General features: G+C 74.1%; 41 protein-coding genes (1 of these 41 running past the window's edge). 24 read left to right on the top strand and 17 right to left on the bottom strand.

What is annotated here, in order from left to right; translation table 11 throughout:
* Window positions 1-349 carry the 5' end (the start) of an alkaline phosphatase family protein gene (locus tag ACFC0B_RS20855; protein ID WP_376087549.1) on the bottom strand. The gene continues 1181 nt to the left of window position 1, outside the view, so 349 of the gene's 1530 nt are visible here — the first part of the coding sequence; the start codon lies at window positions 347-349; the stop codon falls past the left edge of the window.
* Window positions 350-562: 213 nt separating this feature from the next.
* Window positions 563-1336 (bottom strand): GntR family transcriptional regulator, encoded by a 774-nt coding sequence (locus ACFC0B_RS20850; protein ID WP_376087547.1) that lies wholly within the window; start codon window positions 1334-1336, stop codon window positions 563-565.
* Between the two features lie 267 nt (window positions 1337-1603).
* Between ACFC0B_RS20850 and ACFC0B_RS20845 the strand changes: the two genes are divergently transcribed.
* From ACFC0B_RS20845 to ACFC0B_RS20835, 3 genes are all read left to right on the top strand, one after another.
* Window positions 1604-2545 carry a glycoside hydrolase family 19 protein gene (locus ACFC0B_RS20845; RefSeq protein ID WP_376087545.1) on the top strand — a complete coding sequence of 314 codons (942 nt, stop codon included), beginning with the start codon at window positions 1604-1606 and terminating at the stop codon, window positions 2543-2545.
* Between the two features lie 114 nt (window positions 2546-2659).
* Window positions 2660-3730: a serine hydrolase domain-containing protein gene (locus tag ACFC0B_RS20840; RefSeq protein ID WP_376087543.1), complete on the top strand. Its 1071-nt coding sequence runs from the start codon at window positions 2660-2662 to the stop codon at window positions 3728-3730.
* A 120-nt stretch (window positions 3731-3850) separates the two neighbouring features.
* On the top strand, window positions 3851-7540 hold the full coding sequence (locus tag ACFC0B_RS20835; RefSeq protein ID WP_376087541.1) for a SpoIIE family protein phosphatase: 3690 nt from the start codon (window positions 3851-3853) through the stop codon (window positions 7538-7540).
* Between the two features lie 30 nt (window positions 7541-7570).
* Here ACFC0B_RS20835 and ACFC0B_RS20830 read toward each other — a convergent pair whose 3' ends face one another.
* Window positions 7571-8767: an MFS transporter gene (locus ACFC0B_RS20830; protein ID WP_376087539.1), complete on the bottom strand. Its 1197-nt coding sequence runs from the start codon at window positions 8765-8767 to the stop codon at window positions 7571-7573.
* A gap of 143 nt (window positions 8768-8910) precedes the next feature.
* Here ACFC0B_RS20830 and ACFC0B_RS20825 point away from each other — a divergent pair, with 143 nt between their 5' ends.
* The gene (locus tag ACFC0B_RS20825) at window positions 8911-9795 is read left to right on the top strand and encodes a winged helix-turn-helix transcriptional regulator (RefSeq protein WP_376087537.1); all 885 of its coding nucleotides are present in this window, start codon (window positions 8911-8913) and stop codon (window positions 9793-9795) included.
* Here the strand turns inward: ACFC0B_RS20825 and ACFC0B_RS20820 are convergent.
* Window positions 9792-10742, bottom strand: a complete 951-nt coding sequence (locus ACFC0B_RS20820) for a pseudouridine synthase (protein ID WP_376087535.1) — start codon at window positions 10740-10742, stop codon at window positions 9792-9794. The two genes, ACFC0B_RS20825 and ACFC0B_RS20820, sit on opposite strands and share 4 nt — an antisense overlap.
* Before the next feature lie 139 nt (window positions 10743-10881).
* Between ACFC0B_RS20820 and ACFC0B_RS20815 the strand changes: the two genes are divergently transcribed.
* The 3 genes from ACFC0B_RS20815 (at window position 10882) to ACFC0B_RS20805 (ending at window position 13365) form a co-directional block, all read left to right on the top strand.
* Window positions 10882-11982, top strand: coding sequence for a PP2C family protein-serine/threonine phosphatase (locus ACFC0B_RS20815; RefSeq protein WP_376087533.1), 1101 nt, complete (start codon window positions 10882-10884; stop codon window positions 11980-11982).
* 100 nt (window positions 11983-12082) lie between these two features.
* Entirely contained in the window at window positions 12083-12481 is a 399-nt protein-coding gene (locus ACFC0B_RS20810; protein WP_376087531.1) for a DUF3224 domain-containing protein, read from the top strand.
* A gap of 62 nt (window positions 12482-12543) precedes the next feature.
* Window positions 12544-13365: a DUF5995 family protein gene (locus ACFC0B_RS20805; RefSeq protein ID WP_376087529.1), complete on the top strand. Its 822-nt coding sequence runs from the start codon at window positions 12544-12546 to the stop codon at window positions 13363-13365.
* Here ACFC0B_RS20805 and ACFC0B_RS20800 read toward each other — a convergent pair.
* Window positions 13326-14765 (bottom strand): GuaB1 family IMP dehydrogenase-related protein, encoded by a 1440-nt coding sequence (locus ACFC0B_RS20800; protein ID WP_376087527.1) that lies wholly within the window; start codon window positions 14763-14765, stop codon window positions 13326-13328. The genes ACFC0B_RS20805 and ACFC0B_RS20800 overlap by 40 nt on opposite strands.
* A gap of 305 nt (window positions 14766-15070) precedes the next feature.
* Here ACFC0B_RS20800 and ACFC0B_RS20795 point away from each other — a divergent pair, with 305 nt between their 5' ends.
* The gene (locus tag ACFC0B_RS20795; protein ID WP_376087525.1) at window positions 15071-16579 is read left to right on the top strand and encodes an SDR family NAD(P)-dependent oxidoreductase; all 1509 of its coding nucleotides are present in this window, start codon (window positions 15071-15073) and stop codon (window positions 16577-16579) included.
* 29 nt (window positions 16580-16608) lie between these two features.
* Entirely contained in the window at window positions 16609-17064 is a 456-nt protein-coding gene (locus tag ACFC0B_RS20790; protein WP_376087523.1) for an NUDIX hydrolase, read from the top strand.
* Window positions 17065-17127: 63 nt separating this feature from the next.
* On the opposite strand, the gene ACFC0B_RS20785 is transcribed toward ACFC0B_RS20790, so the two are convergent.
* The 4 genes from ACFC0B_RS20785 to ACFC0B_RS20770 form a co-directional block, all read right to left on the bottom strand.
* Window positions 17128-19467, bottom strand: a complete 2340-nt coding sequence (locus ACFC0B_RS20785) for a collagenase (protein WP_376087521.1) — start codon at window positions 19465-19467, stop codon at window positions 17128-17130.
* 317 nt (window positions 19468-19784) lie between these two features.
* Window positions 19785-22016 (bottom strand): FtsX-like permease family protein, encoded by a 2232-nt coding sequence (locus ACFC0B_RS20780; protein WP_376087519.1) that lies wholly within the window; start codon window positions 22014-22016, stop codon window positions 19785-19787.
* On the bottom strand, window positions 22013-22726 hold the full coding sequence (locus tag ACFC0B_RS20775) for an ABC transporter ATP-binding protein (protein WP_376087517.1): 714 nt from the start codon (window positions 22724-22726) through the stop codon (window positions 22013-22015). Before ACFC0B_RS20775 ends, ACFC0B_RS20780 begins: the two co-directional genes overlap by 4 nt.
* Window positions 22723-23247 (bottom strand): PadR family transcriptional regulator, encoded by a 525-nt coding sequence (locus tag ACFC0B_RS20770; RefSeq protein WP_350570858.1) that lies wholly within the window; start codon window positions 23245-23247, stop codon window positions 22723-22725. Before ACFC0B_RS20770 ends, ACFC0B_RS20775 begins: the two co-directional genes overlap by 4 nt.
* Window positions 23248-23647: 400 nt before the next feature.
* Here ACFC0B_RS20770 and ACFC0B_RS20765 point away from each other — a divergent pair, with 400 nt between their 5' ends.
* Both ACFC0B_RS20765 and ACFC0B_RS20760 read left to right on the top strand, forming a co-directional pair.
* A complete protein-coding gene (locus ACFC0B_RS20765) occupies window positions 23648-24319 on the top strand; it encodes a hypothetical protein (protein ID WP_376087515.1) in 672 nt (223 codons plus the stop codon).
* Between the two features lie 116 nt (window positions 24320-24435).
* Window positions 24436-24972 carry a GNAT family N-acetyltransferase gene (locus ACFC0B_RS20760; protein WP_376087513.1) on the top strand — a complete coding sequence of 179 codons (537 nt, stop codon included), beginning with the start codon at window positions 24436-24438 and terminating at the stop codon, window positions 24970-24972.
* A gap of 464 nt (window positions 24973-25436) precedes the next feature.
* On the opposite strand, the gene ACFC0B_RS20755 is transcribed toward ACFC0B_RS20760, so the two are convergent.
* A complete protein-coding gene (locus ACFC0B_RS20755) occupies window positions 25437-26123 on the bottom strand; it encodes a YoaK family protein (RefSeq protein WP_376087511.1) in 687 nt (228 codons plus the stop codon).
* Between the two features lie 180 nt (window positions 26124-26303).
* On the bottom strand, window positions 26304-28136 hold the full coding sequence (asnB, locus tag ACFC0B_RS20750) for an asparagine synthase (glutamine-hydrolyzing) (RefSeq protein WP_376087509.1): 1833 nt from the start codon (window positions 28134-28136) through the stop codon (window positions 26304-26306).
* A 178-nt stretch (window positions 28137-28314) separates the two neighbouring features.
* On the opposite strand from asnB, the gene ACFC0B_RS20745 reads away from it, so the two are divergent.
* From ACFC0B_RS20745 to ACFC0B_RS20725, 5 genes are all read left to right on the top strand, one after another.
* The gene (locus ACFC0B_RS20745; RefSeq protein ID WP_376087507.1) at window positions 28315-29253 is read left to right on the top strand and encodes a TIGR01777 family oxidoreductase; all 939 of its coding nucleotides are present in this window, start codon (window positions 28315-28317) and stop codon (window positions 29251-29253) included.
* Between the two features lie 137 nt (window positions 29254-29390).
* Entirely contained in the window at window positions 29391-29762 is a 372-nt protein-coding gene (locus ACFC0B_RS20740) for a BlaI/MecI/CopY family transcriptional regulator (protein ID WP_376088136.1), read from the top strand.
* On the top strand, window positions 29759-30634 hold the full coding sequence (locus tag ACFC0B_RS20735) for a M56 family metallopeptidase (RefSeq protein ID WP_376087505.1): 876 nt from the start codon (window positions 29759-29761) through the stop codon (window positions 30632-30634). Before ACFC0B_RS20740 ends, ACFC0B_RS20735 begins: the two co-directional genes overlap by 4 nt.
* A gap of 144 nt (window positions 30635-30778) precedes the next feature.
* Entirely contained in the window at window positions 30779-31282 is a 504-nt protein-coding gene (locus tag ACFC0B_RS20730; RefSeq protein WP_376087503.1) for a metallophosphoesterase family protein, read from the top strand.
* A gap of 131 nt (window positions 31283-31413) precedes the next feature.
* The gene (locus ACFC0B_RS20725) at window positions 31414-31899 is read left to right on the top strand and encodes a hemerythrin domain-containing protein (RefSeq protein WP_376087501.1); all 486 of its coding nucleotides are present in this window, start codon (window positions 31414-31416) and stop codon (window positions 31897-31899) included.
* Between the two features lie 86 nt (window positions 31900-31985).
* Here ACFC0B_RS20725 and ACFC0B_RS20720 read toward each other — a convergent pair whose 3' ends face one another.
* Window positions 31986-33014, bottom strand: a complete 1029-nt coding sequence (locus ACFC0B_RS20720; RefSeq protein ID WP_376087499.1) for an NlpC/P60 family protein — start codon at window positions 33012-33014, stop codon at window positions 31986-31988.
* Window positions 33015-33316: 302 nt separating this feature from the next.
* Here ACFC0B_RS20720 and ACFC0B_RS20715 point away from each other — a divergent pair, with 302 nt between their 5' ends.
* From ACFC0B_RS20715 to ACFC0B_RS20695, 5 genes are all read left to right on the top strand, one after another.
* Window positions 33317-35224 (top strand): methylmalonyl-CoA mutase subunit beta, encoded by a 1908-nt coding sequence (locus ACFC0B_RS20715; RefSeq protein WP_376087497.1) that lies wholly within the window; start codon window positions 33317-33319, stop codon window positions 35222-35224.
* Window positions 35221-37434, top strand: coding sequence for a methylmalonyl-CoA mutase (scpA, locus tag ACFC0B_RS20710; RefSeq protein ID WP_376087495.1), 2214 nt, complete (start codon window positions 35221-35223; stop codon window positions 37432-37434). The genes ACFC0B_RS20715 and scpA overlap by 4 nt, the downstream gene beginning before the upstream one ends.
* A gap of 12 nt (window positions 37435-37446) precedes the next feature.
* Window positions 37447-38445, top strand: coding sequence for a methylmalonyl Co-A mutase-associated GTPase MeaB (gene meaB, locus ACFC0B_RS20705; protein WP_376087493.1), 999 nt, complete (start codon window positions 37447-37449; stop codon window positions 38443-38445).
* A gap of 180 nt (window positions 38446-38625) precedes the next feature.
* On the top strand, window positions 38626-39099 hold the full coding sequence (locus tag ACFC0B_RS20700) for a hypothetical protein (protein ID WP_376087491.1): 474 nt from the start codon (window positions 38626-38628) through the stop codon (window positions 39097-39099).
* 68 nt (window positions 39100-39167) lie between these two features.
* Window positions 39168-39488 carry a putative quinol monooxygenase gene (locus ACFC0B_RS20695; protein WP_376087489.1) on the top strand — a complete coding sequence of 107 codons (321 nt, stop codon included), beginning with the start codon at window positions 39168-39170 and terminating at the stop codon, window positions 39486-39488.
* Between the two features lie 113 nt (window positions 39489-39601).
* Here ACFC0B_RS20695 and ACFC0B_RS20690 read toward each other — a convergent pair whose 3' ends face one another.
* On the bottom strand, window positions 39602-40204 hold the full coding sequence (locus ACFC0B_RS20690; RefSeq protein ID WP_350570883.1) for a superoxide dismutase: 603 nt from the start codon (window positions 40202-40204) through the stop codon (window positions 39602-39604).
* Between the two features lie 527 nt (window positions 40205-40731).
* Here ACFC0B_RS20690 and ACFC0B_RS20685 point away from each other — a divergent pair.
* Window positions 40732-43062 carry a collagenase gene (locus ACFC0B_RS20685; protein ID WP_376087487.1) on the top strand — a complete coding sequence of 777 codons (2331 nt, stop codon included), beginning with the start codon at window positions 40732-40734 and terminating at the stop codon, window positions 43060-43062.
* 235 nt (window positions 43063-43297) lie between these two features.
* Window positions 43298-45646, top strand: a complete 2349-nt coding sequence (locus ACFC0B_RS20680; RefSeq protein WP_376087485.1) for a collagenase — start codon at window positions 43298-43300, stop codon at window positions 45644-45646.
* A gap of 85 nt (window positions 45647-45731) precedes the next feature.
* Here the strand turns inward: ACFC0B_RS20680 and ACFC0B_RS20675 are convergent, their stop codons facing one another.
* Window positions 45732-51620: a TIR domain-containing protein gene (locus tag ACFC0B_RS20675; protein ID WP_376087483.1), complete on the bottom strand. Its 5889-nt coding sequence runs from the start codon at window positions 51618-51620 to the stop codon at window positions 45732-45734.
* A gap of 160 nt (window positions 51621-51780) precedes the next feature.
* On the opposite strand from ACFC0B_RS20675, the gene ACFC0B_RS20670 reads away from it, so the two are divergent.
* The gene (locus ACFC0B_RS20670) at window positions 51781-52983 is read left to right on the top strand and encodes an SLC13 family permease (protein WP_376087481.1); all 1203 of its coding nucleotides are present in this window, start codon (window positions 51781-51783) and stop codon (window positions 52981-52983) included.
* 1 nt (window position 52984) lies between these two features.
* Here the strand turns inward: ACFC0B_RS20670 and ACFC0B_RS20665 are convergent, their stop codons facing one another.
* The 3 genes from ACFC0B_RS20665 to ACFC0B_RS20655 form a co-directional block, all read right to left on the bottom strand.
* On the bottom strand, window positions 52985-53773 hold the full coding sequence (locus ACFC0B_RS20665; protein ID WP_376087479.1) for an inositol monophosphatase family protein: 789 nt from the start codon (window positions 53771-53773) through the stop codon (window positions 52985-52987).
* Window positions 53774-53828: 55 nt separating this feature from the next.
* Window positions 53829-54503: a hypothetical protein gene (locus ACFC0B_RS20660; protein WP_376087477.1), complete on the bottom strand. Its 675-nt coding sequence runs from the start codon at window positions 54501-54503 to the stop codon at window positions 53829-53831.
* Window positions 54504-54686: 183 nt separating this feature from the next.
* A complete protein-coding gene (locus ACFC0B_RS20655) occupies window positions 54687-57257 on the bottom strand; it encodes a ricin-type beta-trefoil lectin domain protein (protein ID WP_376087475.1) in 2571 nt (856 codons plus the stop codon).
* Window positions 57258-57671 lie beyond the last annotated feature (414 nt).

Here is a 57671-nt window from a genome sequence, read left to right as displayed (position 1 = left end):
CCTTGACGTTGTGCTTGTCCGGCCAGACGCCGGTGGCGACGGTGGACCACCCGGGGCCGGAGAGGGTGCCGGCCATCGGGTTGGCGTAGAGGCTGCTCGCCGCGGTGAGGCCGCCGGCCATCAGCGCGGTGAGGTTCGGGGCGCCGGCGTCCTTGACGCGGTTGAGCATGGTGCCGTCGAGGCCGATCAGCAGGACCTTCGGGGTCCGGCCGTCGGCGGCACCGGCGGTGACCGCGGCGGCCGCGCGGGCGGCGGTGGCGGTGAGCGGGCCGGCGGCGAGCGCGGCGGCGGTGCCGAGCAGCAGGCCGCGGCGGGAGAGGCCGGGGGCGGCGGGGGTCTGCGGGGTCACGTCATCCTCCTGATGGTGCGTCATGGCGCGGATGGGGGCGGTGACTACGGTCGGAGCGGCGGATGGACGGGGGTGGCCCGGTTTCCGACCCGGGTGTGAACAGCGACCGAATTCGGTCCAGACCCGTTATCTTTTCGCGATCATCGAGCGGCGCAGAAGGGGTGAGAACGGGCGTGAAGGGGACGGGGCGGGCGGGCCGAACCGGGGTGCGGGTCAGTCCGCTTCGAGGCGGGTGGTGAAGCTGAAGCGGTCGCCCCGGTAGAGCGAGCGCACCCGCTCCACCGGCCGGTCCTCGGCGTCCCGGGTCAGCCGGTGCAGCAGCAGCATCGGCAGGGCCGGCGGGGTGCCGATCAGCAGGGCCTCGCGCGGGGTCGCCAGCACGGTCTCGATCCGCTCGTCGGCGGCGCCGAAGCCGATGCCCGCCTTCTCGGCGAGGTAGGCGTACAGCGAGGAGCCGGGGTCGAACTCCACGTCCAGCGCCGGGACCCGGCCGACCGCCAGATAGGTGCTCTCCAGGCCCACCCGCTCGCCGTCCGCGAGCAGCACCCGCTCCAGGTGCCAGACCGGCTCGCCCGGGGCGACCCGCAGCTGCCCGGCCAGCTGGGGGTCGGCGCCGAGCCGCTCCAGCCCGATCAGCGTGCGCCCGGGGACCCGGCCCTGACGCCGCACGCCCTCGGTGTAACTGGCCAGCGAGAGCGGCTGCTCCAGCTTGGGGCCGGCCACCACCGTGCTGCGCCCGCGCCGCCGGATCCGGCCCTGGATCAGCAGTTCGCGCAGAGCCTGGCGGAGCGTCTCGCGGGCCACCTCGAAGCGGGCCGCGAGGTCGCGCTCGGTCGGCAGCACGCCGCCCTCGCCGAGCTCGTCGAGCAGTTCCTCCAGCCTGCCCTTGACGGCGTAGTACTTGGGCACCCGGCCGTGCTCCGGGATGCCCGAGCGGATCGGCGCGCCAGGGCCGGACCGGGCGGCGGGGTCGGAGGTCTCGTCCACCCCGCCATCCTTCCAGATGGACGGACCCGGCCATGACAGCGGCCGCGCCGGGCCCGCCGCGGCCGGACCGCGGCATACGCCCTTTTGCCCGCGACCCCTTGACAGGTCTAGACCATTCCGCTTGAGTCTGGGTCAGCCCCGCACCGGCCCGCACCCCGGTCGGCCCGTCCCCCACGACGCGCCCCCACCCCGCGGGGCCCCGCTCCCCTGCCCCGACGTCCCTACCTCCACGACCGTGCGGCCCCACACCGCACAAGGGGTGATCAAGTGTCCACGAAACGCCTGCTCGCACTGCTCTCCGCCGTCGCCACGGCGCTGACGGTGGTGCTGCTGCTGCCCGCGGCCAACGCCAGCGCCGCCGTCTGCGCCACGCCCTGGAACTCCTCGTCCGTCTACACCGGCGGCGCCGCCGTCTCCTACAACGGCCACAACTGGCTCGCCAAGTGGTGGACCCAGAACGAACCGCCGAGCACCGCCGGCTCCGGCGTCTGGACCGACCAGGGCACCTGCGGCACCGGTCCGACGACGACCCCGACCCCGACCGTCACCCCCACCGTGACGCCGACGTCGACCGCCACCCCGAACCCGGGCGGATTCCCGGTCAGCCAGGCCCAGTTCGACCAGATGTTCCCGAACCGGAACCCCTTCTACACCTACCAGGGCCTGATCGACGCGCTCGCCGCCTACCCCGCCTTCGCGGCCACCGGCACCGACACCGTCCGCCGGCAGGAGGCCGCGGCCTTCCTCGCCAACGTCAACCACGAGACCGGCGCGCTGGTCTACGTCGTCGAGCAGAACACCGCCAACTACCCCCACTACTGCGACAGTTCGAAGTCGTACGGGTGCCCGGCCGGCCAGGCCGCGTACTACGGGCGCGGCCCGATCCAGCTGAGCTGGAACTACAACTACAAGGCGGCCGGCGACGCCCTCGGCATCGACCTGCTGCGCAACCCCAACCTGGTGCAGACCGACCCGGCCGTCGCCTGGAAGACCGCGCTCTGGTACTGGAACACCCAGAGCGGGCCGGGCACCATGACCCCGCACAACGCGATCGTCAACGGCTACGGCTTCGGCGAGACCATCCGCAGCATCAACGGCTCGCTGGAGTGCAACGGCGGCAACCCGGCTCAGGTGCAGAGCCGGATCAACGCCTACCAGCGCTTCACCCAGCTGATCGGCACCGTGCCGGGCAACAACCTGAGCTGCTGAGCCGGGCCGCGGCCCCGCCCGTCCCCCCGTACCTCCCGGGGACGAGCGGGGCCGCGGCGAAAATCGTCGCCGCGGTGGACGCTCCGCCCTCCCGGCCCTCCTAGGCTCGGAGCCATGAACGATCTTGGCAGCCTCGTCCAGCAGACCGCCGACCGCCTCGCCGTCCGACAGGTCGGCGCGGTGGTCGCCGGCCTCGCCCGCGGCACGGTGGAGATCCGCGGAGCCGGACGCACCGGCCCCGGCCCCGCCGGCGGGTGCCCCGGTCCGGACACGCTGTTCGAGATCGGCTCGGTGACCAAGGTCTTCACCTCGCTCGCGCTCGCCCGGATGACCCTGGCGGGCACCGTCGCGCTGGACGAGCCGCTCGCCGACCTCCTCGCCGACGCGCTCCCGGCCGGCGTCGCCGTCCCCGCCAAGGGCCCGGCGCCGATCGCGCTGCGGCACCTGGCGACCCACACCTCCGGCCTGCCGCGGCTGCCCTCCGGCATGCTGCTCTCCTCCCTGCTCAACCCCAACAAGCCCGACCCCTACGCGCACTGCACCACCGAGTGGCTGCTGGGCAGCCTCGGCCGGACCACGGCGCGGGCCGTGCCCGGGCGCAGCTTCCGCTACTCCAACCTCGGCGCCGGGCTGCTCGGCCTCGCCCTCGCGCACCGGGCGGGCGTGTCCTACGGCGAGCTGGTCCGGCGGGAGGTCTGCGAGCCGCTCGGACTCGCCGACACGGTGCCCGCGCCCGACGCGGAGCGAACCGCGCGGCTCGCCCCCGGCCACACGGCGGGCGGCCGCCCGGTGCCGGGCTGGGACCTCGCCGCCCTGGCCGGGGCGGGCGCGCTCAGGTCCACCGCCGCCGACCTCGCCGTCTTCCTCCAGGCCCAGCTGGCGGCCGGGCCCGAGGGCACCGACGGCGGCTCGCCGCTCGGACCGGCGATCGCGCTGACCCGCGAGGTGCGGCACCAGGTCAACCCCTTCGCCTGGATGCACCTCGGCTGGATGGGCCACCGGCTGCACGCCCGGCAGGGCGGCCACCTCAAGCTCTGGCACAACGGCGGCACGGGCGGCTACCGCTCGTTCACCGCCTTCGACCCGGAGAAGCAGGTCGGGGTGGTCGTGCTGGCCAACACCCGCCGCTCCGTCGACGGCCCCGGCGTCCAGCTGCTGCGCGGCCTGCAGACCACCCTCGGCTGAGGCTCCCGCGCCCGGCGGCGTCACGCCCCACGCGTGCCGCGCGGGGGTGGTGGGGCGCGTGCGAAGATGGCAGGGCTGGTGTCGGCGACCTCCGGGCGGTTCTGGCCATGGTGACCGAGCATGGTGAACAAGCGGCATGAGCGGCGCGGGACCGGCGGGCCCGGACGGCCCGACGGTCCGGAGGCCCTGCTGATGGTGCCGATCGCCACCGCCCTGATCGAGTCCGACGGCCGGATCCTGCACTGGAGCAGCGACGCCGAGGCCCTGCTCGGCTACTCCGCGGAGGAGGCGATCGGCGCGCGGGCCGCGCAGCTGCTGGTCTCCGACGAGCGGCGGCCGGAGGTGCTGGAGCTGTTCCAGCAGATCCTGGACGGCCGCGGCTGGTCCGGCGTCTTCCCGGTGCGCCACCGCGACGGGCACCGCGTCAACCTGGAGTTCCGCACCCATCCGATCACCGGGCCGGGCGGCAGCCCGCTGGTGCTGGCGGTGGCGTCGGACGTGACGACGCTGCGCCGGATCCAGTCGGACCTGGCCGTCCTGGACGGCTTCTTCACCCAGGCCCCGGTCGGCATGAGCGTGTACGACACCGGGCTCGCCTTCGTGCGGCTCAACGAGGCGCTGGCGCGGATCAACGGGCTGCCGGTGGAGCAGCACCTCGGGCACCGGCTGACCGAGCTGCTGCCCGGCATCAACGGCGCCGAGAGCGAGGCGGTGATGCGCCGGGTGCTGGAGACCGGCGAGCCGGTGGTGGACGTCCGCTCGCACGGCCGCACGCCCGGCGACCCGACCCGCGACCACGCCTGGTCGGCCGCCTACTTCCGGCTGGAGGACCAGGGCGGCCGGATCCTCGGGGTGAGTTCGACGGTCGTCGACGTCACCGAGCGCTTCCAGGCCGAGACCAGGGCCGCCCGCGCGCAGGAGCGGCTCACCCTGCTGGTCGAGGCCAGCGCCTCGATCGGCACCACCCTGGACCTGCGGCAGACCGCCCGGGAACTGGCCGACGCGATGGTGCCCGAGGTGGCCGACATCAGCGGGGTCTTCGCCCTGGAGGCGCTGGCCGCCGGGCGGGACGTCGAGCCGCCGGACCCCGGAGCCCCGCAGCAGGTGCGCCGGCTGGCGCTGGCCACCACCGACCCCCACTACCCGGCGGAGGCTCTGCCGGTGGACGCGGTCTACGAGCTGGCGCCGGACTCCCCCTACGCGCGGGCACTGGCCACCGGGCGGACGGTGGTGGTGCCGTCCTGGGAGCTGCCGCCGCTCAGCGAGGCGCTCACCGACAGCGGCCGGCAGGCGTACGTCGGCGACCGTCCGCGCTCGGTGCGGATCACCCCGCTGGTGGCGCGCGGGACCACGCTCGGCATGATCGTCTTCTCCCGGCGCGGCGAGCGGGAGTCCTTCGCCGAGGCGGACATCACGCTCGGCGACGAGCTGGCCTCCCGGGCCGCGGTCGCCATCGACAACGCCCGGCTGTACCTGCGCCAGCACCGGACGGTGCTCGACCGGCAGCGGGCGCTGCGCGAGGCGAAGGCCGCGCAGGAGCGCCTGGCCGTGGTCAACGAGGCCTCCACCCGGATCGGCACCACGCTCGACCTCGCGCAGACGGCCCAGGAGCTGGCCGAGGTGGCGACGCCGAGGCTGGCCGACACGGTGGTCGTCGAGGTCCTGGACGACCTGGTGCGCGGTGAGCGCGAGGCCCGCCCGTCGGCCGACGGTTCGGCGCTGCTGCGGCGGATGGCCTTCCACACGGCGCGGGAGTCGACGCTGCGCCCGATCGACCGGACCGGCGGGGTGCACCGCTTCGTCGCCACCGCCCCCTACGCCTGGGCGCTCGCGAACCGGGCCCCGGTGCTGGTGCCGCGGATGGACGCGGCCGGGCTGGCCTGGTTCCGGGACGACCCGGTGCGCATGGCGGCGGTGCGCGAGCAGAACGTCCGCTCGTTCATGGTGGTACCGCTGATCGCGCGCGGGTCGCCGGTCGGCGTCGCCGCGTTCTACCGGACCGTCTCCGAGCACCCGTACGAGGAGGACGACCTGGCGCTGGCCGGGGAGTTGGCCGTGCGGGCGGCCGTGTCGATCGACAACGCGCTGCTGTTCACCCGGGAGCGGGACGCCGCGGCCGCCCGGCAGCGGGCGCTCGACGAGGCGTGGGCCGCGCAGCAGCGGCTGTCGCTGCTCAACGAGGCGTCCGGCCGGATCGGCACCACGCTCGACCTCCACCGCACCGCCCACGAGTTGGTCGAGGTGGTGATCCCGCGGTTCGCCGACTTCGTCACCGTCGACCTGCGCGAGACGGTGCTGGACGGCGAGGACCCGGCGCCGGTGCCGCCCGACGGCTCGGTGCTGATGCGGGCGGTCGCGGTCGGCGAACTGGACGAGCACGGCCGGATGTCGGACGCCGCCGACGCGATCGGGGAGACCTCGCAGTCGGCGCAGGTGTACGCGCAGAGCCTGCGCACCGGCCGGTCGATCCTGGTCTCGGAGGTGGACGAGGCGGCGCTGCGGCGGATCGTGGCCTCCCCCGACCGGGTGCAGCCGAGCCTGGAGGCCGGGGTGCACTCGTACCTGATGGTGCCGCTGCTGGCGCGCGGACTGGTGCTCGGCGGCGCGGAGTTCGTCCGCAACCGCAACCCGGTGCCGTTCGGACCGGCGGACCGCGCGCTGGCCGAGGAACTGGTCGCCCGGACCGCGCTGGCCATCGACAACGGCCGGCTCTACCGGCGGGAGCGGGAGACCGCGCTCACCCTGCAGCGCAGCCTGCTGCCGCAGGAGATCCACCGCACCCTCGGGCTGGAGCTCGCCTACCGGTACCTGCCGAGCAGTGTCGTCAGCGAGGTCGGCGGCGACTGGTTCGACGTCGTGCCGCTCTCCTCCGGCCGGGTCGCGCTGGTGGTCGGCGACGTCATGGGCCACGGCATCCGGGCCGCCGCGACGATGGGCCAACTGCGGACCGTGGCACGGACGCTGATCACCCTGGAGCTCGCCCCCGACCGGGTGCTGCAGCGGCTCGACGAGGCCACCACGGCGCTCGGCGAGGGGCAGTTCGCCACCTGCGTCTGCGTGGTGTACGACCCCGTCGGCCGGCGCTGCACCGCCGCCTGCGCGGGCCACCTGCCGCCGGTGGTGGCCGACACCGAGGGCAACGCCCACCTGGTCGAGCTGCCGCCCGGCGCACCGCTCGGGGTCGGCGGAGTCCCGTTCGAGAGCGTCGAGTTCACCCTCCCCGAGGAGGGCCTCCTGACGGTGTACACCGACGGCCTGGTCGAGCGGCGCGGCCGCGACCTCGACGAGGGGCTGCGGCTGCTCTGCCGCACCGTCGCGGCGCGGCGCGGCTCGCTGGAGCAGGCCTGCGACGCCGTGCTCACCGAACTCACCGGCCGCACCAGCGAGGACGACATCGCCGTCATCATGGCCCAGGTCCGGCCGGCCGGTTCGGACCGGATCGCCACCCTCCCGCTCGGCGGCGACCACGCGATGGTCGCCCACTCGCGCCGCTTCACCCGGGAGACGCTCACCGGGTGGGGGCTGGAGTCCCTCGCCGACTGTGCCGAGCTGCTCACCAGCGAGCTGATCACCAACGCCCTGGTGCACGCCGGATCGCCCACCCAGCTGCGGCTGTTCTGCCATCGCACGCTCACCGTGGAGGTCGCCGACCAGGACGTCGCCACCCCCCGGATCCGGCGCGCCCACGAGGAGGACGAGGGCGGGCGCGGCATCCACCTGGTGAACGAGCTCGCCCACCGCTGGGGCAGCCGGCGCACCCCGGAGGGGAAGGTGGTCTGGTTCGAACTGGAGCTGCCGCCGGGGCGGTGACGCGGATCCCGGGTCGTCCCGGACGGAACGTCAGACCAGCTCGCGCATCCGGCGGACCGGGCTCGCCAGCAGGATCACCGGGCCCGCCACGCCGCTGAGCGCGAACAGCAGCAGGGCGGTGCGCGGGCCCCAGGTCGAGGCGGCGGCGCCGGCGGCGAGCGCGCCGACCGGTATCGCGCCCCAGGAGACGAAGCGGACGGTGGCCATCACCCGGGGCAGCAGCTCCGGCGGGGTCCGGGTCTGGCGGTGGGTCCGGGCCACGATGCTGGCGACCACGAGCCCGGCGGAGAACCCCGCGTTGCCGACGGCGAAGACCAGTGTGCCCCAGCCGGCGCCGGCCAGTGGGAGCAGGAAGGCGAAGGCGGCCGCGGTCGCCGCCGCCCGGCACAGGGTGCGGCCGCCGCCCAGCCGGGAGACCAGGCGCGGGGTGACGGCGGCGCCGATCAGGCTGCCGAGGCCTCCGGTGGCCACCAGGGCGCCGACGACGGCGGCCGGTGCGCCGAGGGTGCGCACCAGGAACAGCGGAGTGAGTGTCATCAGCCCTCCGCTGACGAAGTTCACCGCGGCGGCGTGGGCGGCGGCGGGCCGCAGCACCCGGTGCCGGGTGACGTATCGCCAGCCCTCGCGGATCTGCTCGCGCATCCCGGCGCCGGCCGGCCGCACGCTGACCGGCGGCCCGACCGGCCGCACGCTGAACAGCAGGGCCGCCGAGACCAGGTAGCTGACCGCGTCCAGCAGTATCGCCGCGGCTCCGCCCACGAGTTGCACCAGCACCCCGCCGAGGGAGGGCCCGGCCAGCTCGGTCGCGGCGGAGCTGCCGGAGAGCAGGCTGTTGCGGGCGGTGAGCTCCTCCTTGGCGACGATCGAGGGCAGGACGGTGGAGATGCCCACGTCGAAGACGACGCCCGCGAGGCCCACCAGCAGCGCGACCACCACGAGCTGGGGCAGGGCCAGCACGCCGAGGGCGGCCGCCAGCGGGACCGAGGCGACGGCGGCCCCGCGGAGCAGGTCCATCGTCACCTGGGTGCCGCGCGGCGGCAGCCGCTGGACCAGGACGCCGGCGGGCAGTCCGATCAGCAGCCAGGCGGCGTAGCCGGCGCCGGTGATCAGGCCGACGTCGATCGCCGAGGCGTGCAGGGTGACCACCGCGACCAGCGGCAGGGCCACCGCGTTCACCTGGTCCCCGATCCGGCTGACCGTCGAGGCGGTCCAGTAGCGCCAGAACACCCCGGTCGTTCTGCCGCCGGTGTCCGCTCCCTGGCGCCCCGCGTGCGCCGGCGCGCCCGCCCTCCTCGTGTCCGCCGTCCCGGTCGACACACCCGCCCCCTCAGCAGTGAGTCTCTTTTAGGAACTCACTATAATCGGCGGTCATGCGGCACACGGAAGCGGCGGACGCCGACTGCGCGATCTCCCAGGCCCTGGCCGTGGTCGGGGACACCTGGGCCCTGCTCCTGATCAGGGACGTCGCCGGCGGCACCCACCAGTTCGACGCCCTGCAGCACGGACTCGGTATCAGCCGCAAGGTCCTCACCCAGCGTCTCAAGGCGCTGGTCGCCGACGACGTCCTGGAGAAGCGCCTCTACCACCCGCACCCGCCGCGCTACGAGTACCACCTGACGGAGGCCGGGCGCGGACTGCTGCCGGTGCTGGTCGCCCTGCAGGGCTGGGGCGGGCGCTACGTCCTCGGCGACGGCTCGCTCTCCGGCACCAGCACCGCCGGCTCCGCCGAGACCCGCCGGGTCCTGGCACTCACCGGCCGCCGGCTGCCCCCGGTGGAACTCCCCGCCGCCTCCGGCGGGCGCGCCGACCCGGTCGCCGCGGACCGCGCCTGGACGGTGCTCCACTGCTTCCCCGGCCCCTACCGGCCCGGCGGCCCGGACCACCCCCCGGGCTGGGACGACATCCCCGGCACCGGCGACGGCCTGCTGGAGTCCCGCGCCCACCACGACCGGATGGCCGAGTTCACCGCCCGCGGCGCCGCCGTCCACGGCGTGAGCACCCAGCGCCCGGACCAGCTGGCGGCCTTCGCCGAGCACGCGCGGATCCCGTTCCCGCTGCTGTCCGACATCGGCCTCGACCTGGCCGCCGCCCTGCGCCTGCCGACCTTCCGGGCCGGCGGGATCGAGCACCTCAAGCGGATCACCCTCGTCCTCGACGCCACCCGCACCGTCCGCGGCGTCCGCTACCCCGTCACCGACCCGGCCGGCTCGGTCGACGACGCCCTCCTCCTGCTCGACGGCCTGGCGGCGGGTTAGGGCGCGCCCCAGGCGGCCGGTTCCGTCCAGGCCGCCAGCGTCCGGCGGCTCTCGAAGCGGCGGGGGCGGCCGCTCAGCGGGTCGGTGAACTCCACCGCCGAGGCGAGCAGCTGCAGCGGGCGGCGGAAGTCGTCCGGGGCCGGCTCCGGCAGCACCACCGGGTACACCGGGTCGCCCAGGATCGGCAGCCCCAGGCCGCTCATGTGCAGCCGCAGCTGGTGGGTGCGCCCGGTCGCCGGCCGCAACAGGTAGCGGCCCAGCCCGTCACGCCGCTCCAGCAGCTCGATCCGGCTCTCGCTGTTCGGCGCCTCGTCCAGCTCGTGGGCCGCGATCCGCCCCCGCTCCTTGACGATGTGGCTGCGCACCGTGGCCGGCAGCTCCACCGCCGGGTCGTACGCCGCCACCGCCCGGTACTCCTTGCGGACCAGCCGGTCCCGGAACAGCGTCTGGTAGGCGCCCCGGTCCTGCGGCCGGACCACGAACATCGCCAGCCCCGCCGTCAGCCGGTCGAGCCGGTGCGCCGGGCTCAGCGCGGGCAGCTCCAGCACGTGCCGCAGCCGGGAGAGCGCCGTCTCCACGACGTGCCGCCCGCGCGGGGTGGTGGCCAGGAAGTGCGGCTTGTCGACGACCACCAGGTGCTCGTCCCGGTGCAGCACCTCCAGCTCGAACGGGACCGGCACCTCCGGCGGCAGCTCCCGGTAGAACCACAGGTGCGCGCCCGGCCGGAACGGCTCCGCCGCCCCGACGGCCCGCCCGTCCTCGCCGACCACCCCGCCGTCCCGCAGCAGCCCGTCCACCCGCTCCGCCGCGACCGCCGGCAGCCGCTCCAGCAGGTACGCCCGCACCGTCTCCCACGGCCCGCCCGCCACGGGCAGCCGCAGGTGCACCGGATCCACCCCGAACCGCTGCGGAAGCGGCGAGGCCGGCGCCGTACTCCTACGTCTCATCTCGCCCGCCACCCTACGTCCTCCCCGCCACCGACCGCGTCGGGATGCCGGTGGGGCGGGGGGCGGTGGAGAGTGGACGGGGAGGGCGGTCCCCGGCGGGGGCCGTGCCGGCGTGGTCGAGCGGGTGGGAGGCGAGGGCGTGGCCGTGGGTGGCGAGGGGCCCGAGGACGGCGTGGTGCCGCTGCCGCGGCTGCCCCGGCGGACGCGGCTGCTGCTCGGCGCCGCCTTCCTGCTGATCGTCGGGGCCGTGCTGGCGGACCTGCTCACCGGGCCGGGCACCACCCTCTCCCCCGTCCTCGCCGTGGCGCCGGTCCTGGTCGGGGCGACCACCCGGCGGGCCCGGGTGCCGCTGGTCACCGGGATCGCCGCCGTCGCCGTGGCCGCCCTGCTGGAGGAGGGGAACAGCCACCTGCCCGGCACCGTCCACCTCGCCTCGCTGATCACCATCACCGCCGCCACCCTCGCCAGCACCGCCAACGTGGTGCTGATCGCGGCCCGCGAACGCGAGCTGTTCCACGTCCGCACCGTCGCCGAGGCCGCCCAGCGGGCCCTGCTGCGCCCGCCGCCCGAGCGGGCCGGGCCGCTGCGGATCGCCGTCCGGTACGTCGCGGCCGCCGCCGAGGCGCGGATCGGCGGCGACCTGTACGAGGTGGCGGACACCCCCTACGGCATCCGGATCCTGCTCGGCGACGTCCAGGGCCACGGCCTGCCCGCCGTCGAGACGGCCGCGGACGTCCTCGGCGCCTTCCGCACCGCCGCCCGCTCCGAACCCGACCTCGCCCGGCTCGCCGAACGGCTCGACACCGCCCTGACCGACCGCCCGGCCGACGGGCGGTTCGTGACCGCGCTGCTGCTCGGCGTGGACCGGGAGGGCGCCGCCCTGCTGGTGAACTGCGGCCACCCGCACCCCCTGCTGCGCCGCGCCGACCGGGTCACCGAACTCGCCCCGGCCCGGCACGCCCCGCCGCTCGGCCTGCTCGGCCTCACCGGCGACGGCGGCTACCGCGCCGACCCGGTCCACCCGCGCCCCGGCGACCTGCTGCTGCTGTACACCGACGGCGTCTCCGAGGCGCGCAACGCGGAGGACGTCTTCTACCCCCTCCCCGCCCGCCTCCCGCGGCTCCCGGCCGGCAGCCCGGACGACCTGCTCGACGCCCTCCTCGCCGACCTCGACGCCTGGGTCGCCCCCGCCGGCCTCGCCGACGACGCCGCCGCCCTGGCGATCCGCTGGGAGCGGTGAGCCCGGCGGGCCCGGCGGCCGTTGTCAGTGGGGCGTGCAAGGCTGGCGGTGCGGTCGGTGCCCACCGGGCGCGTGGGACCTTCGTCGAGGGGACGGTGCGGTGGGGAGCAGGGCGAGCGGGGCGTTCGAGGTGACGGCGTTCGAGCCGGAGGAGACGGACGAGCAGCCGGGGGCGACGGTCGGCCGGGTGCGGATCACCAAGGAGTTCACCGGCGGCCTGACCGGGTCGAGCGTGGTGCGGATGCTGTCGGTGCTGGACGGCGCGGGCGGACCGGCCGCGTACGTGGCGGTGGAGCGGTTCACCGGTGCGCTGGACGGGCGGCAGGGGTCGTTCGTGCTGCAGCACGCGGCGCCGGGGAGCCACGGCGAGCGGCTGTCGATCCGGGTGGTGGAGGGCACCGGCTCGGGCGAGCTGGCGGGAATCACCGGGGTGTTCGAGCTGGAGGTGGACGAGGAGGGGCGGCACACCTATGGGCTGGACTACGCGTTGAACCGATGATCCGCCCGGCCGGCGTGCCACGATGAGGCGATCGGAGCACGAACGGCGCCGGGAGGTGACGCATGGTCAGGACGCCCACGCGGAGCGCACCGGGCCCGCAGCGGGCGCGCGGGATCGACGCGGTGGTCCGCCGGTTGCGGACGATCGCGGCCGAACTGCCGCCCGCCGACGGGGTCGCGGTGTTCAACCGGATGTACCTGACCGTCACGGAGACCGTCCGGGACCGGCTGGGCAGCTTCGCGGACCCGTCCGCGATGGGCGTGCTCGACACGGTGTTCGCCGGGCGCTACCTGCTGGCGGTGGACGCGGTCGCGGCGCGGCGGCGGCCGCCGGCCTGCTGGCGGCCGCTGTTCGAGCTGCGCGCGCACCCGGAGGTGCACCCGGTCCAGTTCGCGATGGCCGGGATGAGCGCCCACATCCAGCACGACCTGCCGCTCGCCGTCCTGGACACCTGCCGGCGGCTGGGCCGGGAGCCGGAGCAGCTGGCCGGCGACTACCACCGGATCAACGACCTGCTGGCCGGGGTGGAGGCGGCCGTCCGGGAGCAGCTGATGCCGGGGCCGGACGTGCTGGAGCGGTTCGAGCCGCTGACCCACCGGCTCGGCGCGTGGTCGGTCGACACCGCCAGGGACGCCGCCTGGGGTTCGGTGCGGGTGCTCTGGGAGCTGCGCGGGCGGCCCTCGGCGGCCGCGGCGTTCAGCGCGGCGCTGGACGGCGCGGTCGGGCTGCTCGGCCGCGCGCTGCTGCTGCCGCTGGGGCTGGGGCCGCTGGAGCCGGGGCCCGGCGCGGCGGCCGGTCCGCTCCCCGCGGTGGGGAGCGGAGCGGCCGCCGGGCTCGGGGAGGCTCAGGCCCAGCTGGAGTGCAGCGGCTTGCCCTCGGCGTAGCCGGCCGCGCTCTGGATGCCGACCACGGCCTTCTCGTGGAACTCCTCCAGGGTGGCCGCGCCCGCGTAGGTGCAGGAGCTGCGGACGCCCGCGACGATGGAGTCGATGAGGTCCTCGACGCCCGGGCGGGCCGGGTCGAGGAACATCCGGGAGTGCGAGATGCCCTCCTCGAACAGCGCCTTGCGGGCCCGGTCGTACGAGGAGTCCTGCGCGGTGCGGTTGCTCACGGCCCGCTTCGAGGCCATGCCGAAGGACTCCTTGTACTGCCGGCCGTCGGCGGTGGTCTGCAGGTCGCCGGGCGACTCGTAGGTGCCGGCGAACCAGGAGCCGATCATCACATTGGACGCGCCCGCGGCCAGCGCCATGGCGACGTCGCGCGGGTGGCGCACGCCGCCGTCGGCCCAGACGTGCCGGCCCAGCCGGCGGGCCTCGGCGGCGCACTCCAGAACGGCCGAGAACTGCGGTCGGCCGACGCCGGTCATCATCCGGGTGGTGCACATCGCGCCCGGGCCGACACCGACCTTCAGGATGTCGGCGCCCGCCTCGACGAGGTCGCGCACGCCGGCCGCCGAGACGACGTTGCCCGCGACGACCGGGACCTGCGGGTCCAGGCCGCGCACGGCCCGCAGCGCGCTGATCATCGACTCCTGATGGCCGTGCGCGGTGTCCACGACCAGCGCGTCCGCGCCGGCCTCCAGCAGGGCCTTGGCCTTGCCCGCGACATCGCCGTTGATGCCGACGGTGGCGGCGACCCGCAGCTTGCCGGCGGCGTCCACGGCCGGGGTGTAGAGGGTGGCGCGCAGCGCGTTCTTGCGGGTCAGGATGCCGACCAGGCGGCCCTCGCGGTCCACCACGGGGGCCAGCCTGCGGTGCGCCTCGCTCAGCCGGTCGAAGGCGTCGCGCGGGTCGACGTCCTCGTCGAGCAGGAGCAGCTCGCGGGACATCACCTCGGAGAGCGAGGTGAAGCGGTCGACGCCCTGGCAGTCGGAGTCGGTGACGACGCCGACCGGCCGGCCGTCCTCGACCACCACCAGCGCGCCGTGGGCGCGCTTGGGCAGCAGCGAGAGCGCCTCGGCGACGGTGGCGCCGGGGTCGAGGGTGATGGCCGTGTCGTGCACCAGGTGGCGCTGCTTGACCCAGCCCACGACCTCGGCGATGACCTCGGTCGGGATGTCCTGGGGGATGGCCACCAGGCCGCCGCGGCGGGCGACGGTCTCGGCCATCCGGCGGCCGGCGATGGCGGTCATGTTGGCGACGACCAGCGGGATGGTGGTGCCGGTGCCGTCGTTGGAGGAGAGGTCGACACCCTGGCGGGAGCCCACGGCGGATCGACTGGGGACCATGAAGACGTCGTCGTACGTGAGGTCGTACGAGGGCATGAGGTCGTTCAGGAAGCGCATGAAACGGGGCTCTCTGGCTGGGAGAAAATACACCTCGGGTGCGGGTGCGGCTCGGCCGCAGGGCGCACTCGGGCGCCCCTGCACCCGACGTTCGATTCTCCGGGAGCCGTTCGCCAAAAGCCAGTTCGACCACGATTGCTGGCGCTGTACACAAGCCATGATCGAAGCTCCGCGCGTAGACCTGGAGGATCCTCCAAATACTCCGCTTTTCGCCCCGGCCAGGGTCGCTCCCGTAGCATTCACGCGGTGACGCGGCGACCGCCGTGATCGTGATCGGCGGGGCGAGCGGGAAAGCGGCAGACGGCATGACGGCGGCGGGCGTGGACATCGAGCAGGACAACGGCACCGGGACCGTCGAGGAGATCGACTACGGCCCCGGCCTCGACCCGGAGCGCCTCCGGCTGTGCCTGGAGGTGCTGGCCGAGCTGGACGAGCTGCACGTCGACCACCCGGACGCGATCGCCGTCCGCCAGGCCGTCGGCGGCGTATTCCGCACCCTGAAGCAGCGCCGCCGCCAGGAGACCCGGGCCCGCAAGACCGCCAACGACCGCGCGGTCACCGCGCGCACCGCGACCGGCGCCCCGACCCGGATCGACGACGAGACGGCCGGCGCCTTCGGCCTGACCACCGTCACCACCACCGAGATCGCCGGGATCCTGGAGCGCCCCCGCTCCTGCTACATCTGCAAGCAGCGGTACGTCGAGGTCGACGCCTTCTACCACAACCTCTGCCAGAACTGCGCGGTCAGGAACCGGGCCCGCCGGGACGCCCGGGCCGACCTCACCGGCAAGCGGGCGCTGCTCACCGGCGGCCGGGCCAAGATCGGCATGTACATCGCGCTGATGCTGCTGCGCGACGGCGCCCACACCACCATCACCACCCGCTTCCCCAACGACGCGATCCGCCGCTTCACCGCGATGCCGGACAGCGCCGAGTGGCTGCACCGGCTGAAGATCGTCGGCATCGACCTGCGCGACCCGGCCCAGGTGATGGCGCTGGCCGACGAGGTCGCCGCGGACGGCCCGCTGGACATCCTGATCAACAACGCCGCGCAGACCGTGCGCCGCCCGCCGGAGTCCTACCGCGAGCTGGTCGCCGCCGAGTCCGCGCCGCTGCCGGCCGGCGAGCTGCCGCAGTCCACCACCATCGGCCGGTTCAACAGCGGCAGCGTCGACCTGCCCGCCCTGCCGCACCAGGCCTCCGACGGCGGCGAGCGGATCTCCGCCGAGGACGTCACCTCGCTCGCCCTGGTCACCGGCTCGGCGACGCCCGAGCGGATCCAGGCCGGCACGGCGATCGACGCCGGCGGCCTCGTCCCCGACCTCGCGGACACCAACAGCTGGGTGCAGACCGTCAGCGAGGTCGGCCCGGTGGAGCTGCTGGAGGTCCAGCTCTGCAACTCCACCGCGCCGTTCATCCTGATCAGCCAACTGCGCCCGGCGATGGCCGCCTCGGCGTCCCGGCGCAAGTACGTGGTCAACGTCTCCGCGATGGAGGGCGTGTTCCAGCGCGGCTACAAGGGCGCCGGCCACCCGCACACCAACATGGCCAAGGCCGCGCTGAACATGCTCACCCGCACCAGCGCGCAGGAGATGTTCCAGACCGACGGCATCCTGATGACCGCCGTCGACACCGGCTGGATCACCGACGAGCGCCCGCACCCGGACAAGATGCGGCTGGCCGACGAGGGCTTCCACGCCCCGCTCGACCTGGTCGACGGCGCGGCCCGGGTCTACGACCCGATCGTCCGCGGCGAGCAGGGCGAGGACCTCTACGGCTGCTTCCTGAAGGACTTCGAGCGCGCCGCCTGGTAACCCCGGCCCCCATCGACGGAGGAACCGCCATGACCACCGCACCGCTGCTCGGCGCCGGCGTGATCGTGCCCACCGGGGACGGCCGGGTGCTGATCGGCCGCCGCACCACCCCGGGCGAGCCGCCGACCTGGAGCCTGCCCGGCGGCAAGGTCGACCCGGGCGAGTCCTTCGAGGAGACGGCCGCGCGCGAGCTGGCCGAGGAGACCGGGATCGTGCTGCCCGCCGAGGAGATGCGGGTGCTCGCGGTGCTGCTCGACCACGAGCTGGGCCGCCCCCGGCTGACCGCCGCGGTGCTCGCCCCGCCGAGCCTGGCGCCCGCCGTGGTCACCGAGCCGCACGCGTGCGGCGGCTGGGAGCGGCTGCCGCTGGACGCGCTGCCGTCGCCGATGTTCTACCCGTCCGGGCTGGTGCTCGGTGCCTGGCGGCCGGAACTGGGCGTCGGCGCGCCCCGGACCGGGACGCACGCGTACCCCGTCAACGGGTGAGACCCGCCCCGGGCGGGGCGGGTCTCACCTTGTGACCTCAAGGATCCGTTGTCGGGGCTCCGGTCAGAACTCGCTGGTGACGGTGACGCCCTTGAAGTCCTGCTGGGCGTAGAGGCTGAAGAACACGTACCCGGCGGGCGGGTTGGTGATGGTCAGGGTCTCGGAGTTGTCCGGCCCCGCCGACCGCGTGACGTACGAGTTGGTGTACGCCCAGCCGCCCCAGTGGTAGTAGAGGTCGGCGTTGCCGGTGCCGCCGCTGCTGGTCACCCGGATCTGCTTGGTACCGGCCGGCACGTTGACGTAGAAGTGCGCGTAGTTGCCGGTGGTCGCCGAGACGCCGGTGCGCACGCAGTTCTTGTCGAGCTGGCGGGTGTCGCCGCTCTCGCACGCCTTGAACTGCGGGAACTCCGGGACGGTCGCACAGGCACCGGCCGCGCAACGGCTCAGCCAGTTGTCGAAGTCGGCGTCGTAGCGGCTGCCGATGGCGGTCGTGATCGCGCGGGAGCCCGCCCAGTCACCGGCGCGCCACTTGGCGAGGAGCGCGTCGACGTCGGAGCGGTGCTGCTCCAGCATGTAGCGGACGGCCAGGTAGCCCCACTGGTAGACGCGGTTCTGGTCGCCGTAGGCGGTGTCGAAGAGCTCGCTCAGCCGGTAGCTGTGCCGGGCCGCCGAGTCGATGGCGGCCTGGTTGACCTGCTTCAGGTACGACGTGGCGACGACCTCGGCGAGACCCTCGGTCCACCAGACCAGCTTGCCGGCCTCGCCCTGGCGGAAGTCGCCCCAGAGGTTGAAGCGGGCGTCGAGGTAGTGGGTGTACTCGTGGTTGAGGTTGCGGATCTCGTAGCCCCCGGACCGCGACGGCTCCTCGTAGGCGAGGAAGCGGGCCTGGTTGCCGGCCTTGGAGGGCTCGCCCTCCAGGTAGATGCCGCCGTTGTTGGTGTCGGTGCCGAAGATCGCCCGGCCGAGCAGGACGTACTGGACGTCGGAGTCGAAGGCGACGACCTCCAGGGCCGCGTTGTTGTCGTCGGCGACGGGGCCCTTGTCCCGGGACACGCCGTGGAAGAAGACGTCCTGGCCGTTCAGGCTGGCGCAGGCCGCGGCCAGCTGGGCCGCGGTCAGGTCCTGGCCGAGGATGCGCAGGGTCGGGCTGCAGGTGTGCCGGACCGGCAGGTAGGCCTCCTTGAACCGCTGCGGGTCGTCACAGGTGCCGTAGTAGCCGCAGCCGGCCTGGTCGAACTTCTGGATGGAGGCCGAGGCGGAGGCACGCAGCGGCCAGTTCGGCCCGGTGATGCCGCCGGAGGCGTCGACCAGGTTCTTCACCATCGCGCGGGACCGCGGGGCGATCTCCGCGATGGCCTGCACCCGGGTCAGCTCGTCGATCGCGTTGTTGAGGGTGAGGGAGTTGTTGCGGTCGCGGTCCAGCAGGTGGCCCTTGGCGCGCAGGATGAAGCCGTTCAGCGCGTCGAGCACGCCCGGATCGGCCAGGACGGCCGCCCGGAACGCCGGGTCCTGGGAGTTGACGCCCCGGTACAGCACCAGGGTGACCGGGTTGACCGCCCGCAGCAGGTTGACCTTGTCCCAGGCCTCGGGCTGGTAGGCGTTCAGGATCTGCTTGATGACGTCGACGTAGTCACCGGGCCGGCGGGGCACGTCGGCCAGCACGGCGGCGCGCTCCAGCGGGACGGCGTTGGCCGTGGTGGCGTCGAGCGAGCGGGGGTTGGCGAAGAAGGTGTGGACGGCCTCGCTGATCTTGGCCGGGAGCTTGTCGTACGAGCCGACGACGTCCGCCTTGGTCCACTGCACCGAGTAGCCGGCCTGCACGTAGTACATCAGCTGCGTGATGCGGTCGCCGTCGTTGCCCTGGTAGGTGCGGGCACTCTCGCGCAGGGCCTCGATGACGGTGAGCATCTGGGACTCGCGGAAGGCGCCGGCCGCGTACTCGCTCGGGATCCGGAACAGCCCGTCGACGCAGTCGTAGCTCGCCGCCTTGATGAGGCGGACCAGGGCCTCGCCGGTCCGGGCGAAGGACGCCGGGTTGCAGGCGGCGGCGTCGGCGGCCTCCGCGTCCGCCGCCGCCGCGCCCAGGCCGAACGCCTTGGCCGAGGGCGCGGGGGCCTTGGCCGGCGCGGCGGCGGAGTCGGAGTCCTGGAAGGCGAGCCGCGCGGGGGCGGCGTCCTTCGGCTTCGACGCCGCGTCGTGGTCGTGCGCCGGCGACGCGAGGTCGCTGTCGGCGCCGGGCGGGGGGATTTCGCCGCGGTCGGTCGCGGGGGTCGCCGTGGGGGTCGGGGCGACGGGAGCCGCCTGGCTCCGCGGGGCGAACAGGCCGATCGTCAGGGCACAGGAAAGGACGAGCAGCAGAATTCTTGCCAGTTGCGGGAGTCGCAACAGGCGCACGGCACTCACGTGGGGGCCTCCGGGCCTGGTTCGGCCGCATTGGGGTACGGCCGGTGGGGGGGTGAGGACCGATGGCGACGGGGTTGTGTGCTGGTCCGTCGCACGGTGGGGAGGTGAGGAGTACCATTGCACATGTCACACAACTTATGGAAGGTCCATTTCACAACTCGGCACGTTCGCTCCGGAACGGCGGGGGGAAATGACTCTCGGTCATTCCATGGGCACGCAAACGGAATTCGCCGGCATTCGGACCGGACGTGCGCGAACCCCGCCTCCGATTCCGGGGGCGGGGTTCGCGTGGCAGGGCCGTCGTCGGCCCCGGGGGGTCAGCCGTTGCGGGCCGCCTCCGGGCCGGTGATCCGCTTCAGCAGCGGCAGCGTGGAGGCGATGATCCCGAGCGACACCGCCAGCCCGAGCAGCACCAGCGCGAAGTACACCGCGCCCGGCGGGACCAGGTCGTAGTCCATCTGCGACTTGAGGAACATCGCCGCCGCGCCGAAGCCCGTCCCGGTCGCGATCACCGCCACCACCAGCAGCGGCAGCGCGCTCTCCAGGGCGATCACCCACCGCAGCAGGCCCAGCGGCGCCCCGGTGAGCCGGAGCATCGCGAACGGCCGGCGCCGGTCGGAGAGGCCCGCGACCACGCTGACCGCGAGGCTGCAGCCGGCGATCGGCAGGGTGGTGAGCAGGACGACGTCGGCCAGCTGCCGCCAGCCGGCCAGCATCCGCTGCTGCTCGGAGCCCCAGTCCTGGACCGTCCGGGTGTTCTCGTCCGGGAAGGCCTGGCTGAGGATGGTGCGGACCCGCTCCTTCGCGGCCGTCGACCCGTCCGTCGTCACGTAGAGCGACTGCACCGGCAGCCGGGCGGCCGCCTCGGCGGTGATCGGCGCGCTCGGCCATTCGACGGACTCCTGCGACCGGAGGTCCAGGAAGCCGTACGGCGCGACTGCCGCCACCGCGGCGCCGGGGGCGCAGTGGCCGACCACCGGGACCTGCGCGAGGTCCGAGCAGAGCGCCAGGACGGGCGCCATCCAGTCGCGCGGATCGGCCTGGTCACGCACCAGGCCGTCCGGATCGGCATGGGCGATCGCCAGGCCCCGGTAGCCGGGGACGGCCCTCACCTCGGCCAGCACCCGCTCCGGCACGGCGGCGGCCATCGGCGGATCGCCGGCCAGGGCGCCGTGCTCCACCGCGACCCGGGTCTGCGGGTCGCCGCTGAGCGCGCCGCGGTTGGTGTCGATGGTGCCGATGATGGCGACCGTCGCGGTGGTGACGAACAGCGCCAGGACCAGGCCGGCCACCGAGCGGAACCCGGCCTTCGGGTCGTCGGCGAGCCGCCGCACGGCGATCAGGGTGGACGGTCGGCCGGTCCGGGCGGCGACCGCGCGGGCGGCCGCCATGGTCAGCCAGGGGCCGGCCACCACCAGGCCGAGCATGACCACCAGGAAGCCGGTCAGGTAGGCGGCGGTCTGCCCGTTGGTGGTCGCGGGACGGCGGCCGACGAACCAGGCGAGCTCGGCGAGCCCGGCCAGCAGCGGCGCCACCCGCCAGGCGGACGGCGGCCGGGGGGTGACCCGGCGGCTGACACCGAGCGGGGAGACGGTCACCCGGCGCAGTGCGAGCCGGGCGGCCACCGCGGCCGCCAGCGGGACGCCGAACAGCACGGCCAGGGCCTGCGGCACGGTGAGGGTGAGGTCCTCGGTGAAGAAGCGGTCCCCGGTGAACGGGACGGTCGCCACCAGCGGCCGCAGCAGCAGGTACAGCCCGAAGCCGAGGACGGTGCCGGCGACGGCGGCCAGGGTGGACTCGACGGCCGCGATCAGCGTGATCTGCCGGGGCGTCGCCCCGACCAGCCGCATCGCGGCGTAGCGCTGCTCGCGGGTGGCGGCGGACAGCCGGGTGGCCGTGCCGATGAAGATCACCACGGGGAAGAGCAGTGCCCCCGCGACCACCGAGAGGATCAGCGTCATGGCGTCGCCCCGGGTGCCGGTGGCCGGGCAGTCCGCCTGGCAGGCCGGGAGCCATGTGGCGATGGTGGTGATCCGGCGGGCGCCCGGGCGGGCCGCGAGGGCCGCCGGGTCCTGGCCGCCGATCAGCACCAGGGAGTCCGGGGAGGCGAGCGCGACATCGCCGATCTCCCCGGTGAGCCGGCCGGGGAAGCGGTCGGCCAGCTGGTCGGCGGGCCGCTCCCGGATCAGCTCGGCGAGGGCGGGCGAGGCGTAGTACTCGCCCGCCGCCGGCAGCTTCGCCAGGCCCGGCGGGACCGGCGAGGTCGGCCCGGTGGCGGCGACCTCGATGTAGAGCAGCCGCTTGCCGTCGTAGAACTCGGGGCCGCGGTCGCGCCACCAGAGCGGGTCGACGTCCGCGCTCTCGGTGCGGCTCTTCGCGCCGCTGTTGGCCCAGAGCATCCGTTCGTTGGTGGCGCCGACGGCGTTGACGGCGGCGAGCGTGGAGAGCAGCAGGCCGACGCCGACGGCCGCGGCGGCGGCGACCGTGAGCAGCCGGGCGACGGCCTGACGGCCGCCGCTGACGGCGAGGCGCAGGGCGAAGGCGATCACGAGGCGACCCGTTCCGCCGCCGGGCCGCCCGGGGCGTAGCCGGTGGAGAGCGAGCGGGCCCGGCCGTCCCGGACGATGGCCTCGCGGTCGGCGTAGGCGGCGACCCGGGGTTCGTGGGTGACCAGGACGACGGTGGTGCCCTGCTCACGGGCGGCGGAGACCATCAGGGCCATCACCTGCTCGCCGGTGAGCGAGTCCAGCGCGCCGGTCGGCTCGTCGGCGAACAGCACCCGGGGGCGGGTCACCAGGCCCCGGGCCAGCGCGACCCGCTGGGCCTGGCCGCCCGACAGCTCGCCGGAGCGGCGGCGCTCCAGGCCGTCGAGGCCGAGCTGGGCGAACCACGGGCGGGCGTCGGCGAGGGCGGCGGACCGGCGGACGCCGGAGAGCAGCAGCGGCAGGGCGATGTTCTCCTCGGCCGTCAGTTCCGGGACGAGCTGGCCGAACTGGAACACGAAGCCGAAGCGGTCACGCCGTAAGGCGCTGCGCCGGTTCTCGTCGAGGGTGTCGATCCGCTGCCCGTCGAAGAGCACCTCGCCCGCGTCGGGGACGAGGATGCCGGCCAGGCAGTGCAGCAGGGTGGACTTTCCGGAGCCGCTGGCGCCCATCACGGCGAGCACCTCGCCGGCTCCGGCGGCCAGGCTCGCGCCGCGCAGCGCCGGGGTCTCGCCGAAGGAGAGTTCGACGTCGCGGGCTTCGATCAGGGGGGTCATGCGCGCACCTCCGCGGCAAGGGCGTCCAGGCGGGCGGTGGTCAGGTCGATCCACCGCAGGTCCGCCTCCAGGTGGAAGAGGCCGTGGTCGGCGAGCAGGGCGTCGACCAGCGGGCCGGTGCGGCGCAGCTCGGTGAGCTCGCGCATCCGCTGCAGGTGGGCGGCGCGCTGGGTGTCGAGGTAGGCCTCGGCGTCGCGGCCGAGCAGCAGGGCCAGGACGACCTTGGTGAAGAGCACGGACTGCAGGGTGGGTTCGGGCGCGACGGGCTCGGCGAGCCAGTGCTCGAACTCGGTCACGCCGGCCTCGGTGATGACGTAGCGCTTGCGCTCGGGCCCGTCGCCGGGCTCGGCCTCGCCGGGCACGACCTTTCCGTCGCGCGCCAGTCGGCCGAGGGTGGCGTAGACCTGACCGTACGGCAGGGGTTTGCCGCGTCCGAAGAAGGTGTCGTAGTCGCGCTTGAGGTCGTAGCCGTGGCTCGGCTCCCGCTCCAGCAGCCCGAGAAGGGTCAGGGGAACACTCATGAGAGGACCATACACCAGAGGTATACATCGAGTGTATAGCTGGCGAGAATACGGCCCTGACCTGGTGAAACACGATGCTGATCGACGGTTCGGGAATGCCGCGAGCGGAGGACGGCCCCAACCCCGTCCTCCGCTCTGCACGGCGGCCCGGCGAGCCCCCACAGCAGGCCGGGCCTCCGCGTCCCCGGCACGAGAACGCGGCCAGGGCCCAGCCTGCCCGCTGCGACCCCGGCCCGCCGAGGGCCGAACGTCCCGGTCCCGCGTCGGGGTCAGGGGCTTTGGGCCCCTCCACCGGACCGGCGCGCGGGACCGCCCGGCTCTTGTGCGAGGGGCCGGTGCCGGGAGAGATTGGGATCCGACGGGGCCGAACCCACGCCAACAGCCGTGAGGAGCACGCATCGTGTCCAGCTCACCCCGCTCGGCCCGAACCGCGTCCCTCCCCTGGCGGGCCGGCCGCAACCTGCGCCGCGCGCTCGGCCGCCGCCGAACCGTCGAGCGCCGCGAACCGCTCGCCCGCCCCGTCGACCGGGCCCGCAGCCGGGCCTGGCTCGTCGCCGGGCTCGCCCTGGCCGTCGGCCTGGCCGGCGTCGTCACCGCCGCCGTCCTCGGCTATCGCGCCGCCGGGCGCACCGCCGAGTCCGAACGCGGCCGTCTGCACCGCACCGAGGCGCTCGTCCTCGGCAAGCTCCGCACCGAGGAGAGCGGCGCCGGCCGCTGGAGCGGCGGCTACCAGAAGCGGACCGACACCTCGGTCTCCTGGACCACGCCCGAGGGCGTCGCCCGCACCGGCACCGTCGATGCTCCGCGCAGCACGGCCAACGGCTCCACCATCGTCCTGTGGGTCGACGACGACGGCCGGCCGGCCGGCGCACCGGCCACCCGGGCCGGGCTGGCGGTCGGCGCGGTCTGCGTCGGACTGGCCGGCTCGGCCACGCTGACCGCGCTGCTCGCCGGGGTGCTCGCGCTGCGGCTGCGCTTCCTCGACCGGCGGGCGGACCGCTCCTGGGAACGGTCCTGGGCCCACTGGGAGCCCCGCTGGTCCGGGCGCACCAGCCAGCCGCAGGACGACTGACCCCGGGACGACCGGCCCCAGGACGACCGACCCGCAGGATGACCAACCCCAGGACGACCGACCCCGGGACGACCGGCCGCACGTCGAATCATGGCACCACTGTTCGAGGAGCACCGTTGTTCAGCACCGACCGACTGACCGCCCGCCTCTGGGAACACACCGACGCCGAGCGCGCGTACGACCTGTACTCGCGCTGGGAGGTCGCGCAGTGGCTGGGCGCCACGCCGCGGGCGCTGGAGTCGCCCGCCGAGGTGCCGGCCATGATCGACCGCTGGCGGGGGCGCTCGGCCGACCCCCGGTACGGCGTCTGGGCGCTGGAGCGGCGGGACACCGGGGCGGTGGTCGGCTCGGTGATGCTCCTGCTGCTGCCGGACGAGGACGGCAGCGGGAACGGCGAGGTCGAGGTCGGCTGGCACCTCCACCCCGACTCCTGGGGACACGGCTACGCCACCGAAGCCGCCCGCGCCGCCCTCGCCAAGGGCTTCGCCGACGGCCTCACCGAGATCCACGCCGTCGTCCGCCCCGGCAACACCCGCTCCGCCGCCGTCTGCCACCGCCTCGGCATGACCCCCCTGGGCCGCACCACCCGCTGGTACGGCGACGAGTTCGACGCCTACCTCATCACCCGCCCCGCCGCGACGGCGAATATGTAGACCGGTCTACAGGCCCCTCGCCCCGGGCGGCCGCAGGCACGCACCGCACACCGCCCACCGCACTGGAGCAGGAAGTCGGCCCCGCCGACTTCCTGCTCCACGCCCCGCTCCAGTCCCGCCCCAGCCCCGCCCTCCGCACCGTCCCCGGGCCGGGCAGAGGGCGGGCACAGGGCCGGCAGAGGGCAGGCGAATATGTAGACCGGTCCACAGATTTGCTCGCCCCGCTCCCCCATCGAGCGCAGAAAGTCGGCCCGGCCGACTTCCCACTCCACGGTGCGGCACCGGCCCGGGCCGCGCTCCACTGAATATGTAGACCGGTCCACAGATTCGCCGCCTCCGGCGGCAGCCCCGAGCGCAGGAAGTCGGCCGGGCCGACTTTCCACTCCAACTCCGCGCCATGACGGTCAGTAGACCGGTCTACATATTCGGCGGGCGGTGGGCCCGCGAAATGGCCCGAGGGGCGGTCAGGGAGTGGGGCGGGGCCAAGGGGTGGTGGGGTGGCGGGAGGCGTGGTGGGTGAGGGCGGCGACGGCGAGGAGGAGGGCGAGGGCGGCGGCGAGCGCGATCGGGACCGTGGCATGCAGCACGAGGACGGCGCCGAGCAGGGCACCCGCGAACATCCAGGCGGCGGAGGCGAGTCGGCGGGTACCGGTGCGGTCGGCGGCCAGCGCGGTGAGCGTCATGGTCAGCACGGTCGTCGTCAGGTCCGGCACCTTGAGCGCGCGGACGACCGCGTTCTGCAGGCCCATCGCGGCGCCCAGCACGCCGATCAGCGTGTAGCGGACCGGGTCGGCCGTGTGGCCGAAGGCCGCGGCGAATGCGGTGCAGGCGGCGAGCAGTACCGCCTGCACCGCGACCGTGGCCACCAGCAGCCGTCCGCGGTGGCCCGGGCGGCGCTCGGCGAGGCGTCCGCCCGCGAGCGCGCCCACCAGGAAGGCGGCGAGGGCGGCGAGCGAGGCCGTCGCGGAGAGCCCCGGCGCGCCGGCCAGGGCGAAGCCGAGGAAGACCACGTTGCCGGTCATGTTGGCGACGAAGACGTGCCCGAGCGCGAGGTAGCTCACCGCGTCGACCAGCCCGGTGACCACCGTGAGCACCAGGAGCATCGGCACCAGCGGGCCGTGCCGGGGGTCGCTGCGCATCCAGGTCGCCATCGACTCAGCCTAACCGCGCCCGGCCGCCCGACCACCCGGCCGCCCGACCACCCGACCGACCACCCGACCGTCCGGCTGCCCGACCTCGCGACCGCCCGGCGGCGGGACCCGGCAACGGTGTCGGGCCCCGCCGTGGACGAACGGACAGGCAGGCGGACGGACGAACGGACGAACGGACGATCAGACCGCGAGCGCCGGGCGGTGGTGGTCCAGCCACAGCGCGAGATCCACGACCCGCTCCAGCCGCAGCCGGTGGCCCCACTCCAGCTGGTCGGCCGGCGTGTCCAGGCTGCTCTTGATCACCGTCTCGTCGGCGATGTCGCGCACGTGCGGCGCGTCCAGCGCCTCCCGGGCGAGCCGCTGCAGGCCGCTGTTGTAGTCGGCGTGGTGGGTGGCCGGGTAGTGGTTCTTCGGCCGCCACAGCACCGAGTCCGGGGCGATGCCCTGACCGGCCGCGCGCAGCAGGCTCTTCTCGCGCCCGTCGTAGTTCTTCATCGCCCACGGGGTGTTGAACGCGTACTCGACCAGCCGGTGGTCGCAGTACGGCACCCGCACCTCCAGGCCCTGCGCCATCGACAGCCGGTCCTTGCGGTGCAGCAGCTGACGCAGCCAGCGGGTCAGCGACAGGTGCTGCATCTCGCGCTGCCGGTGCTCGGCCGCGCTCTCGCCCTCGACGTGCGGGACGGCCGCCAGCGAGCTGCGGTAGGTGTCGTCGCGGAACTCGGCGATCCGCAGGTGGGCGGCGAGGTCCGGGTTGATCGGCATGGCAGCCTCGTCCCCGGTGACGAGCAGCCAGGGGAAGGTCTGCGCGGCGAGCGCCTTGGGGTTGTGGAACCACGGGTAGCCGCCGAACACCTCGTCGGCCGCCTCACCGGAGAGCGCGACCGTCGAGTGCTTGCGGATCTCGCCGAACAGCAGGTAGAGCGAGGTGTCCATGTCGCCGACGCCGATCGGCGAGTCCCGGGAGACGACGACGGCCCGCCGGTGCTCCAGGTCGAGCAGGGTGCGCGGGTCGAGCACCACGGTGGAGTGCTCGCTGCCGATGAACGCGCCGGCCTCGGCGGCGTACGGGGTGTCGTGGCCGGTGCGCAGCACGTCGCCGGTGAACTGCTCGGCCTGGTCGCTGTAGTCGACGGCGTACGAGCGCAGCTTGGCCTGCGGCCCCTCCTGGAGGCGCAGTTCGTCGGCGACCAGCGCGGTCACGATGGTGGAGTCCAGGCCGCCTGAGAGCAGGCTGCAGAGCGGGACGTCCGCCTCCAGCTGGGCGCGGGCGGCGCGGTTGACCAGCTCGCCGATCCGCTCCTTGGTGGCGTCCAGGTCCTCGGTGTGCGGGCGGGCGGTGAGCTCCCAGTAGCGGCGCTCGCGCACGCCGGAGCGGTCGAGGACGAGCAGGCCGCCGGGGTGGACCTCGCGGACGCCGGACCAGACCGTGGGGCCGGTGTTGAAGAGCAGGCTGTAGGCCTCGCGCAGGCCGTCGGCGTCCACGGTGGGAGTGACCTCGGGGTGGGCGAACAGCGCCTTGGGCTCGGACCCGAAGACCAGGCCCCCGTCGATCTCCGCCCAGAACAGCGGCTTGACGCCGAGCCGGTCGCGGACCAGCAGCAGGCGCTGCTCGCGCTCGTCCCAGACGGCGAAGGCGTACATACCCTCCAGCCGGTCGACGAGCGCGTCGCCCCACTCCTGGTAGGCGCGGAGCACCACCTCGGTGTCGCTGCGGGTCTCGAACCGGTGCCCCCGGGCGCGCAGTTCGGCCCTCAGCTCGTGGTGGTTGTAGACCTCGCCGCTGTAGGTGAGGACGGCGCCCGGCTCCTCGTGCCGGTCGGGCATGGGCTGGGCCCCGCCCTCGATGTCGATGACGGCGAGGCGCCGGTGGCCGAGCGCCGCGTGGCGGCCGAGCCAGACACCGCCGGCGTCGGGGCCGCGCAGGGTCATGGTGGCGGTCATCGCCTCGATGACGGGGGCGCTGTGGCGGACGTCCTGGTGGAAGGACACCCAGCCGGTGATTCCGCACATGCGCGAGCACTCCTTGGACGAGCAGACAATCGGATCCGGCCCAGCAGTCGGACAAACGGGGGCGGCGGTTCCACGGATTCGGACACATTTCCGGCCATGCCCTGACGGCCCCGGCATTTTGAACACGTTCAGACCAGTGGTTAGGCTGGGTACCGACGAACGACCGAGGGGGGTCTCGATGAGAATCGTCATACCCGGGGGGACCGGGCAGATCGGCCGCATCCTGGACCGGGCGCTCACCGCCGACGGCCACGAGGTGCTGGTCCTCACCCGCCGGCCCCGGCGGGACCAGGAGATCCACTGGGACGGCCGCTCGCTCGGCCGCTGGACGGACGCGCTCGACGGCGCGGACGCCGTCGTCAACCTCGCCGGACGCAGCATCGACTGCCGCTACACCGAGCAGAACCTGCGCGACATGCGCGAGTCCCGGGTGCACTCCACCCGGACCGTCGGGCGGGCCATCGCCGGCGCCCGGCGCCCGCCCCGGGTCTGGCTGCAGATGAGCACCGCCACCATCTACGCCCACACCTACGGCGCCCCGCACGACGAGGACACCGGCGTCATCGGCGGCGGCGAGCCCGACGCGCCCCGGTCCTGGGAGCACAGCGTGCGGATCGCGCGCGACTGGGAGCGCGAGCAGTCGGACGCCGCCACCCCGCGGACCCGCCGGGTCGCGCTGCGCTGCGCCGCCGTGATGAGCCCGGACGCCGGCGGCACCTTCGACCGGCTGGTGCGGCTCTCCCGGAGCGGCTTCGGCGGGCCGGTGGACGGCGGCGCGCAGTACGTGTCGTGGATCCACGACCACGACCTGGTGCGCGCCGTGCGCTTCCTGATCGACCGCGAGGACGTCGCCGGCCCGGTGAACCTGGCCGCTCCGACGCCGCTGCCGCAGCGGGTGTTCATGCAGACGCTCCGGCGGGCCAAGGGCATCCCGGTCGGGCTGCCGGCCACCCGGTGGATGGCGCGGGCGGGCGCGTTCGCGCTGCGGTCGGACACCGAACTGCTGCTCAAGAGCCGGGCCGTCGTGCCGGGCCGGCTGCTGGCGGCGGGCTTCGGCTTCGAGCACCCGCACTGGCCCGCGGCGGCCGCCGACCTGGTCCGCCGGATGCGCCCCTGACCGCGGGTCCCCGCCCGGACGGCCCCGGCACACGGCCCGCCGTACGATGGGCGGCGGACCAGAGGAACGGACCGGGCCCGACGGGCCGGACGGACCGGACGGCACAGCGGGCAGGACGGCAGAGGAGCGAACGGGTGCTGCGCGGATTCGGCGATCTGGAGGCCGAGATCATGGACCGGCTCTGGTCCTGGGGCCGCCCGGCCACCGTCCGCGAGGTCGTCGACGACCTCCAGCGGCAGCGGCCGGTCGCGTACACCACCGTCAACACGGTCGCCGACATCCTGCACACCAAGGGATGGCTGCGGCGCGAGAAGGCCGGCCGCGCCTGGGTGTACGAACCGACCTGCACCCGCGAGTCGTACACCGCGCAGCTGATGCACCAGGCGCTGGAGACCACCTCGGACCGGGCCGGGGCGCTGCTGCACTTCGTCGACCGGATCAGCGGGGACGAGGCCACAGCGCTGCTCGCCGCCCTGGAGCAGGTCAAGGCCCGGGACGACGACCGGTGACCCTGGCCCTGCTCGCGCTCCACCTGCTCCTGGTCGGCGTCCTGCTCCCCGGGCGGCTGGCCGGCTCACGGCGGCTCCAGGCCCGCCCGGGCCTCGGCGCCGCCGTCTGGCTCGCGCTGATGGCCTCCTTCGGCAGCGGTCTGCTGCTGGCCGCGCACCACCTCCTCGCCCCGCTCGGGCACGAGCCGGCCGGACTGGTCGGCCTGCTGCCGCACGTCGAACCGCCCACCGCGGCCGTGCCGCACGCCCACGGCTGGTGGGTGCCGGCCGCCGCGGGCGCGGCCGCCGCGGCGGTGGCGGCGGTGCTGGCCGCCCGGGCCGCCCGGGCTCGGCGGCGGCACCGCGCGGCGCTGGACCTGGTGGCCGCCCGGGATCCGGGGCGCCACCTGCTGGTGCTGGACGACCCGCGGCCCGCCGTCTACTGCCTGCCCGGCCGCCGGTCCCGGGTGGTGGCCACCCGCGGCGCCCTGGAGCTGCTGGACGAGCGCGGGCTCGCCGCGGCCGTCGCCCATGAGCACGGCCACCTGCGGGGGCGTCACCACCTGGTGCTGCTGGCGGCGGACACCTTCGCGCTGCTCCTCGGCCGCCGGCTGCCGCTGGCCCGCCTCGGCCGGGCGGAGGTGGCGCTGCTGCTGGAGATGGCGGCCGACGACGCCGCGCTCGCCCGGGTGACCCGCAGCGACCTGGCCGGCGCCCTGTACGCGCTGGCCACCGCCGCCCCGGCCGCCGGGCCGGGCGCGCTCGCGGCCGCGGCCACCGGCGTGCTCACCCGCGTCCAGCGCCTCGCCCGGACCCCCGCGCCCCCGGCCCGCGCCTACCGCCTGGCCGCCCCGCTCCTGCCCTACCTCCTCGCCTGCGCCCCGCACCCGTAGAACAACACCCCAGGAACGACAACCGCAGGAACGGCACCCGTGGAACGGCACCCGCTGAACGGCGCCCCGGCGTTGCGACCGCCCTCCACCGCTCCGGCCCGGGGAGGATCGGACCCACCGCCCGCCACCCCGCCGGAGCCCCGGATGCGCCTGCTGATCACCTCGGACACCCATGTCCCGGCGCGGGCAAGGCAGTTGCCCGCGCCACTGCTCGCCGCCGTGGACGAGGCGGACGCGGTGCTCCACGCCGGCGACTGGGTCGACACCGCCACCCTCGACCTGCTGCTGGCGCGGTCCGCGCGGCTGATCGCCGTCCACGGCAACAACGACGGGCCCGGGCTGCGGGAGCGCCTCCCCGAGATCGCGCGGGCGGAACTCCAGGGCCTGCGTTTCGCCGTGGTGCACGAGACCGGCCCGGCCCGGGGCCGCGAGCAGCGGTGCGAGGCGCGGTTCCCCGACACCGACGTCCTGGTCTTCGGCCACAGCCACATCCCCTGGGACAGCACCGCACCCGGCGGCCTGCGGCTGCTCAACCCGGGATCGCCCACCGACCGCCGCCGCCTGCCGTTCGCCAGCTACCTGACCGCCCGGGTCGACGACGGCCGGCTCGCCGACGTCCGGCTCCACCGCCTGCCGCCCCGGTCCTGACCGCCGCCCGCGCCCGGCGGTCCGGGCCGGCTTGCCGTACCGCCGCGCCGTGTGATCGGATCGCGGGGCATCGCGTGCCGGTGGCGGACCGCGCCAGGCATGGAGGTGCGGTACCCGAAGGGACGGCCGCCATGGCTTCCCCCACCAATGACCGCGCGCTCGCGCTCAGTCGCCAACTCTCCCAGGCCCACCGGGCCCTGCGCCGCCGGATCGACGACCTCAGGTCCGACCCCGGCTCCGGCCGGCCGGACGACGACACGCTCACCACCCACTGCCTGGCCTTCTGTGACGCCCTGACCGCCCATCACGAAGGCGAGGACGACGGGCTGTTCGCCCAGCTGCTGCGCGAGCGGCCCGACCTCGCGCCGACGATCGCCAAACTCGTCGAGGACCACGGGCTGATCACCGGGATCCTGACCCGGGTGCGCGAACTCGCGCTCCGGGCCGCCGGATCCGCCGCACCGGAGCGCGAAGCCGTCCGGCGTGAACTCGACGGCCTCTCGGTGATCATGGAGTCCCACTTCCGCTACGAGGAACGGACGATCAGCGCGGCGCTCGACGCCACGACACCGGTCGGCGACTGGCCCGACCCGGTCTTCCGCCCCCTCGACGGCTGACCCGACGGGCCCGGCCCACCAAGCCCGGCTCACCGAGCCGGGCCCACCGGGCCGGGCCCGCCCGCCGCGCGGCAGCCGCGCACAGCTCAGGGGCGGACGGCGCCGACGTAGGGCATCGCGTCGATCGGGAGGATCTCGACGTTCTTGCCGGTGCGGGGGGCGTGGATCATCTTGCCCCCGCCGATGTAGAGGCCGACGTGGTGCAGGTCGCCGTAGAAGAAGACCAGGTCGCCGGGCTGGAGGTCGCCGCGGGCGATCCGGGCGCCGGCGTTCCACTGGTCCTGGGAGACGCGCGGGAGCTTGACGCCCGCGGCGCGGTAGGCGGCGCCGGTGAGGCCGGAGCAGTCGTAGCCGGAGGGGCCGGTGGCGCCCCAGACGTAGGGCTTGCCGAGCTGGGAGTAGGCGAACTGGACGATGGCGGCGGCCCGGCCGGTGACCGGCCCGGTGTCGGCGGGGCGCTCGGCGGCGGAGCGGGAGGCACGGGTGGCGGCGGCCTCCTGGGCGTTGATCCTGGCGCGGTCGGCGGCGCTCAGCTTGTTGAGCAGCGCCTGCGCCTTGGCCAGCTTGTCCTGGACCGCCTTCTTCTCCCCCGCGAGCGCGGTGGCGGCCTCGTCGAGCCGGGCGAGGGTGGCGGTGGCCTCGGCGCGGTCCTGGTCGAGCCGGCGCTGCTCGTCGAGGGCCTGGCGGAGCAGCGCCGCCTGGGAGTCGACGACCTGGTTCTGGGCGGCGGCCCGGGCCAGGTAGCCGCCCGGGTCTGAGTCGAGCATCAGCTGGACGGAGGGGTCGATGCCGCCGTTGCGGTACTGCTCGGCCGCGATGCCGCCGAGCTGGGTGCGCAGCTCGTTCATCGCCTCCTGGCCGCGGGCCACCTTCTCCTGGATCCGGTTGGCGTCGCCCTGGAGCTTCTGCTGCTTCTCCTGGAAGCCGTTGTAGCGCTCGATCGACTGCTCGGCCTCCTCGTTGAGCTGGTCGACCTGTTCCTTGACGCCGGCGAGTGTGGGCGCCGGCTCGGCCTGGGCGGGGCCCGCGGTGAGGACGACGCCGCCGGCCATCGCGGTGGTGACGACCGCCAGGCGGGCCCGGCTGGGCGGGCTGGGCTTGCGGCGCTTTCCCATGACGGCTGACTCCTCGGGGAGGGGGGACGGGGGCGGGGACGAGAGGGGAGCGAACGCGGGCAGGGGGCGTTCCGGGGAGAGCCGCCCGCCCCACCCGCGTTCTTCTAAGTAAGTTAATAGATGGCGGCCGCCGTTGCGCAAGCCGCCCGCCCCGCACCCCCGTCCGGCCACCGTCCCGCCACCGCGCGACCCCCTCGCGACCGCCCGTGCGGCACCGGTAGTGCAACAGAGTGCAAAGCGAGGGCAAGGTCACACCCTTCACCTCTCCTGCGCGCCCGCGCGCGGGCGCTAACCTGCGGGGCATGACGGTCCCGCCCGAAGGGCTTCCCCTGGCCGCCGAGTTCCCGGCAGCCCACCGCGAGCAGTGGCAGACCCTCGTCGAGGGCGTGCTGCGCAAGTCGGGGGCGCAGCCCGAGGACGGCGCAGCGGCCGAGCGCGCGCTCAGCACCGCGCTCCAGGACGGGCTGCGCGCCCGCCCGCTCTACACCGCCGAGGACGCCCCGGCCGACCCGGGCTTCCCCGGCTTCCCGCCGTTCGTCCGCGGCGCCCGCCCGCAGGGCGCCTCGGTCGCGGGCTGGGACGTCCGCCAGCGGCACGGCGACCCCGATCCGCGCCGCACCAACGAGGCCGTGCTGGCCGACCTGGAGCACGGCGGCGGCTCGCTCTGGCTGGAGCTGGGCGGCGACGGCCTGCCGGTCACCGCCCTGGGCGAGGCGCTCACCGGCGTCTACCTGGACCTGGCCGGGGTGGTGCTCGACGCGGGCGCCGAATTCCCCGAGGCCGCCGCGCGGTTGTTCGCGCTGTACCAGGAGCGCGAGGTCTCCCCCGGCTCCGCCGCCGGCACCCTGGGCGCCGACCCGCTGGGCCTGCAGGCCCGCACCGGCGAGACCGCGCGCACCGACGCCCTGCTCGCCGAGGCCGCCGCGCTGGCCACCCGCTGCGCCGAGGGCTTCCCCGGCCTGCGGGCCCTGACCGTCGACGCGCTGCCGTACCACGAGGCGGGCGCCTCCCCCGCGCAGGAGCTGGGCGCCTCGCTGGCCACCGGTGTCGCCTACCTGCGCGCGCTGACCGCGGCCGGGCTGTCGGTGGACGCCGCGCTCGGCCAGCTGGAGTTCCGCTACGCCGCGGACGCCGACCAGTTCCTGACGATCGCCAAGTTCCGTGCCGCGCGCCGTCTCTGGGCCCGGGTCGCCGAGGCCTGCGGCGCCGCCCCGGCCGCCTCGGCGCAGCGCCAGCACGCCGTCACCTCCGCGGTGATGATGACCGCCCGCGACCCGTGGGTGAACATGCTGCGCACCACGATCGCCTGCCTGGCCGCCGGGGTCGGCGGCGCGGACGCGGTCACCGTGCTGCCGTTCGACACCGCGCTCGGCCTGCCGGACGCCTTCGCCCGCCGGATCGCCCGCAACACCCAGGCGATCCTGCTGGAGGAGTCGCACCTGGCCCGGGTCGTCGACCCGGCCGGCGGCTCCTGGTACGCGGAACGGCTGACCGACGAGCTGGCGCACGCCGCCTGGGCGTGGTTCCAGGAGATCGAGCGGGCCGGCGGACAGCGCGCCGCGCTGGAGTCGGGCCTGGTCGGCGAGCGGATCGCGGCCACCTGGGCGGAGCGCTCGGTGCGGCTCGCCAAGCGGCGCGAACCCATCACCGGCGTCAGCGAGTTCCCGAACCTCGGCGAGCAGGCGCCGGTCCGCGCGCCGGCCCCGGCCGGTCCGTCCGGCGGGCTGCCGAGGGTGCGCCGCGCCGAGGCCTTCGAGGCGCTGCGCGACCGCTCGGACGCCCGGCTCGCGGCCACCGGCGCCCGGCCGGCGCTGTTCCTGGCGTCGATCGGCACCGCCGCCGCGCACACCGCGCGCACCACCTTCGCCGCCAACCTGTTCCAGGCCGGCGGGATCGCCACCACCGCGCACGAGGGCACCGAACCCGCCGCGTTCGCCGAGGCGTTCGCCGCGAGCGGCGCCGCGGTGGCCTGCCTCTGCTCCAGCGACGCCCTGTACGCCGAGCACGCCGAGGCGGTCGCCGCCGCGCTCCGGGCGGCCGGCGCGCGGCGGGTGCTGCTGGCCGGCCGGCCGGGAGAGACGCCGCCGGCGGGGGTGGACGGCTTCGTCTTCGCGGGCGGCGACGCGGTCGCCGTCCTGACGTCCCTGCTCGACCAGATCACCGAGACCGCCGTCGACGGCGGGACCGCCCAGATCGGAGTGGCCCGATGATCCCCGACTTCACCTCGATCGGGCTGGACAGCGACGGCGCGGACGCCCCGGCGGGCGTCACCGACGGCCAGTGGCGCGCCGCCTGGCGGCAGGCCACCGGCAAGGACGTCGACGAGCAGCTCTGGGACACCCCCGAGGGCATCGGCGTCAAGCCGCTGTACACCGCCGAGGACCTCGCCGGCCTGGACTTCCTGGGCACCTACCCGGGCATCGCCCCCTACGTGCGCGGCCCGTACCCGACGATGTACGTCAACCAGCCGTGGACGGTGCGCCAGTACGCGGGCTTCTCCACCGCCGAGGAGTCCAACGCCTTCTACCGCCGCAACCTGGCGGCCGGCCAGAAGGGCCTGTCGGTCGCCTTCGACCTGCCGACCCACCGCGGCTACGACAGCGACCACCCGCGGGTCACCGGCGACGTCGGCATGGCGGGCGTGGCGATCGACTCGATCTACGACATGCGCCAGCTGTTCGACGGCATCCCGCTCGACCGGATGTCGGTGTCGATGACGATGAACGGCGCGGTGCTGCCCGTCCTCGCGCTGTACATCGTGGCCGCCGAGGAGCAGGGCGTACCGCCCGAGAAGCTGGCCGGGACCATCCAGAACGACATCCTCAAGGAGTTCATGGTCCGCAACACCTACATCTACCCGCCGCAGCCGTCGATGCGGATCATCTCGGACATCTTCGCGTACACCTCGCAGAAGATGCCCCGGTACAACTCGATCTCCATCTCCGGCTACCACATCCAGGAGGCCGGGGCCACCGCCGACCTGGAGCTGGCCTACACCCTGGCCGACGGCGTGGAGTACCTGCGGGCCGGGCTGGACGTCGGGCTGGACGTGGACGCGTTCGCGCCGCGCCTGTCGTTCTTCTGGGCGATCGGCATGAACTTCTTCATGGAGGTCGCCAAACTGCGCGCGGCCCGCCTGCTCTGGGCCAAGCTGGTCAAGCAGTTCGACCCGAAGAACGCCAAGTCGCTGTCGCTGCGCACCCACTCGCAGACCTCCGGCTGGTCGCTCACCGCGCAGGACGTCTTCAACAACGTCACCCGCACCTGCGTGGAGGCGATGGCCGCAACCCAGGGCCACACCCAGTCGCTGCACACCAACGCGCTGGACGAGGCGCTCGCGCTGCCGACCGACTTCTCCGCCCGGATCGCCCGCAACACCCAGCTGCTGCTCCAGCAGGAGTCCGGCACCTGCCGGGTCATCGACCCGTGGGGCGGCTCGGCGTACGTCGAGAAGCTGACGAACGACCTGGCGAACCGCGCCTGGCAGCACATCCAGGAGGTCGAGGCGGCCGGCGGCATGGCCAAGGCGATCGACGCGGGCATCCCCAAGCTGCGCGTCGAGGAGGCCGCCGCCCGCACCCAGGCGCGGATCGACTCCGGCCGCCAGCCGGTGATCGGCGTCAACAAGTACCGGGTGGAGAGCGACGAGCAGATCGAGGTGCTCAAGGTCGACAACTCCGCGGTGCGCGCCCGCCAGATCGAGAAGCTGCGCCGGCTGCGCGAGGAGCGCGACGAGGCCGCCACCCGCGCCGCGCTGGACGCGCTGACCCGGGCCGCCGAGGCCGGTCCGCAGCGCGGCGGTTCGCTGGACGGCAACCTGCTGCACCTGGCGGTGAACGCGGCCCGCGCCAAGGCCACCGTCGGCGAGATCTCGGACGCCCTGGAGAAGGTGTACGGCCGGCACTCCGGCCAGATCCGTACCATCTCGGGTGTGTACCGAGACGAAGCGGGCCAGTCGGCCCCCCTGCAGCGCACCCGGGACCTGGTCGAGCGGTTCGAGCAGGCCGAGGGCCGCCGCCCGCGCATCCTGGTCGCCAAGATGGGCCAGGACGGCCACGACCGCGGCCAGAAGGTGATCGCCACCGCCTTCGCCGACCTCGGCTTCACGGTGGACGTCGGCCCGCTGTTCCAGACCCCGGCCGAGGTCGCCCGCCAGGCCGTCGAGGCGGACGTGCACATCGTCGGCGTCTCCTCACTGGCCGCCGGCCACCTCACCCTGGTGCCCGCACTGCGCGCCGAACTGGCCGCGGCGGGCCGGGAGGACATCACCATCGTGGTCGGCGGGGTGATCCCCCCGCAGGACTTCGACGCGCTGTACGAGGCGGGCGCCGCGGCGGTCTTCCCGCCCGGCACGGTGATCCCGGAGGCCGCCTACGACCTCCTGAAGTCGCTCGCCGCCGACCTCGGCCACGAGCTCTGAGGCGCTGATCCGATGGCGCCCCGGACGATCGACCTCGACAGCTACGCGACGGGCGTACGGGAGGGCTCGCGCGCGTACATCGCGCGGGCCATCACCCTCGTCGAGTCCATCCGGCCGGACCACCGCGCGCTGGCGCAGCAGTTGCTGACGAGGCTGCTGCCGCACGCGGGCGGGGCCGTGCGGGTGGGCATCACGGGGGTGCCCGGAGTCGGCAAGTCGACTTTCATCGACGCCTTCGGCACCATGCTCACCGGGCTCGGGCACAAGGTCGCGGTGCTGGCCGTCGACCCGACGTCCAGCCGCACCGGCGGCTCGATCCTGGGCGACAAGACCCGGATGGAGCGCCTCGCCGTCGACCCGAACGCCTTCGTCCGCCCCTCCCCCACCTCCGGCACGCTCGGCGGGGTGGCCAAGGCCACCCGGGAGTCGATGCTGGTGATGGAGGCGGCCGGCTACGACGTGGTGCTGGTGGAGACGGTCGGCGTCGGCCAGTCGGAGACCACGGTGGCCGGCATGGTGGACTCCTTCCTGCTGCTGTCGCTGGCCCGCACCGGCGACCAGTTGCAGGGCATCAAGAAGGGCGTCCTGGAGCTGGCCGACGTCATCGCGGTCAACAAGGCGGACGGCCCGCACGAACTCGACGCCAAGGGCGCGGCCCGCGAACTCGCGGGCGCGCTGCGGCTGCTCCAGGCCCCGGACGCGCCGTGGACGCCGCCCGTGCTGACCTGCTCGGGGCGCGACGGCACCGGCCTGGACGTGCTCTGGGAGCGGCTCCAGCAGCACCGCAAGGTGCTGGACGCCACCGGCGCGCTGGCCGCCAAGCGGCGCGACCAGCAGGTGGAGTGGACCTGGGCGATGGTGCACGACCAGCTCCTCGCCCGCCTGCACTCCGACCCTGAGGTGACCCGCCTGGTGCCCGACCTCGAGCGGCAGGTCCGCGACGGCGAACTCACCGCCACCCTCGCGGCGGACCGCATCCTGGACGCCTTCGGTACGCCACCGGCGACCTGAGCAGCCCGCTACACCGCCGCGAGACCCAGCGCCGTGCCCCACCCGTACGTGGGGCACGGCGCTTCGCGTCCCTCCTCCGCGTCGTGCGCTTCGACGGTCGCTCCACACGTCCTCGCCGTCCAAGGCCGTTCGTTACTTCGACGAGCGCCTGCACAGCGTTCACCTCTAGGAAGGAACACCATGCGGATCGGGATCACTGGGCATCGAGGGCTCGGCGCCGAGCTGGAGCAGCAGATCCGGCGGCTGCTCGCCGACTCCCTGGCGGCGGAGGACGCAGGCGCGCTCACCGTCGTGTCCTGCATCGCGGACGGGCCGGACGCGTGGATCGCCGAGATCGCGCTCGACCGGGGCGCCCGGCTCGCGGTCGTCATTCCCGCCCAGCAGTACCGCGATGGCCTGCCGGAGTGGCACCACCCCGTCTACGACCGTCTCCTGCACGGCGCCTCCGAGCAGCATCACACCGGGCGGATCGAGTCCGACGAAGCCGCGCACATGGCCGGGAGCGAGCTGCTCGTGGGGCAGGTCGACCGACTGATCGCCGTCTGGGACGGTCTTCCCGCTCGCGGCTTCGGCGGAACGGCGGACGTCGTCACCCACGCGAGGCGCCTGGGAGTCCCCGTCGACGTGCTCTGGCCCGACAGCGCCCGGCGGTGACAGAGGCCCCCGGACGGTTCGCGCCGTCCGGGGGCCCTCCGTCATGAACGCATTCGCAAAGGAGAGCCATGGGATTCGGCCTTGTTGTCCGCTTCGTCGCCCATGATGCGGCGGCCGCTCACGCCTTCGACCGACTGGCGCGGGAGACGCTCGAACAGATCCGCGCCATGGAGCCCGGCACGCTCGTCTCCATCAATCACGCCGTGCCGGACCAGCCGCGCGTCCGGGTCTTCTACGAGCTGTACGCGGACCGCGAGGCGTTCGAGGAGCACGAGCGACAGCCTCATGTCCGCCGGTTCCTGGCCGAGCGGGGCCAGTACCTCGAATCGTTCGAGGTCACGTTCCTGGACGAGATCGACGGCAAGGGGTCGGCCACCTGCACGGCCTGAACCACCCGCTCGAACCAGGGAGGGCCTCGGACGGTGTGAACCGTCCGAGGCCCTCCCCTTACCTGCCCTGCCCTGGGTCAGGTGTGTGTGGGCGCTTCACCCCGTAGCAGAGCTCAGGCGCTCTTGGCGGCCGTGAAGCGGGCCGAGACGTCCTGCCAGTTGACGACGTCCCACAGGCGGGTGACGTAGTCCGGGCGGACGTTGCGGTACTGCAGGTAGTAGGCGTGCTCCCAGGCGTCGAAGGCCAGCAGCGGGGTGGTGCCCTGGCCGACGTTGCCGTGGTGGTCGTAGACCTGCTCGACGATCAGGCGGCCGGCCAGCGGCTCCCAGGAGAGGATGCCCCAGCCCGAGCCCTGCACGCCGGTGGTGGCGTTGGTCAGCTGCTTCTTGAAGGCCTCGAAGCTGCCGAAGTGCTCGGTGATGGCGTCGGCCAGCTCGCCCTCGGGGCGGTCGCCGCCCTCCGGGGAGAGGTTCTGCCAGAACAGCGAGTGCAGCACGTGGCCGGAGAGGTGGAAGGCGAAGGTCTTCTGCAGGCCGACCAGACCGCCGAACTGCTCCTTGTCGCGCGCCTCGGCCAGCTGCTCAAGGGTGTCGTTGGCGCCCTTGACGTACGCGGCGTGGTGCTTGGAGTGGTGCAGCTCCAGGATTTCCGCGGACATCGCGCGCTCCAGCGCGGAGTAGTCGTACGGCAGGTCGGGAAGCGAGTAGGTGCCCATCAGGACACGGCCCCTTTCGGCGGGTTGAACGGTGACGATCGTGCCGGGTCAACACTATTGCGTATCAGTTGCAGGAACGAACAAGGGGCTCCTGCATATTCCTCACGTCGCGTCGGACACCATGGGACCACACGCATGTAATGGGTGACAATGGCCAGCGACCATGACGGAAGGGCCGATGGCGGCAAACCTCCCGCCACGCTGCGACGAGATCGGTGCGGGCTCGACGCACGGGCCGCACGCCGGCCACACCCCGGGGCGCGGCCACGCCGACCCGCAAGGCCGTCAGAGTCCGGTCGGCCGCCAGGGTCCGGTCGGCCCCGGCGTCCGGAAGTGGAACAAGTGCCTCCGGATTCAGGACAAACGTCACATTCGACGGGCCCCTGACAACGTTTCGGTTGCGGCGGGACATTTCCTCGGCACTCGATCTTCCCATCGCTCTGTGACCTGTGACATTTTACGTGTCACACATCGAGAGGCCGCGTCCCCCAAACCGCGGCCCCGAACGGCCCCGGAGGCCCCCACAGATGCGTACCTTCCGGATATCAAAGGCCAACGCGCGCAGGCTCCCTGCGCTCGGCGCCGCCTTCTTCATCGCCCTCGGCCTGTTCGCCCCGCAGAGCCAGGCCGCCCCGGCCGGCTCCGCCGCGACGACCCCGGCCGGCAGCAGCGCCGCCTCGTCGACGCCGCGGTCGATCCCGGTGCCCAAGTCGCCCGACGCGAAGAGCACCAGCCCCTTCAAGCTCTCCGCCCAGGACAGCACCGAGGAGCTGGCCCCGCCGGCCGCCCCGGCCACCCAGCCGGCGAAGGCCGCCAAGGGCTTCTCGGCCGCGGCCGCCGAGCCCTGTCCGGACCTCTCCGGAGTGCTCAGCGCCACGGGCAGCGCGCTGGTCCAGCAGCTCAAGGCCCTGCCGCGGGTCGACTGCACCTACTCGCTGTTCAACCTCACCGGTGACAGCGTGAAGGCCTTCCGCGAGGCCAACATGGTGACCGTCGCCAACGCCCTGCGCGACGCCTCCGCCACCTACCCGGGCGACAACAGCACCAACATCGGCCAGCTGGTCCTCTTCCTGCGCGCCGGCTACTACGTGCAGTGGAAGTACCCGGAGACCGTCGGCGCCTACAGCTCGACGCTGAAGTCCGCGACCGGCGCCGCGCTGGACGCCTTCTTCGCCTCCGCGCACGGCAAGGACGTCACCGACGCCAACGGCGCGCTGCTCGTCGAGGTCGTCAAGGTGATCGGCCAGAGCGACACCCTCGGCCGTGAGGCCGGCGTGTTCAAGTGGCTGCTCTCCAGCTACAACGGCAGCTGGCCCACCCAGATGACCAACACCGTCTCGGAGTTCGACTGGGTCCTCAAGGACGCCTACGAGTCCAAGACCGACGCCGCCGGCTGGAAGGCCGCCCTCAAGGCCGACCCCTCCCTGCTCAACACCTGGTCCGGCTTCATCACCCGCAACGACTCGCAGCTGAACCGCTGGGACGTCGTCAGCAACATCGGCCGCTACCTCGGCTACGCGCTGGAGGTGCCGGAGCTCAAGACCCCGCTGCGGCCGATCCTGAAGGACCTGATCAACCGCTACCCGAACGTCGGCCCCACCGCCCCGATCACCATGAACCTGGGCTGGGCCACCCGCCAGTTCGACAAGGGCAACTGCTCGGCCTACGGCATCTGCGACCTGAGCACCCGTCTGATGCCGGTGATCCTGCCGATCCAGCGCGTCTGCAACGACGGTCTGAAGATCAAGGCCCAGGACATGTCCCCCGGTCAGCTGGACTCCACCTGCACCAGCCTGATCAACCAGGACGCCTACTTCCACAAGATCATCGGTGACAAGGGCGCCATCCCCGGCGACGTGAACACCAACCTGGAGGTCGTCGCCTTCGACGACTACGACCAGTACTCGCTGTACGCCTGGGCCTTCTACGACATCGACGTCGACAACGGCGGCATGTACGAGGAGGGCGACCCGAGCAAGCCTGGCAACCAGGCCCGCTTCATCGCGCACGAGGCGTCCTGGCTGCGGCCGTCGTTCTCGATCTGGAACCTGAACCACGAGTACACCCACTACCTCGACGGCCGCTACAACATGGCCGGCGACTTCGAGGCCAGCCAGACCACCCCGACCATCTGGTGGGTCGAGGGCATCGCCGAGAACATCTCCTACGGCTACCGCAACGAGCGCAACGCCGACGCGATCACCGAGGCCGGCAAGAAGACCTACAAGCTCAGCGAGCTGTTCGACACCGTCTACGGCCAGACCGCCGACGCCGACGAGAACTCCAACCGGGTCTACCGCTGGGGCTGGCTCGCCGTCCGCTACATGCTCCAGGAGCACCGCTCCGACATCGACGCGGTCCTCACCAAGTACCGCGCCGGCGACTTCAACGGCGCCCGCACCATCCTGAAGCAGGACATCGGCACCCGCTACGACGCCGGCTTCGACGCCTGGCTGACCAAGTGCGCCACCAACGACTGCGGCCCGCTGCCGGAGGCGCCGACCGGCCCGGTCACCCCGACCACCCCGCTCTGCACCATCCCGGACACCCGCCAGTTCGACAACAACTGCCGCCGTGACAACCTGACCGCCACCACCGGCAACTACAGCTACCACTTCCTCAACCTGCCGGCCGGCGTCAAGACGCTGACCATCACCAGCAGCGGCGGCACCGGCAACGCCGACCTCTACTACGGCGGCTCCAACTGGGCCACCACCACCAACGCCCTGGCCAAGTCCACCAACGCCGGCAACGGCGAGACGCTGACCATCACCAACCCGCCGTCCGGCTGGGTCTACTTCAGCCTCGCCGCCCAGCAGACCTTCTCGGGCGCCACCCTCGCCGTCCAGTACCAGTAAGCAGTCTCCGTACGCGCAGGGCCCCGCCGGGACATCCGGCGGGGCCCTTCCCGTGCCCGCGCACACCCCCTCGGGGCTTGGCCGGCAAACGAACTGACAACGTTTCGGTTGCGGCGAACAATTCTTCGGTCCGCGATCTTCCCAGCGGAGTGTGACGTGTGCCATTTTACATGTCACACATCGAAGACCGTGTGCCCCAAAACACACGGCCCCGACGGCCCGGAGGCCCCCACAGATGCGTTCTTTCCGCATGTCCGCCGCCAACGCGCGCAGAGTCCCCGCGCTCGGCACCGCCTTACTCCTCGCGATCGGCTTGTTCACTCCGCAGAGCCAGGCCACCCCGGCCGGCACCGACCCGGCCCCCACCGTGGTGCCCGTCGACGCCGGGTCCGCGGCCGCCACCCCGCAGGGCATCCCGTTCCCGAAGTCGCCCGACTCCAGGGGCTACGACCCCTACCGCAGCTCCGCCCCGGACTCCGGTGCGCAGACCTCCCAGCAGTCCGCCCCGGCCCCCGAGGCCGGTGTCGCGGCCAAGGGGCTCGCCAAGGTCTCCCCGTCGGACCCCTGTCCGCCGGACCTCTCCGCCGTGATCAACGCCACGGGCAGCGCGTTGGTCCAGGAGCTCAAGAACCTCCCGCGGCCGGACTGCGCCTGGAAGCTCTTCGACCTCAACGCCGAGACCTCCGCGACCGCGTTCAACGAGTCCAAGATGGTGGCCGTCGCCAACGCACTGCGCGACACCGCCGCCAACTACCCGGGCGACAACAGCACTTCCGTCGGCCAGCTGGTGGCCTACCTGCGCGCCGGCTACTACAAGAAGGAGCAATACCCGGCCGCCCTCGGCGCCTACGGCCCGGCGGTCGACCAGGCGGCCGTCGGCGCGCTGGACGTCTACTTCGGCGAAGCCCACAGCAAGGACGTCACCAACGCCAACGGCGAACTCCTCGCCGAGATCGTCAAGGTGGTCGGACAGTCGCACTCGGCCGGCCGGTACCTCGGCCAGATCAAGTGGCTGCTGGACACCTACAAGCCCACCTGGCCCAAGCCGATGGTCAACAGCGTCGGCCAGCTCGACTGGGTCGTCAAGGACGCCTTCGAGTCCAAGACCGACGCCTCGGGATGGAAGGCCGCCCTCAAGGCCGATCCCAGCGCCTTCGACACCTGGCTCGGCTTCATCAACCGCAACGACCGCCAGCTGAACCGCTGGGACGTCGTCAGCAGCGTCGGCCGCCACCTCGGGTACTTCCTCGGCATCCCCGAGTTCAAGGACCGCACCAAGCCGGTGCTCAAGGACCTGATCCACCGCTACCCGAACACCGGCCCGACCGCCGCGCTCACCATGGGCCTGGGCTGGGCCACCCGCAAGTTCGACAAGGGCAACTGCGCCACTTACAACATCTGCGACCTGGCCACCCGCCTCCTGCCGGTGATCCTGCCGACGCAGCGCGTGTGCTCCCCGGACCTGAAGATCCGGGCGCAGGACATGTCCCCGGGCCAGCTGGACGCCACCTGCGAGAGCCTGACCAACCAGGACGCCTACTTCCACAAGATCATCGGCGACAAGGGCGCCATCCCCGGGGACGTGAACACCAACCTGGAGGTGGTCGTCTTCGACAACAGTGACGAGTACGGCTGGTACGCCTGGGCCTTCTACGACATCGACGTCGACAACGGCGGCATGTACGAGGAGGGCAACCCGGCCGTCGCCGGCAACCAGGCCCGCTTCATCGCCCACGAGGCGTCCTGGCTGCAGCCGGACTTCGAGGTCTGGAACCTCAACCACGAGTACACCCACTACCTCGACGGCCGCTACAACATGGGCGGCGACTTCGAGGCCAGCCAGACCACCCCGACCATCTGGTGGGTCGAGGGCATCGCGGAGAACATCTCCTTCGGCTACCGCAACGAGCGCAACTCGAAGGCGATCGAGGAAGCCCGCGAGAAGACCTACAAGCTCAGCCAGCTCTTCGACACCGTCTACGACCACACCGCCAGCGCCGACATCAACAGCACCCGCGTCTACCGCTGGGGCTGGCTGGCCGCGCGCTACATGCTCCAGGAGCACCGCGCGGACGTCGAGACCGTGCTCACCAAGTACCGTGCCGCTGACTGGGACGGCGCCCGCACCTTCCTGAAGCAGACCATCGGCACCCGCTACGACGCCGGCTTCGACGCCTGGCTGGACGCCTGCGCGAGCAACGACTGCGGCCCGCTCCCGGATGCCCCCACCGGCCCGGTCACCCCGACCACCCCGGTCTGCACCATCCCGGACACCCGCCAGTTCGACAACAACTGCCGCCGTGACGACCTGACCGCCGTCTCCGGCAACTACAGCTACCACTTCATCAACCTGCCGGCCGGCGTCAAGACGCTGACCCTCACCAGCAGCGGCGGCACCGGCAACGCCGACCTCTACTACGGCGGCTCCACCTGGGCCAACGCCGGCAACGCCCTCGCGAAGTCGACCAACGCCGGCAACGGCGAGACGCTGACGATCACCGATCCGCCGTCCGGCTGGGTCTACTTCAGCCTCGGCGGCCAGCAGGACTTCGCGGGCGTCACCCTCTCCGCCCAGTACAAGTAACGCAGTACAGGTAACGCGGTACAAGTAACGCAGTACCCAGGACCAGGGCCCCGCCGGTGTGCGAACGGCGGGGCCCCACCCGTTCCTACAGCTCCTCCTCCAGGGGGAGGCGGTGGACGCCGGGGAGGTGGGTGTCGAGTTCGCCCGGCTCGAAGCGGCACATGCCGACGGCGTGCCAGAACTCGCCGGCCACGTCGCCCTCGCACTTGTAGGCGCCGGAGGGGAGCAGGGCCGCCCAGCCGTCGGGGGCGCCGAGCAGGGTGGCCAGGGCGGTGGGGCGGCCGTCGGCGGGGACCCGCCAGAGCCGGACGGTGCCGTCCTCGCCGCCGCTGGCCAGCAGCGAGCCGTCCGGGCTGAAGGTGACGGCCAGGATCCGGCCGGTGTGCCCGCGCAGACCGGCCAGTTCGGTGCCGCTCAGCGGGTCCCAGACCCGGACCACCCGGTCGTCGCCGGCGGTGGCGAGCAGCGGGCGGTGCGGGTGGGCGGCGGCGGTCCACAGCCGGCCGACGTGGCCGGTGAGGCGGTGGCGGACGGCGCGGTCGACCCAGATCAGCGCGGTGCCGTCCCAGGAGGCGCTGGCCAGCCAGTCGCTGTGGACGGACGGGGCGACGGCGTACACCCGGTCGCTGTGGCCGTCGAGTTCGGCCACCACCCGGCCGCTCGCGATGTCGGAGATCCGCACCTTGGTGTCGTCGCAGCCGGTGAGCAGCTGCCGGCCGTCCGGGCTGAAGGCGATGGAGCGGACCCGGCCCCGGTGCTCGCGCAGCGTGATGAGGTGGGCGCCGGTGCGGCGGTACCAGATGCGGACCGTGTCGTCGTCGTTGGCGGTGGCGACCAGGACGCCGTCGGCGCTGAACGCCTCCGCCCAGACGTGCTCGGTCTCAACGTCCATCTCGCGCAGGTACTCGCCGGTGCGGGCGTTCCACAGGCACAGGTCGCCGTCGTTGGTGGCGGTGGCCAGCACCGACTCCTCCGGGCTGAACACCGCGGAGACCAACCGGCTGCTGCGGCCGGAGAGTTCGCGCAGCCGGCGGCCGGTGGACGGGTCCCAGATCCGGACCGCGCCGTCGTTGCCGCCGGCCGCGAGCAGGCTCCCGTCGCCGCTGAAGGTGAGCGAGCCGATCCGCCGGCCGTGGCCGCGCAGCAGCTGGCGGCTGCGGCCGCTGGCCGGGTCCCAGAGCCGCACCCGGCCGTCGTTGCCGCCGGTGACCAGCAGCGGGTCGCTCTCCGCGCCGCCCCGGCCCGAGCCGGGCCGGAACCGGCAGGCCCAGACCGAGCCCCGGTGCTCGGGCGGCTGCCGGCGCAGCGGCACCACCTCGCGGGAGCCCGCCGCGCCCGCCGCGCCCGTGCCCTCGGTGCCGACCCGCCAGACCCGGACCCCGCCGTCGCTGTCGCTGGCCGCGAACCGGGTGCCCGCCTCGTCGAAGGTGACCTGGTAGATCTTGCCGGTGGAGTCCTCGGGCCGGCCGACGGCGGTGCCGTCGAGGGGGTTCCAGAACCGGATCTGGCCCTCGGTGTCGCCGCTGGCGAGCAGGTCGCCGTCGGGGTGGAAGGCCATCGTGTAGATCCGTCCGGCGTGGCCGGGCATGCTGTGGCGCAGCCGGCGGCCGGCCACCTCCCAGATCCGCACGGTGCCGCCGCTGCCGTCGTCCGGCCCGCCGTCGGCGGTGGCCACCAGGGTGCCGTCCGGGCTGAACGCCGAGCGGTAGACGGTGCCCCGGTGGCCGGGGAGGACGGCGAGCCGGCGGCCGTTCACGGTGGACCACAGGCGGGCGCCGCCGCCCTGGTCGCCGGTGACGATCACGGTGCCGTCGGGGTTGAACACGGCGGTGTAGACGGGCGCGGCGTGGCCGGGCAGGCGGTGCAGCGGCTCGCCGGTGGCGGTGTCCCAGAGGGTGACGACGCCGTTGAGGTCGCCGGTGGCGACCATCCGGCCGTCGGGGGCGAGCGAGACCGGCCAGACGCCGCCGGGGTGGACGTCGAGGCGGTGGCGGCACTCGCCGGAGACCGGGTCCCAGAGCCGGACGGTGCCGTCGGCGCTGCCGGTGGCGAGCACGCCCCCGGCGAACTTGACGACGTAGACGCGGCCGATGTGGTCCTTGAGGGTGCGCAGGGCGATGCCGGTGACGGCGTCGCAGACCAGCACGCTGCCGTCCTCGGAGCCGACCGCGAGCAGGTGGCCGTCGCGGCTGAAGGCGACGGGTTCGGGCAGCCGGGTGGAGCGCACGTCGAAGCCGTAGGGGACGCCGACCTCGGAGGGGCTGAAGCCGGCCTCGACGGGCAGGCCGGGGGCGATCGCGGCGGCCTGGAGTTCGGGGGCGGCCAGCACCTCCTCGTCGGTGACGGCGGAGATCAGCGCGGCCCGCTGCCAGCGGCTGCCGCGCAGCCGGGCGCCGCGCAGGTCGGTGCGGATCAGCCGGGCGCCGTGCAGGTCGGCGAAGCGCAGGTCGGCGCCGGAGAGGTCGGCGGAGTCCAGGCGGGCCCCGGCGAGGCGGGCGCCGCGCAGGTCGGCGCCGGCGAGGTTGGCGCCGAGCAGCCGGGCGCCGCGCAGGTCGGCACCGAACAGGTCGACGCCGGACAGGTCGCGGTGCGAGAGGTCCTCGCCGGCCAGGGTGGCGCCGCGCAGGTCGGTGTGGGCCGGTACGCGCAGCCGGTCGAGGACCTTGACGGCGTTGAGCCGGGCCGCCTCGGAGCCGGGCTCGGGGGCGTCCAGGACGGAGCGGGCCCAGCGCTGGCAGACCTGGTGGTCGGCGAGGTCGCAGAGGAACTCGACGGCGAGCCGGCTGAGCGGGCCGCGGCCGAGCAGGGTGGCGTCGCCGCGCAGCAGCGCCTCGGCGGCGGCCCGGGCGACCAGCCACTCCACCACCGAGCCGTGGATGAAGTGGAACATGCCCTCGTCGGAGCGGACCAGCAGGCTGCCGGAGCCGACGGCGTGGGCGACCTGCGGGGTGGGCATGCGGTTCTCGGCGAGGCCGTTGAGCACGCCGGCGATGTCGACGATCTCGTCCAGCGGGATGGAGCTGCGCCCGCTCTCCCACAGCCGCAGCGCGAGCAGGGTGACGGCCTGCCAGAGCTGGTCGAGGTACAGGCCGGGGGCGGCGCCGGGGCCGCCGTGGCCGCGCTGCTCCTCGAAGCGCAGCCAGGCGGTGAAGACCTCCTGGTAGAGGCCGGCGGCGCTGAGCGCCCGGCCGGCTCCGGCGACGGCGCGCAGCCGGTCGTGGTCGAGGTCGGCGACGAAGCTCAGCAGGCGCGGGTTGCGGCACAGCGCGAGCAGGTCGGGGATGGCCTCCAGCAGGCGCATCCGGCGGTCGGCGGCCTCCCGGTCGCCGTAGCGGTTGCCGAGGTAGCCGCGGATCTGGTGCGGGGTGAAGTCCTGGACGGCGATGAGCCGGCGCTGCGGCAGGAGGCCGACACGTTCGCCGAGCGCGGTGAGCACCTGCTCGTGGGAGCTGAAGTGCTGGGTGCGGCTGGTGACGACGATCTTGGCGTTGTCGACGGCGGCGTCGAGCAGCACCTGGAGGTGGTCGGCGGCGCGTTCGTAGCTGACCCGGTTGACGAGTTCGTCGAAGCCGTCGAAGAGCAGCACCACCCGGCCCTGGCGGAGCATGTAGCGGAAGGCCCGCAGGTCGAGAGTGTCGATGCCGTGCTCGGTGAGGTGGGCGGCGACCAGGCCGTCCAGCGAGTGCGCCTTGTCGAGTGCGCTGAGCTCGATGAACAGCGGGGACAGGTGCGGGAGTTCGGCGGGGAGCCGGCGGGCGAGCTCGCGCAGGGCGAAGGTCTTGCCGCGGCCGAAGTCGCCGAGCAGCAGCACGAAGCGTCCGTGGTCGGAGTCGAGCAGCCGGAGCAGTTCCTCGACCAGGCCGTCGCGCTCCTCGGCGCCGGGGCGCTCGGTGTCGCGGTAGCGCTGCGGCAGGTAGAGGCCGGGGTGGTACTGGCTGTCGGTGGCGAGCCGCTCGGTCTGGGCGGCGACGTGGCCGCGCAGGTCGATCAGGCCCTGGAACTCCAGGAAGCTGCGCAGCCGCACACCCCGGCGGCGGGCCCGGTCGCGCAGTTCGCGCGAGGGCGGCGGGCCGTCGTGGACGAGTTCGGCGTCCAGGGCGGCGCCGTCGGCGTGCACCGATTCGGCGAAGCGCTCGACCTCCTCCTCGGTGGGGGTGCCGATGCAGGCGGCCACCCGCTGCTGGCGGACCAGCCCGGATTCGGCCCAGGTGACGAAGAGCTGGGTGGCGGTGCCGGCGACGGGCCGGATCTGGGCGCCGGGGTGCCGGGTGCGGCAGACCTCGGCGACCCGGGCCAGCAGGGCCTCCTCCGGGGTGGCGAGCGCGCGGGCCTCGTGGTCGGTGTCGGCGGGCTCGCGGACCCCCTCCAGCTGCGGCGGGCCGGCCTGCGGGGCGGGGGCGGGGGGCGGGAAGGCGCGGCCGGCGCGGCGCCAGGGCGCGGTGAGCCGCTGGCGTTCGACGGCGGGGGCGGGCCAGCGGGTGAGGCCCTCGCGGGTGAGCTGGAGCAGCTGGTGGGCGCCGGGGGCGGCGGCGGCGAACACCGGCAGCTCGCCGGCCGAGGTGGCGAGGGTGCGCGGGGCGGTGCGGCCGTCGCCCGGGCCGTGCAGCAGCAGGTGGAGGCGGGGCGCGGTGAGCCGGGTGAAGCGGTCGCCGTCGCGCAGCGGCTCGGTGTCCGGGCCGTGGGGGGCACGCGCCGGGACGAGGTTGGCGGAGCGCACGCCGGAGCCCGGGGTGACGGGGTGGCGCACGGCGCCGATCCGCAGCCAGCCGTCGTTCTCGTAGGGGCGCAGCGCCTGGGCGAACCAGGCGGCCTGCTCGGGGCCGAGCCAGCCGTAGCGGTCCTCGGGCCGGTGGGTCCAGGCCATCGAGGAGTTGAGCGCGGCGACGACGGTGCCGAGTTCGGGCACCGGGAAGAGCGTCCAGGGCTGGGCGCTGTCGAAGACGACGTCCAGGCCCTGGTAGAACTCCTGGAACAGCCGGGCGTAGTGCCGCCACTTGGGCCAGTACGGCGGGGCGGGGCGCAGTTCGTCGGCCTCGCAGGTGGCGAAGTAGGCACGGGAGGCGGCCTGGCTGACGTCCTGGCCGCCGGGCAGGACGGCCACCCGGTGCGGTTCGAGGCCGAGCAGGGCGCGCATCCCGGTGAGGAAGGTGAGCGCCTGCTCGCACTCGCGGGGGCTGCCGGAGGCGGTGAGGTCTCCGGTGACGACGACGAGTTCGGGCGTGGGGGCGCCGGCGTCGGCGAGTTCGACGAGGTCGCCCCAGATGGCGGCCTGCAGGGCGACCGGGTCGTGGCCGCTACCGAAGGCGGGCCCGGCCAGGTGCAGGACGGTGACCGCCTCGCGTCCGGCGGGGCGGCCGGCGGCCTGCGGGTACTCGGGCTGGACGGAGGGGCGGCGGCGCCCGGCCCGGCCGGTGCCGCCGACCTGGTGCGGGACGGGGACGGCGCCGCGGTCCTGGAGCGGGCCGCCGGAACCGCCGGGGCCCGCGGCGGTTCCGTTGCCCGGGTAGCCGGGGACCAGGTCGGGGCGGGCCCGGCCGTCCATCGCCTGGGCGACCCGGGTGAGCAGCAGCTCGCGGGCGCGGGCGGGCTCGGTGACGCCGACGAGGTCGATGTAGGTGAGGGTGGCGAGCAGGCCGTCGACCGGGATGTCCTCGATCCGGACGGTCACCAGCCGCCGCTCGGGCGCGTCCGGATCGGCGCGCAGCGCGGCCTGCCACTCCATCCGGCCGTACCGCGAGCGCTCGTAGTTGCGCGAGAGCAGCGCGATGACGGCGGCGGACTCGGTCACGCCGCGGTCCATGAAGTCGACGAAGTTGGTGCCGGGCACGAAGTCCCAGGCCTGGAGGAAGGCCCGGTATCCGGCCTCCTCCAGGGTCCAGGCGATCCAGGCCGCCCAGCGTTCGTCCGCCGGCGAGTAGCTGATGAAGAAGTCGATCGGCCCGGGGCCACCCGGGGTCGCGTCAAGAGCCCCCATGGGAGGAGCTTATGACCGATCCGGAGAGGCTCAACCCTGTTTCACCGCAACGGATCCGGGTGGTTTTCGGTCGCCGATGGTCGAACACCGGTACGGAATTCGGTCTTCCGCGCGAACCGCGGCCTCGACCGGCAACCCCCCGTGTGCGACCCTGACGTCCGTGTTCGCGTACTGGCCCGCCGTCAAGCGGCTGCACCCCCTGGACCTGCTGGCGGCGGGACTCCTCGCCTGTGGCCTGCTCCTGCTCGCCACCGGACTCCTCCCGGCGGACGCCGCCGGAGCGTCCGTCCAGCGGATCGCACCGCTGCTGGCCTTCCTCGGCTCGGTCATCGTGCTCGCCGAGCTCACCAGCGCCGCCGGAGTGTTCGACGTGGTCGCGGCCTGGGTGGCGCGGGCCGGGCGGGGCAGCTACCCCGCGCTGTTCCTGCTCTGCGTCGGCTTCGCCGCGCTCACCACGACGGTGCTCAACCTGGACACCACCGCCGTCCTGCTCACCCCGGTCATGCTGGCGCTGGCCACCCGGGTGGGCATCGCCCCGCTGCCGCTGGCGATGACCACGGTCTGGCTGGCCAACACGGCGAGCCTGCTGCTGCCGGTCTCCAACCTCACCAACCTGCTGGCCGCCGACCGGGTCGCGCTCTCCCCCGCCGGCCTGGCCCGCGCCATGTGGGCGCCGCAGTTGGCCGCGCTGCTGGTCACCATGGCCTGCCTGTGGGGCTTCTACTGGCGGCGCGGGCGGCGCGGCGCGGCCACCTACGCGCCGCCGGAGGCGCACCGGCCGGCGGACCGGGCGCTGTTCCGGATCTGCGCGCTGGCCTGCACCGGCTTCCTGGCCGCCAGCCTGGCGGCGGTCGTCCCGCTCTGGGCGGCCTCGGGCGCGGCGGCGGCCGTGGTGGTCGCGGCCTTCGCGGTGCGCCGGCCGGAGGCGCTGCGGACCTCGCTGGTGCCCTGGCGGCTGCTGGTGATGGTGCCCGGCATGTTCCTGGTGGTGCAGACCGTGGACGCGCACGGGCTGCACCGGCTGCTGGCCGACGCGATCGGCACGGACGGCGGCACCCTCGGCCTCTTCCGGGCCTCGGCGGTCGGCGCGGGCCTGTCCAACCTGCTCAACAACCTGCCCGTCTACCTGGCCGGCGAGGCCGCCGTGCCGGACGGCAACCACACCCAGCTGCTGGCCCTGCTGATCGGCACCAACATCGGCCCGCTGGTGACCCCCTGGGCCTCGCTGGCCACCCTGCTCTGGTACGAGCGCTGCCGCTCGGCGGGCCTGCGGGTGCCGCTGCGCGGGGTGGCCGCGACCAGCGCGGTGCTGGCGCTGGGCGGCGTCGCGCTGGCCACGGCGGCGCTCGCCCTGACGGCCTGAGCTACCCGGGTGCGGACCGCGCCACCAGGTCGAGCAGGTACGGCAGCACCTCCGGGCGGCCCGCGACGTAGCTGCGGGCCGTGTCCGGCCGGCCGATCCGGGCGCTGAACGGGCCGCCGTCCAGCGTGCGGACCCGCAGACCGGCCTCGGTGGCGAGCAGGCAGCCGGCCGGCAGGTCGATCTCCTCCGCCCGGTAGCCGACGAAGCCGTCGATCAGCCCGCCGGCCAGCAGCGACCAGGTGAGCAGCGGCGCCCACAGCTGGAGCACCCGGCGCGCCCCGCGCTCCAGGCCGTCCTTGAGCGCCCGCGCCACCGGGTCGCCGACCGGCACGCCGTGGCCCTGCGTCCAGCCGAGCACCGGGCGGGCGGCGCCCGGCCGGCGCGCCGGGGCCCGCAGCCGCCCGGCCGGGCCGTACGCGCCGGCGCCGCGCACCGCGCGCCAGGTACGGCCGACCACCGGGTCGTGCACCACACCGAGCACCGGCTCGTCGTCCACGCACAGCGCGATGCCGACCACGTAGGCGGGCAGGCCGATCACCACGTTGTTGCTGCCGTCCAGCGGGTCCACCAGCCAGGTGCGGCGGGCACCGGGCCCGCCGGCGCGGTCGCCGCCCTCCTCGGCGCGGATCCGGTCGGCGGGGAAGCACCCGGCGAGCCGGCGGGTGACCAGCTCCTCCGCCAGCAGGTCGAGCTCGGTGACCACATCGCCGTCCGCGCCCTTGGCGTCCACCCGGAAGGCCCCGGGGAAGCGCGAGCGCAGCAGGGCGCCCGCCTCCTCGGCGGCGCGCACCGCGACCCGGCACTCCTCCGCGAACGCCCCGCCCCCGTCGGCCCCGTCAGCCCCGTCACCCCGGCCCGCCGTCGTCCCCTCCACCGATCCTCCAGGCTGCCTCTTCGGCGATCCGGGCCGTCCGGTCCGCGTCGCAGAGCCGCCGCACCACCCGGCGGCGGCCGCCGTCCACCGGCCCCAGCACCACGTCCACCGGCCCCGGCACGGTGCGGCCGAGCACCACGGTGGCGGTGGGCGTGCCGTCCGGCAGCACCGTGGCGTGGAACTCCCCCGCCCGCAGGGTGTACGTCTCGCCCCGCCCGCTGGTCTGCTCGGCCAGCCGCTCCCAGCGCACCAGCCGCGCGGTGGGCCACAGCTCGTCCACCCCGGAGGCGGCGTCGCTGCGCACCTCGTACGCCCGGTGGCTCGGCCGGGCGGGCTCGTCGTACACCCCGACCCGCAGGTTGCCGATCCGCCCGTAGAGCACGCTGCTCTTCAACTCCCAGCTGTGGCAGTGGATCTCCCGCTGCCCGGCGGCGGTCACCGGGTCGAACACGTGCACGCAGACCCCGAGCGCGCCGTCGCGCAGCACCGGCAGGCAGTAGAACCCGAGCGGATGGGCCACCGCCCTCAGCACCCTGGTCCCCCGCGCCACCTGCGTCAGCAACCCGCCCACCAGCGTGTCCAGCCCGGGCTCGGCGGTACTCCGGCCGGCGGCCCGGTCGAGCGTCCTGAACAGTTCGTCGCTCATCGCTCCCCCTCGTCCCCCTCCCACATGCTAGGACCGGGTCGAAGCCGACGGCCAGCGGCCGGACACCCCAACCGGCGGTTTCCCGTTGCCACTTCGGGCCGGTCCGGCCGCCGGGGGCGCCGCAACGGCCGCGGGCCCGCGACGCGTGGTGCGTCGCGGACCCGCGGGGGTTCCGGGAACGGGTCAGGCGGTGTTGGGGAAGAGCGTCCAGCGCTGGTTGGCGTTGCCGCTGCAGCCCCAAATCACCAGGGCGGTGCCGTTGGCGTCGTTCCAGCCGGGCAGGTCGAGGCAGGCGCCGGCGGCGGGGTTGAAGAGCGAGCCGTCGGCCCGCTGCGTCCAGATCTGGCCGCTGGTGGCGCGGCAGTCCGCGAAGACCACCGCGGTGCCCCAGGAGGTCAGGTCGCCCTGGACGGTCACGCAGCGGTCGCCGCTGCGCAGGGTGCCGTTGGAGGGGAAGCTGAACTTCTGGTTCGCGCCGTTCCAGCAGTCGTAGAGGCGCAGGCTGCCGCCGTCGGGCGCGCCGAAGTTGTCGAGGCAGCGGCCCGGGTTGTGGACGGAGCTGATGTTGTAGCCGGGCTTCTCCTCCACGACCTCCTTCGGCACGGCGAACCGGGGCAGGCCCGCCTCCGGGGCGGTGCCGAGGAAGCGGAGCAGTCGGCCGTCGGAGACGGTGGCGATCAGGTCCGGGTACCCGTCGGCGGTCATGTCACCGGGCGCGTCCAGGGCGGGGAAGACGTCGGCGGCGAGCCCGAGCGGCAGCGCCGGGAGGGCGGTGGGCGCCGCCCAGCGCTGGGCGGCGCCGTCGCCGCACTCCCCGATCGCCAGGCGGCTGCCCGCCTGGGCGGCACCGGGCGCGCCGAGGCACTTGCCCGAGTTCGGGTTCTTCAGCGTGCCCGGGAAGGGGCCGGTGACCCACTTCTGGGCCGGGCTGCTGTTGCAGGACCAGATGTTGACGGGCGAGCCGGCCGCGGTGGCGCCGCCGGTGACGTCGAGGCACTTGCCGAGGACGTGCAGCAGGCCGTCGGTGCCGAGGGTGAACGCCTGGCCGGGGGCGGCGCCCTGGTCGGAGCAGTTCCCCAGCACGGCGGCGGTGCCGTTGGTCGTCGTGCCGTTGGCGATGTCGGCGCACAGGTCCGCCCCGGCAGCGTCCTTGAGCGCGGAGGCCAGGGGCTGGTGGGAGGGCGCCGCCAGGCGGCTGAAGCCGGTGACGGGCTTGCCCGCGGCGTCCAGCGGCAGGGCCAGGCCGGTGACGGCCCCGGTCACGGAGTCGCGCACCCAGAGCGTCGGCGCGCCGTTGACCTCGCCGGGCGACAGCAGGGTGAAGCCGCTCCAGTCGTCGCCGTCGGCACCGAGCTCGACGCCGGTGCCCAGGTGGCAGAGGGTGTCGGAGGGGTAGAAGCGCAGGTGGCCGTTCTCGACCGTGACGAGGCCGGTCCCGCCGGTGCCCCGCTGGACGGCCGCCAGCTGGGTGATGTGGTCCCAGGTGCCGTCGATGCCCCTGGCGCACGCGCTGCTGGTGCCCAGTTGGAGGGCGGTGTCGGTGAAGTGGCCGTCGACACCGTTCAGGCTGTTCGCGTCGTTGCTGTAGACGTAGAGCTGCTTCGCGGTCTTGTGGTACGCGAACAGCGAGTCGCCGCTCCCGATGACCGCGCCGCGGTGGGCCAGCAGGTAGTCGTTCCAGTTGTCGCGACGGGGGCTGCGGTTCGCCGGGGAGGCCGTCTCGGGCCCGGCCGTGGCGCTGCCGCCCCGGACCAGGGTCAGCGAGCCGTCGGCGGCCGGGACCAGGGCGTCGGGAGTCCCGTCGAGGTCGACGTCGCCCGCCACGGGCGCGGTGACCGGACCGGCGGGGACGTAGTACGCGTAGGTGGCCCACTGCGGCTCGGAGTTGCCCGCGCCGTCGACGGCGCGCACGAACAGGGTGTGGCCGCCCCAGTTGGCGGCGCCGACGCTGATCGGGACGTCGGCGTACGCGGTGCCGTCGGCCGCGAGGGAGGCCGGGACGCGGGCCCTGCCGGTGGGCACGCTGTTGTCGTCGAGCGAGTACTGGAACTCGCGCACGCCGCTGGAGACGCAGCCGCCGGGCGCGCAGCCGCCCGGGGCCCGCTCCTTGCTGGTGACGCGCACGGTGATGCCGCGGTCGCCGGCGTGACCGGTGGGCTTGGCGCCGCTGCCCGTCGGCGGGAACACCGTGGAGGGTGCGATGGACGCGAGCGTCGGCGCGGTGAGGTCGACGTTGAAGGCGCAGGAGGCCGTCACGGGGCTGTTCACGCCACCGGCGGTGGACCAGGCGTTCCAGCCGTACTGGTGGCCGTCCTGCAGCGTGCGGCCGACGTAGGCCTGGCCGGTGCCCCCTGTGGTGGGGAGGGTCTGGCTGACCGGCCGGCTCCCACCGGCGGACTCCCCGGTCTCACCGGCCGTGACGTCCCACAGGTGGAACCCGATCGTGAGACCGGAGACGGGCTGCGCGGAGTCGGCGAAGGCCGACAGCCGGACGTCGGAGGTGTCGTTCGGCAGCGGCACGGTGCGGCCGATCCACCCGGGGGTGCCGCCGCCGCACGCGTTTCCGGCGGGGTTCCTCGGCTCGGGGCTGGTGGTCATCGCGCTGGGGGTGTTCGGCCCGGCCTCGCTCGCCGCCGCCGGGGCGTCCGCGAACGCGGCTCCGGGCGCGGCCAGCACGAGGCCGGCCGCGCACAGCGGTGCCAGACCTCTCGCCAGCAGGCCGCCCAGCCTTCTGGGGGGACGGGAATCACGCATGATCTGTCAGTTCGCCTTCGCAGCAGGACCCCCTCGGCCCAGGGCGGACCGCCACCTGCCGCGTCACGGGCGACCGGTGAACGAAGGGGGTTTGTCCGATTGGTGCCCAGTCCGATCGTGCGTCAGGTGACAGGGCCTCACCTCGGCGATCGGTGCGCGGTCGAACGCTAGTGTGTCCGCACGAGCGCTGGCAATCGGTTTCCGTGATCGCCGGACGCCGTCCACCGGGGCGAACGGCGCAGGTCACGGGCGCGCCGCGAGGAGCGGCTGCGGGGAGCAGCCGCGGGAAACGGCGCGCGGCCCCGGCCGGAGGGTTCCGGACGCTGTTGGCGAATGTGAGTGATCGGCTGCGGTGAGTGACGCCGGTCTCCGAGACTTGTCTCGGAGACCGGCGTTGGTCGTTGCGGGGTGGTT

This window comes from Kitasatospora sp. NPDC056184, assembly GCF_042268405.1.
Taxonomy (GTDB): Bacteria; Actinomycetota; Actinomycetes; order Streptomycetales; family Streptomycetaceae; genus Kitasatospora.
Note: the sequence above shows the minus strand (reverse complement) of the source record. Positions and strands in the feature narration are given on the sequence as shown.

Bases quoted from the DNA above. Each gene is read 5' to 3' on its own strand.
- ACFC0B_RS20840 (WP_376087543.1), top strand. From the start codon at position 2,660: ATGAACGATCTTGGCAGCCTCGTCCAGCAGACCGCCGACCGCCTCGCC.
- ACFC0B_RS20835 (WP_376087541.1), top strand. From the start codon at position 3,851: ATGGTGAACAAGCGGCATGAGCGGCGCGGGACCGGCGGGCCCGGACGG.
- ACFC0B_RS20825 (WP_376087537.1), top strand. From the start codon at position 8,911: ATGCGGCACACGGAAGCGGCGGACGCCGACTGCGCGATCTCCCAGGCC.
- ACFC0B_RS20820 (WP_376087535.1), bottom strand. From the start codon at position 10,742: ATGAGACGTAGGAGTACGGCGCCGGCCTCGCCGCTTCCGCAGCGGTTC.
- ACFC0B_RS20805 (WP_376087529.1), top strand. From the start codon at position 12,544: ATGGTCAGGACGCCCACGCGGAGCGCACCGGGCCCGCAGCGGGCGCGC.
- ACFC0B_RS20800 (WP_376087527.1), bottom strand. From the start codon at position 14,765: ATGCGCTTCCTGAACGACCTCATGCCCTCGTACGACCTCACGTACGAC.
- ACFC0B_RS20795 (WP_376087525.1), top strand. From the start codon at position 15,071: ATGACGGCGGCGGGCGTGGACATCGAGCAGGACAACGGCACCGGGACC.
- ACFC0B_RS20790 (WP_376087523.1), top strand. From the start codon at position 16,609: ATGACCACCGCACCGCTGCTCGGCGCCGGCGTGATCGTGCCCACCGGG.
- ACFC0B_RS20775 (WP_376087517.1), bottom strand. From the start codon at position 22,726: ATGACCCCCCTGATCGAAGCCCGCGACGTCGAACTCTCCTTCGGCGAG.
- ACFC0B_RS20770 (WP_350570858.1), bottom strand. From the start codon at position 23,247: ATGAGTGTTCCCCTGACCCTTCTCGGGCTGCTGGAGCGGGAGCCGAGC.
- ACFC0B_RS20755 (WP_376087511.1), bottom strand. From the start codon at position 26,123: ATGGCGACCTGGATGCGCAGCGACCCCCGGCACGGCCCGCTGGTGCCG.
- asnB (WP_376087509.1), bottom strand. From the start codon at position 28,136: ATGTGCGGAATCACCGGCTGGGTGTCCTTCCACCAGGACGTCCGCCAC.
- ACFC0B_RS20745 (WP_376087507.1), top strand. From the start codon at position 28,315: ATGAGAATCGTCATACCCGGGGGGACCGGGCAGATCGGCCGCATCCTG.
- ACFC0B_RS20730 (WP_376087503.1), top strand. From the start codon at position 30,779: ATGCGCCTGCTGATCACCTCGGACACCCATGTCCCGGCGCGGGCAAGG.
- ACFC0B_RS20725 (WP_376087501.1), top strand. From the start codon at position 31,414: ATGGCTTCCCCCACCAATGACCGCGCGCTCGCGCTCAGTCGCCAACTC.
- ACFC0B_RS20720 (WP_376087499.1), bottom strand. From the start codon at position 33,014: ATGGGAAAGCGCCGCAAGCCCAGCCCGCCCAGCCGGGCCCGCCTGGCG.
- ACFC0B_RS20715 (WP_376087497.1), top strand. From the start codon at position 33,317: ATGACGGTCCCGCCCGAAGGGCTTCCCCTGGCCGCCGAGTTCCCGGCA.
- scpA (WP_376087495.1), top strand. From the start codon at position 35,221: ATGATCCCCGACTTCACCTCGATCGGGCTGGACAGCGACGGCGCGGAC.
- meaB (WP_376087493.1), top strand. From the start codon at position 37,447: ATGGCGCCCCGGACGATCGACCTCGACAGCTACGCGACGGGCGTACGG.
- ACFC0B_RS20700 (WP_376087491.1), top strand. From the start codon at position 38,626: ATGCGGATCGGGATCACTGGGCATCGAGGGCTCGGCGCCGAGCTGGAG.
- ACFC0B_RS20695 (WP_376087489.1), top strand. From the start codon at position 39,168: ATGGGATTCGGCCTTGTTGTCCGCTTCGTCGCCCATGATGCGGCGGCC.
- ACFC0B_RS20690 (WP_350570883.1), bottom strand. From the start codon at position 40,204: ATGGGCACCTACTCGCTTCCCGACCTGCCGTACGACTACTCCGCGCTG.
- ACFC0B_RS20685 (WP_376087487.1), top strand. From the start codon at position 40,732: ATGCGTACCTTCCGGATATCAAAGGCCAACGCGCGCAGGCTCCCTGCG.
- ACFC0B_RS20680 (WP_376087485.1), top strand. From the start codon at position 43,298: ATGCGTTCTTTCCGCATGTCCGCCGCCAACGCGCGCAGAGTCCCCGCG.
- ACFC0B_RS20675 (WP_376087483.1), bottom strand. From the start codon at position 51,620: ATGGGGGCTCTTGACGCGACCCCGGGTGGCCCCGGGCCGATCGACTTC.
- ACFC0B_RS20660 (WP_376087477.1), bottom strand. From the start codon at position 54,503: ATGAGCGACGAACTGTTCAGGACGCTCGACCGGGCCGCCGGCCGGAGT.
- ACFC0B_RS20655 (WP_376087475.1), bottom strand. From the start codon at position 57,257: ATGCGTGATTCCCGTCCCCCCAGAAGGCTGGGCGGCCTGCTGGCGAGA.